Origin of the sequence: Pseudomonas sp. 10C3 (assembly GCF_036346185.1) — a bacterium.
In the GTDB taxonomy this organism is placed as follows: domain Bacteria; phylum Pseudomonadota; class Gammaproteobacteria; order Pseudomonadales; family Pseudomonadaceae; genus Aquipseudomonas.
This window is the reverse complement of record NZ_JASJVE010000001.1, coordinates 112864-167614: the sequence shown is the minus strand read 5'-3', so window position 1 is coordinate 167614 and position 54751 is coordinate 112864. Positions and strand designations below refer to the sequence as shown.

The following is a 54751-nucleotide window of genomic DNA, read 5'->3' as shown; positions in this document are numbered from 1 at the left end:
ACTAAAATCGTCTCTGTTTTCGGGGGGCCGCAAGATCCTAATGTCTATCCGAATCAGGGGGAAGTTGATGATACAGATCAGCGGTATATAGATTACTTCCACCCTCCCGTGGATATTGTTGCAGTTAACACTGCTGCTCAAGCGGTGCTATCCACCGCTGCATCAGTGGCAATGGTGCCGTACTTCTTGGCACAAAACCTTGGAAACGCCACGGACGACGACACCATTAAAGGTAAGGCCTGGCAGCAATACTACCGCGACCTGAAGTTGGTCGACCTAACTGTCGCCGATCCAACCTGGCCGACTATGCCCGAGTAACCAAATAGTCAAATCAGCCGCCTTCGGGCGGTTTTTTTGTAGCTGGAGAAAGCCAATGCTCGACATCTGCAGAGCTGTTATCCAGTGGGTATTCCTACTGGCCTGCAACATCGTCACGGATTTGCTCGGCCTGCTTGTCGTGGCTATTGCGATTCCGTTTCGCGTAGACGACATCAGCAAGAGCGATGGTCGCCCAATCGTCAACCTTCCGTGATGGGCTTGGCTGTTTGGTAACGATTACGACGGGCTGCTTGGCGACAAGCATGGCACATGGTCTGCCGCGACTCCGTTCGGACTGCCAGTTACATCATTCATTGCAATGTACACATGGGCCGCACTTCGAAACCCCGTCAACAACATGCGGCTCGTCTCGCTATGGTCGTGCCCGCTATCCAAGTGCGTGGCGACATTCAGCGGGCAAGGCTTTGTGCGCGACGACCCGAACTTCACTGGCTGGCAATTCGTGACCACGAAGCTCGTCGTGGGCGGATGGCGCCGCTGGTACTCGTTCTATTGGGTGCGTGCATGGAGCCCGACACACGCACTGGTTGTTCGGTTCGGATTTAAGGTCAATCCGCTGGATAACTTCGCGACCGAAGACGATGCCGGCATGACGACGAAAATCAACCTTTATAAGGCAGTGTGAAATGCCAATCACCCAGCAGCAGTTGCTGCAAATTCTCCCTAACGCCAGCCAAGTCGCTGGTGTTTTTGTGTCTGCACTGAATACGGCCATGGGCAAGTACCAAATCATCACGCCTCTGCGCATGGCGGCGTTCTTGGCTCAGGTCGGGCATGAGTCTGCGCAACTGACGCAACTGGTCGAGAACCTGAATTATGGCGCGCCGGGCTTGGTGGCTACGTGGCCAAGTCGATTTACTCCAGCACTGGCCGCTCAAGTGGCCCGCCAGCCCGAGCAGATCGCGAATATCGTCTACGCCTCGCGCATGGGCAATGGCCCTGCCGTAACCGGTGACGGTTGGAAGTACCGAGGACGCGGCTTGATCCAGGTAACAGGCTGGACGAACTATCAGGCTTGCGGCGCTGCACTAGCGCAAGACCTGTTGACGGCGCCCGAACTGTTAGAGCAGCCGATCTACGCCGCGCTGTCTGCCGCCTGGTACTGGGCAAGCAATGGCCTGAATACTTTGGCCGATGCCGGGAATCTCGAAGCGATCACTAAAAAGATAAATGGCGGCCTAAATGGTCAGCCTGACCGGCTCGCCCTCTATAACACTGCGCTCAAGGTGCTGGCATGACATCACTCTACACAAAGGCCGGAGCCTTCCTGCTGGCCATACTTTTGGTGTTCGGTGCGCTGTATGGCGCCTATCACCACGGCGAAACCCTAGCAAACGCTGGGTGGCAGGCTAAATGGGATGCAGAAGTAGCCAAACAGGCGCTGGCCAAGGCCAAGGCTGAAGAAGATGCGCGCGCGGTCGAACTCAGCAGGATCAACAATAACCAACAGGTGCAAGCCCATGCGATTCAATCGAACGTATCTGAAAAGTTTGATCATGCTACCACTGTTAGCATTATTGGCAGCGTGCAGCTCGCAACCGCAAAGCTGGCAGCCGATCCAAGTAGCTGCACCGGCCATTCCACCACTGCCACTGGAAGCCCGCCAACCAACCGTGCCGCAATGGTGCTATCCGACCTGCTCACGCGCGCTAACCAGCGAGCAGCAGACCTGGCTTCCCTTGCTGACCGTTCCCGAATAGCCGGACTAGCATGCGAACAGGCTTACGATGGGATCGGACAATAGATAGCGGTAGAGGCGGCGTTAAATTATTGTCGGCGCTATGGCCTGCTTGTTATCTCTACGGCGTTTCCGGTCGCGAAATACCAATACCGTAGCTCCGAGCAATATAAAAGATACTGGCCATGCCATAAGCACCACCAGTACGCCAGCCCAGACCGTCAGGCTATCTTCGTCTTCAATTTTAAACAGCCTCAGCAGGGACCTAAATGCAAAGCTCCGCTGAATCGGCTGAGGATTATCGTTTAGCCAGTTAGACATTTTCTGCGTGCACAGGCTTAAAAGTTCAATTGTGATCCAAATTAGCGAGAGAGCTACTGACGTTATGATTGCTGGATGAATTATGTCCATGACCAACTCCGTTTGATGGTGGGTCAGTATATTCGCGGATGAACAAATTCGTGTGAAATAGTTCAATTTTGTATAGGCGCGATTTCGGCAGTCCGTGATCCTGTCGCTGGCTTATCGGGACGAGCTATAGAGGATGTGTTCGGTCGGCAGGACGTCGGGGGAGGTCTGGGCCAATTCTTGGGCCAATCTTTGCGGATTGCTCAGGCGAGGGCAGGGAATTCAGCGCAAATACAAGGGGTCGATAGACTGCTAAAATGGCCCAATCCCCTGTATTTCCCGCACATTCCGTTATAAGCAAATGTCGCGTATTGCCAATAGCGCGCTGACTTCTGGAAAGACTGAAGCATTTGTACACTGGGGTCCAAGACCTTGGCAATTAATGTCGATCACGTAACAGTTCCATAACATTACTGTCTGCCCCGGCCTTGAGCAGGCTGGCTGACCATTTCATAAATGTCGAGGCTGAGGTATAAATGGCAATTGCTCATCACAGGAGCTATGAGGAATGGATTCTAAAGAACAGCAGCTTACGGAATTACTCGGACTGACGGCACGTACTTTGACGCACCTCACCGCGTCGATAACGTCCATGTCATTCGAGTTGCTGCGCAGCAATGATGAGATTACCCGGTCGGCGGGGCGGCGCATGATTGATCGCATGGCGACCATCAGCGTCGGCCTTGATGATCATTGGCGCCTGATCGGCGAACTGACCGGCGTTCACGTCGCTCAGGAGCAGATCGAAACCGTCGATGAGTTGCAAATGCAGCACAAGTCAGTCACTCCGATAGCCTGATGCTGCTGATCAACTGACGCGCATCGGCACACCTGCACGGGCCGTATCGGCCCGCTTGATGCCCCCCGATTCACAAGACGAACCCCTCTGGCGTACTCGCCCCTCAACCGCCATAGTTTTGTTTCCGCTGCCGTAAGGTGGCCCAAAACAAAATGAGGCTGGCAATGACCAAGACCCTCCACCACCGTGCCTGCCACCTGTGTGAAGCCATTTGCGGGCTGACCATCGAGACCACGACCCAAGAGGGTGCCGGGGTGCGGATTACGTCGATCAAGGGCGATGCTCTGGACAGCTTCAGTCGGGGGCACATCTGCCCCAAGGCGGTGGCGCTGCAAGATATCCAGAACGATCCTGACCGTCTGCGCCAGCCGATGCTCAGAGTGGGCAGCGAGTGGCAGCCCATCGAATGGCAAGCGGCGTTTGACCTGGTCGCAGACCGTCTGTTCGCCCTGCAACAGCGTCATGGGCAAAATGCGGTGGCGGTCTATCAAGGCAACCCTAGCGTGCACAACTACGGGCTGATGACCCACAGCAACTATTTCCTGGGGTTGCTGAAAACCCGCAATCGATTTTCTGCGACGTCCGTAGATCAGCTGCCTCATCATTTGAGCAGCCATTTGATGTATGGACACGGTTTGTTGCTGCCCATACCCGACATTGATCACACCGACTTCATGCTGATTCTTGGCGGCAACCCGCTGGCGTCGAATGGCAGCATCATGACCGTCCCCGACGTTGAAAAGCGCCTTAAGGCGATTCAGGCACGAGGCGGCAAGGTGGTGGTGGTTGATCCTCGTCGCAGCGAAACGGCAGCGATTGCCGATCAACATATATTCGTGCAGCCCGGTGGGGATGCCGCGCTGTTGTTTGGCATGCTCAACACCCTGTTCGACGAGTGCCTGACGCGCGACAGTCATCTGCCGGTAGATGGGCTGGATGAGGTGCGGCAGGCCATCGACCACCTGAGCGCTGAAGCCATGAGCCCGCGTTGTGGAATACCTGCTGAACAGATTCGCCAGCTGGCGCGTGACTTTTCCCGTGCCGACAAAGCGGTGTGCTATGGGCGGATGGGGATTTCCACGCAGTCCTTTGGCACGCTTTGCCATTGGCTGGTGCAACTGATCAATCTGGTCACCGGCAACCTGGACCGTGTCGGTGGGGCGCTGTGTACGGAGCCCGCAGTGGATCTGGTCAGCTCGACCTCGGGCGGGCATTTCAATCGCTGGCAGAGCCGGGTTTCGGGTCTGCCGGAATACGCGGGCGAGCTACCGGTTTCTGCCTTGGCTGAAGAAATATTGAGCGAAGGGGAAGGGCAGGTCCGTGCGCTGATCACGGTTGCGGGCAATCCGGTGCTCTCGACCCCTAACGGGCGCAAGCTGGAGCAGGCGCTGGATGGTCTGGAGTTCATGCTCAGCATTGACCTGTACATCAACGAAACCACGCGCTATGCCGACCTGATTCTGCCGTCGACTTCTGCGCTGGAAAACGATCATTACGACACCACGTTCAATATGTTTGCGGTGCGCAATGTCACACGATTCAATCGTGCGATTCTCGAAAAGCCGCAAGGCGCGTTGCACGATTGGGAGATTTTCGTCGGCCTGGCCCAGGCATTTTCCGCAAAGGCCGGGCGCGAGCTGAAACCGACAATACCGCCAGCACGCATGATTGACCTGGGTTTGCGCGCCGGCTTGTACGGCGATGCGACTGAACACAAACTCTCGTTGGAGACGTTGCGCGATCATCCGCATGGACTGGATCTGGGGGCACTCAAACCCAACCTTCAGCCGCGTCTGAAAACGGCCAATCAGCGGATTCAGGCGGCACCTGCCGTGATCCTTGCCGATCTGGCGCGGTTCTCTGCAATGCAGGCGCCTCAACAAGCAGGAGCGCTGCTGCTGATTGGCCGTCGTCATGTGCGCAGTAATAACTCATGGATGCATAATTATCACCGGTTGGTGAAAGGCAAGCCGCGTCATCAGTTACTGATGCACCCGGATGATCTGTCCAGCCGCGGGCTGACTGACGGGCAATGGGTTCGGGTCAGTTCGCGGGTCGGGGTGGTCGAGGTGCAAGTCCTGGGCAGCGTCGAGATGATGCCGGGGGTGGTGAGCCTGCCTCATGGGTGGGGCCATGCGCGCCCTGGGGTGCACATGAGCATCGCCAGCAAGCAGCCGGGCGTCAGCGCCAACGACCTGACTGATGAGCACCAACTGGACGCATTGTCAGGTAACGCCGTACTGAACGGGGTGCCGGTGCACGTGGCGGCGGCGTAAGTAACCCGTCGGCGGTTGAGTAGAGCCCGAGCGTAGTGCTCGGGATTCCGTTACAATGCGCCACCGTGCCGACATCTGAGTCGGAAAGTTCAGCCGAGGTGCTCCATGGATATCATCGAAACTATTAAAGAGCAGATTGCCAGCAACACCATTCTGCTTTACATGAAAGGCTCTCCGAATGCTCCGCAGTGCGGTTTTTCGGCGAAAGCTTCCCAGGCATTGATGGCGTGTGGCGAGAAGTTCGCTTACGTCGATATCCTGCAGAACCCGGAAATTCGCGCCAACCTGCCTAAATATGCCAATTGGCCGACGTTCCCACAGCTGTGGGTCGGTGGTGAACTGGTTGGCGGCAGCGATATCATCACCGAGCTGTTTGCCAGTGGTGAGCTGCAAACGCAGGTCAAAGAAGCGACCGCCAAAGCCGCAGCGGATAAAGCCGACGCTTGATGGATGCTGATGTGAGTCTGCCCAGAAGCTATGGGAGCAGGCTTGCCTGCGAATGATTTGACGCGGTGTGCCTGACTCACCGCGTTCAAATACCAGGCATTAAAAAGCCCCGCCCTCGTGATTGAGGTGCGGGGCTTTTTCGTCAGTGAGCGATCAGTCGCCCATCTGCGACTGCAAGTAGTTTTCGATCCCGACTTTATCGATCAAGCCTAACTGGGTTTCAAGCCAGTCGATATGCTCTTCTTCGGATTCGAGAATGTCCTCGAGCAGCTCACGGCTACCGAAGTCGCCAACAACTTCAAAGTGCGCGATGGCCGCTTTGAGGTCAGTCAGCGCTATTTTTTCGATTTTGAGGTCGCACTCAAGCATTTCCTTGGTGTGCTCTCCGATCAGGATCTTGCCCAGATCTTGTACGTTAGGCAGGCCTTCCAGGAACAGAATGCGCTTGATCAGCTTGTCAGCGTGTTTCATCTCGTCGATGGATTCGTGGTACTCGTGCGCGCCGAGTTTTTTCAGGCCCCAATCTTCATACATGCGGGCATGCAGAAAGTATTGATTGATTGCGACCAGCTCGTTTCCGAGGATCTTGTTGAGATGCTGGATGACGGTGATGTCGCCTTTCATGTCGAGGTCCTGTTCTATGGCTTATGTAGATAGGCTCGGAGTCTGAGCCGCACTAATAGGGGCTGTCAAACCTAAGGTATTGAATAATAAGTCGAATTAAATACTAATAAGAGTGTTTGAGTTCCGTATTTATCGGCTAAGCGTTTGAATTAAAGACATAAAAAAACCGGACACAAGGTCCGGTTCTTTGAAAAGGCGCCATTCAGGCAACTGAAAACTCTGCGGGGTAGGCCAGCATTACCTGGCTGCTTTGCAGCTCCGTCAGGGTTTCACGCACCACGGCTTTGGCAACGGTCGCGCATTTGCCACATTGGCTGGCGACGCCTAACGTTTGGCGGACATCACGGTAACTGCAGCAACCCTCAAGGATCGCGTCCCGGATTTGCCCATCAGTAACACCTTGGCAGAGGCAGACATACATAAGTGAGAACCGTCGCTGGTTGATGACTCAGTGCTGGGGATACTAATCGTAATGAGAATGCTTGTCAAAGCCGAGTGTCTGAGCGCCGGAGTAGAGCTGTCGGCTCCTGGCAGGGAATGATGGGGGAGGGGGTAGATAAATTAATCCTATCCCGGAAACGGGTTTAAGCGCGCTCCTTGCGTCCAGAACACTGCGCTGCATCTCCTATAAAACACGTGATGGCGCACATAAAAAACCGGCCACGTGGGCCGGTTTTTGTAGAGCAGGACAGGCTTCAGTCGTTGAAGTCTTCCCAGCCACCCATTTGTTTCCAGCGGTTGACGATGCCGCAGAACAGTTCTGCGGTTTTTTCGGTGTCGTAGCGGGCTGAGTGTGCTTCACGGCCATCAAAGTCGATGTCCGCGGTCTGACAGGCCTTGGCGAGCACGGTTTGACCGTAAGCCAGACCCGCTAGGGTCGCGGTGTCGAAACTGGAGAACGGGTGGAAAGGGTTGCGCTTCATGTCCAGGCGCGCGACTGCAGCATTTACGAAGCCGAGGTCGAAGCTGGCGTTATGCCCCACCAGAATCGCACGTTTGCAGCCATTGGCTTTCAAGGCTTTGCGAACACCACGGAAGATGTCGGTCAGCGCAGTTTCTTCGCTGACAGCCATGCGCAGCGGGTGATCGAGCTTGATCCCGGTGAACTCCAGCGCGGCAGCTTCGATATTGGCGCCTTCGAACGGTTCAACGCGGTAGAAGTAAGTGTGCTCAGGGAACACGAAGCCTTTTTCGTCCATGCCGATCGTGACTGCGGCGATTTCCAGCAGCGCATCGGTCGCCGAGTTGAATCCGCCGGTTTCTACGTCGATAACGACCGGCAGATAGCCGCGGAAACGGGCAGCCATCGGGTGCCGAGAGCCGCCTCCGCCTCCGCCTCCGCCGCCATGACCGTCCTGTTCGTCGTCGAAATGATCTTCGCTCACGCGTGTTCCTCTAGCAGGCGCCAGCGCAGTTTTTCACCGGCGCGCAGCGGAATTACGGACAGCGTGCCAAACGGCAGGCTGGTAGGTGCGGTCCATTCATCACGGACCAGCGTTATGGTGTCGCGGTTGGGTGCCAGGCCATAGAACGCCGGGCCGTGAACGCTGGCAAAACCTTCCAGTTTGTCCAGGGCGTTGCGTTGTTCGAACGCTTCGGCGTACAGCTCGATGGCAGCGTAAGCGGTGTAGCAACCGGCACAGCCGCACGCCGCTTCTTTGGCTTGCTGGGCGTGAGGCGCTGAATCGGTACCGAGGAAGAATTTCGCGCTGCCACTGGTGGCGGCATCGAGCAATGCTTCCTGGTGAGTGTTGCGTTTGAGAATCGGCAGGCAATAGAAGTGCGGGCGAATGCCGCCGACCAACATGTGGTTGCGGTTATAAAGCAGGTGATGGGCGGTGATCGTCGCCCCGACGTTCGCCGAAGCGTCGTTGACGAACTGCACGGCTTCGCGGGTGGTGATGTGTTCGAAAACCACCTTCAGCGTTGGGAAGCGTTCAACCACTCGACGTAAATGCTCATCGATGAAGATTTTTTCACGGTCGAAAACGTCGATTTCGCTACGGGTCACTTCCCCGTGGACCAGAAGCGGCAGGCCGACTTCAGCCATGGTTTCGAGCGCTGGGAAAATTTTGTCGATGCTGGTGACGCCGGAATCGGAGTTGGTGGTTGCCCCGGCCGGGTACAGCTTGGCGGCATGGACAAACCCGCTGGCCTTGGCCGCGCGTATATCCTGCGGCTGGGTCAGGTCGGTCAGGTACAGCACCATCAGCGGTTCGAAGTGGCTGCCTGCCGGGCGCGCAGCAAGAATGCGCTGGCGATAGGCGTCAGCTTCCTGTGCATTACGCACGGGAGGCACCAGGTTCGGCATGATGATTGCGCGTCCAAAAGTACGCGCTACGTCAGCGACGGTGTGAGGCAAAACAGCTCCATCACGGAGGTGAATGTGCCAGTCGTCGGGACGCAGAAGGGTCAGGCGGTCAGACATTGGGGATTCCAGGCGGGTCAAACTCGCTGGGAATGCTACCGGAAAAGACTCTTCCAGGCACTCGCTATCAAGTTTTCCGGGAAGTTACCGATAGCCAGACGTATGCAGTTTTCTAGTGGAGCCTCCCGTGCGCCAGCGTTATCTAGCCTTGCTCAGCGTGTTTGCCAGTCTGCCGGCAGTGGCTATCACCTTCCAGACGCGTCTGGAAAGTATCGAATGGAAAGTCGAAGGTGACAAATTCGAGTGTCGCCTGACCCAACCCATCACCGATTTCGGTGTGGGCGAATTCGTGCGCCGCGCGGGTGAGCAGGCCACGTTTCGTCTCAAGGCTACTGGCAGTATGCTCGGCTCGGGTTCTGCGACCCTGTTGGCGGCGGCAGCGCCCTGGCAGCCGGGGCGCGGTGATATCAATCTGGGCTCGGTCAAAGTAAGCAATGGCGGCATTCCATTCAATAGCTCCCAGGGCCAGGCCGGGCGCCTGATGGCAGGCTTGCTTGAAGGTCGCAGTCCGGTTATTCGTCATTACTCTCAAGAGGGTAATAGTGCTGTGGAAGTGCGGCTGTTACCGGTCAGGTTCAACAAGGCGTTCAGCGATTACCAAGCCTGTACCACCAAGTTGCTACCGATGAATTTCGAACAGGTCAAGCAGGCGCAGATAGGCTTCCCAGGCAACGGCGTCGATCTTGATGCGCCAGCGCGGGCAAAGCTGCAGGTCATCGCTGAGTTCCTAAAAGCCGATCCCACCGTTAACCACATTGAACTCGATGGCCATTCGGATAACAGCGGTAACCGCCTGACCAATCGTGATATGTCGCGGCGCAGGGCGTTGGCGGTGATGGACTTCTTCAAGACTCAAGGTGTGCAGGAAAAGCAGATAACCCTGCGCTTTCATGGCGAGCGGTATCCGCTGGTGCCCAACACCAATGCCGCCAACCGTGCACGCAACCGTCGGGTCAACATCCAGCTGGAACGTGTCGCGCCTGATGAGCCCACACCTGTTGCGGCTGCGAGCAATGCCGCTGCCACGTCCTGAGCGGCATGAATCGGTCGTACTCTCGACACTAACTGTCGCTTCGTCGTCACAAGCTGTCGCGCCTCTGTAAATTGACAGGTTTGAGCGGTAGAATCACCGGTTTTCCGTACAACCCGGTGGAGTGATGGCATGGCGGACGTAAACAAGGTGGTTCTCGCGTATTCCGGTGGCCTGGATACTTCGGTAATCCTCAAGTGGCTGCAGGACACGTACAACTGCGAAGTAGTGACTTTCACTGCTGACTTGGGCCAAGGCGAAGAAGTCGAGCCCGCCCGCGCCAAGGCAAAAGCCATGGGCGTGAAAGAAATCTACATTGACGATCTTCGCGAAGAGTTCGTGCGCGATTTCGTATTCCCGATGTTCCGCGCCAATACCGTCTACGAGGGCGAGTACCTGCTGGGTACCTCCATCGCACGTCCGCTGATCGCCAAACGTCTGATCGAAATCGCCAACGAAACCGGCGCTGATGCCATTTCCCATGGCGCCACCGGCAAAGGTAACGATCAGGTTCGTTTCGAGCTGGGCGCCTATGCCCTCAAGCCAGGCGTCAAGGTGATTGCTCCATGGCGTGAATGGGACCTGCTGTCGCGCGAAAAACTGATGGATTACGCTGAAAAGCACTCCATCCCGATCGAGCGTCACGGCAAGAAGAAGTCGCCGTACTCCATGGATGCCAACCTGCTGCACATCTCCTATGAAGGCGGCGTGCTGGAAGACACCTGGACTGAGCACGAAGAAGACATGTGGCGCTGGACCAAGTCCCCAGAGGACGCGCCGAACGTTGCAACGTATCTTGAGCTGACCTATCGCAATGGCGATATCGTGGCGCTGGACGGCGTAGATATGACGCCTGCGACAGTATTGGCCACCCTGAACCGCATCGGCGGCGAAAACGGTATCGGACGTCTGGATATCGTCGAGAACCGTTATGTGGGCATGAAGTCTCGTGGCTGCTATGAGACACCGGGTGGCACCATCATGCTGCGCGCTCACCGCGCCATTGAGTCAATCACCCTGGACCGTGAAGTCGCTCACCTCAAAGACGAGTTGATGCCTAAGTACGCCAGCATGATTTACACCGGCTACTGGTGGAGCCCTGAGCGTCTGATGTTGCAACAGATGATCGACGCGTCTCAGGCCCACGTGAACGGCGTTGTGCGTCTGAAGCTGTATAAAGGCAATGTCATCGTGACAGGTCGTAAATCCGACGAGTCGTTGTTCGATGCAAATATTGCGACGTTTGAAGAGGACGGCGGCGCTTACAATCAGGCGGACGCAGCCGGCTTTATCAAATTGAATGCTCTGCGCATGCGCATTGCTGCAAACAAAGGCCGTAAGTTGTTCTGATGGCCGGTGCCGGGGGCCATTGAATAAACCAAGGTTTGTTTGAGGTATTCGTGCACGGAAGCGATATAGCCCTTGACCCATTTTTCCAATGGAAGCGGGTCAAGGGCCAGCGTTGAATTTGAGTCTGGCAACGCTTTTCAGCGCTGCCAGGTCATCGCATAGGGACTGCCAAGTCGTCCTGTGATTCAACTCTGCAGTCTCGGGTGCACCCGTGAAATGGATCACTGAGGCTTTGATTCTGGTGTCTTCTTTAGTCTCTTGGCCCCCGTTGCGTACGTGACAGGACGTTCGTGAACAGTCGTGTTAGTGAGCGGTGCTGTGGTGTCGAAAAGTGTAATCAAGTCTTTCGGCGTTTTACGGTAGCGCGTCATCAGCGCTTTGATTTTTTTCTCGAACTCAAGCTCCTTTATTAAGGATGAATTTTTTTTGAGTGACGCCAGCAACGACAGTTGTTGCTCAAGCGCTTTTTGGGTGTCGTGATAATCTTTTAATAGCGTCATTGTATGCTCTGCTCAATTGGATGAGGGACCTTGACGGTGCGCGGTGTTTTTACGTTAGCGTTGGCTCGTCAGTTTTTAAGGCTGAGGGCATTCGCAGGCGGCTTCTCATTACACTAGTCGCTTTTTAGATACGAGGCGTCGCGTCACTCATTCAAAGGAATAGTTTGGGTTTTGATTTCTCAGGGCTCGCGTCTTAAGAGGCTTAAGGTCTTCATCGTCGGTCGGACGGCGTTGGAAGATAATTCGGTGGGTGTTCACGGTAAACGCCTACGCAATTAAGTAAATGAAGTGTTGTTAATTCTAGAGTTGTCCATGGCGCCTGTCGTATTGTTCCTACGGCGGGCAACGAACAGTTGAACAGCGCTCTCGTGTATTCGGGTGTTTTCATAGATAAATAACACGGTCTGATTCAATTACCCATACGGCGGAAATGTCGGAGTGTGGTGTGCTTTTTGCCCAGCGGTTAATTAACTCAATGAGTTCATCATGCGGCATCGGTTCGTCCCAGTCTTTAATCACTAAAATCCACCGGGCAGAGGGGGGGTTGTTACTGTGAGAGGTGCTGTTCTGGACAGTGAGCAGGGATAGGGTATTCTTTAAGTCGCGCTGACAGGAGATGGGCCCTCCATAAAAAGCATCCTGTCTATTGGCAGGGTGGAGCAAGAGTTTCGAAAATGATTTCTTCTTATTCCCGTTTGTAGGCGCTTTGAGTGGGGGTTGCTGCGGCGTGTCTTTAGAATAAAGATCGGTTTTTTTTGAGACCTTTAGAAAGTTTTTTTCATTGGAGAAGTCAGAGGGCGCATAGAGGGCTTTATAGTTGAAGTTTAATGTCAAAAAAAACATAAGCGTCAGGGTGCAAGGGAAGACAATGAGGAACCAAACATAAAGGGTCTGGTTGTCCTCGTGTAGAAAGGGCAGCGCCGTGGCGGCGGAGGCTTCGGAGAGCGCTGCGAACAAGGCAATTATACGCACTGGGTTCATGCCGGTGATGGAGTCTTTATTCATGTTAGTTCCTGAGGGTAGTGTCAGTGGATGTGAGGTGAACAGTGAGTAATATTGTTTAAGCGGATTGTGCGATCTTTTGCAATAGGCAAACCCACGCGGGTATGTTTAACGGTGGCGGCGGGGGCGGATTTAATTGCGATAGATAACTAAGTTCTTTAGTTATTAGAGAGGGACAGTGTGGGGCTTTTCGATGCCGTCGGCTAACAACTGGCTTAAGGCTGCCTGGCACGGGCAGGCAGGGGTTGAAAAGACCAAAGCCGGTCGTTGCGAGGCATGAAGACTGACGGTGATGCGGTCATCACGCTTACACCTGTTTTGTTAGGCTGCGTTACCCACAAGCACAGGCTCGGATGACGGTCGGGGTGCTTAATGTGTTACGCCTCAGGCAAGTCGCTTGAGTCGGTTCTGTCGCGGGCTTGTCTGAATTCAAATCGATAGTCCTGCCCGATTTTCCATACCTGGCGCACGCTCAAGTTCAATTTCTGAGCGATCTCCCATGCCGTATACCCCAAGTTGGAATAATGCATGGCGTGGCCTGCAATGTCGTCATCAACGGTAGCAGGCTCTGCCTTTTTTTCATTCTGGATACCGCGAATAGGTCGGCTATAGGATATCTTCAGGCCGTGTTCCCCGGCCATCCGTCTCACATCTTTCTTGTTCATCCTCAGGGAGTATTGGAGAGCGTTGACGCCAGCACCCTTGGCCACCAAACTTTTCAATAGTTCCAGTTTTTTATGGGTGTCTTCCTCCAGATCTATATCAAGGCGCGGGGGGATTTCTGACGCCAGGATAGTGTCTGCAGTCTCTCCGGTCGGGATAACATTGATAACGCCTCCTCGCTGAATGAACTGGTCCACGGCAGTCGCCAAATCCAGCAGAGGCGCATGTTTAGAGCGGGAATGGGGGGCTTTATTGTTCATGGTAATAGGCCTGTGTTTGTATGCTGTTGGGGAAGTGAGCACATCATTGGGTGTGAGTCGCTTCGATCCGGTTATGCGGGAAAAATAAGGGCTCTTGAAAAGTGGCGGATTTTAAGTTGTCGAGTTTAGTGGCGCCGCCCAATAATCAATGAAATCACCGAGTCACGGGCAGTACAGTGAGCAGGCTCGATGAGTAACTTTATCCCGTGATTCGATTAAATAGGGTGGGCAAGCGTTCTAATAGAGTCGCTGCTAATAAAAAGTAACGACTGGTAATAGAATTTGCAAGTGAAAAAAAGCGCTTTATATGAATTACCTGGCGAGTTGTGCGAGGTTATTACATTGGAGGGGTCGGCATTCTTAATGTGATGTAGTACGTTTCCTCTTCGTGTCGCCAGGTATGGCCAGTGTTCAACGAATAGCATTAACTCTAGGTCGGATGAGCTCTTTGTATAGGGCGGCAGGCGTTTTGTTGTAAGGTCGATGACTTTCTTCAGGTCTGCACTCCGTAACCGTGCCGTGTTTGTTATATAAACTTTTAAGGTGGCAACGCAAATGGTCTGCATCGGTGATGCGGGCTATCTATTCAGTTCGGTTGGATTAAGTATTTCTGTTGGTGTCAGGTTGAATGAGGGCGTGAGCTTTAGGACTTTTCTGAGTGTCGTGTAGCTTTTTTCCTAAAGTGGATGAGAATAATAAAAAAGCTGTGCAAATACGTGGATTTTAAATTCAACATTTGTAAATTTTGCTGAGACATCCGCAATATAATAGGTAATAATTTATGACGGGTGTTCTGTATTGTGTCTGACAATCCGACACATCTCTGAATAGACAGAGGGTCGACACGTGCGTTCATCAGTGCGTTCATGGTTCACTGACACTCTGTAAAAAACCAGTTTCAGGCACCGCGGAGTAAGGGTTGAAAACGTTGGTAAATGTGGCTTATGGCTATATTTGTGCTTCGCAGGATCCCGAGTGAGCACTGAAAATGCCAAATCTCGATTGACTAGTTATCGAGGTGTCGGATCTGTGCTTGACCAAACGTTGATAACTCTATTACGTGAACCACGATGCTGGAGATCAGCAAACAAAACTGAAACCAGTTCATCCGCCGCCGAGGGTTGCCGATTGTCAAAAGGATCAAAAAGTACATCACGCATGGCGTCTTTTGTAGGGCGTATCTGTCGTATATGTAGGAATGGTCTCTGGCTGTTGGTCCTCGGGGGGGGGCGCTATGCAAAGCACTAAACGACTAGGCTATTGTGCTGACTCTAAAAAATCGAACAGCGAAAATTGGACTTACCCATGAATAAAGTGCTGATCGTGGATGATCACCCCGTCATTCGCCTTGCTGTACGCATGCTAATGGAGCGCCATGGCTATGAGGTCATCGCGGAAACGGATAATGGCGTGGACGCCTTGCAGCTGGCTCGAGAGCATTTGCCCGACATCGTTATTCTTGACATAGGTATCCCGAAGCTGGACGGGCTGGAGGTAATCGCCCGTCTGACAGCGATGACGTTGCCTTTCAAGGTGCTGATTCTGACCTCTCAAGCTCCGGGGCATTTTTCCATGCGCTGCATGCAAGCCGGTGCTGCCGGCTATGTCTGTAAACAACAAGATCTCACTGAGTTGCTAAGCGCGATTAAGGCGGTGTTGTCGGGCTACAGTTATTTCCCCAACCAGGCACTTCATTCCGTGCGCTCAAGCCTGGGTAATGCCAGTGAGGCAGATATGGTCGATCAGCTGTCTGGCCGAGAGATGATGGTGTTGCAGCAGCTGGCTCGCGGTAAAACCAACAAAGAAATTGCTGACGGGATGTTTTTGAGCAATAAAACTGTCAGTACTTACAAGACGCGCCTGTTACTCAAGCTTAACGCCCGTTCTTTGGTTGATTTGATTGAACTCGCTCAGCGCAATGGGCTGGTCTGAGACATCGTTTCGCCGTGCTCGGGGATAGCAGGAATACGGGAAAGAGAGAGCAGGCTTTGCCGTGGTCGTATATTGATAACCGATCATCGCTAAAGCCTCTCGCGAGTGAGAGGCTTTATACGGGAAAACCCTTTACAATCAAAGACCGCCAGGCATTGAGGTCGGGTAGGTTCGATGCTTTAAAGGTCGAAGTCGTACTCAGCCAGTTGCTTCTGCAAGCGCCGCTCTTCCAGAAGGTTGTCGATGGTTCGGCGTTTGCTCAAATTGGTCTTTGCCTGTTCCACAGGCGCCTGCTCGTCCTCATCCGCTTCGACCGTAGCGAAGTCGTCTTCTGTGTCCAATTGCTCTTTGCCAGTGCTCATAAAGTGACTCCAGGCTTAGGCTGTCATTGGCGCACCTTATAGCGACAATTCATGACCGGGTAAAAAAGATTTTTTCAATCGATTGCCCCCTGGAACCTCTATCGCTCAATCGTCAGACGTCTTGTCCTTGTATTCACAGAGGTCTTCGATCCTGCAGCTGCCACAACGGGGCTTTCGGGCCTGGCAAACATAACGGCCATGCAGGATGAGCCAGTGATGAGCATCGAGCAGGTAATCCTTCGGAATAAACTTCATCAGTTGCTTTTCCACCTCGACCACATTCTTGCCGGGGGCGATGCCTGTGCGATTGCTCACGCGGAAAATATGGGTGTCGACCGCCATGGTCAGTTGGCGAAAGGCCGTGTTGAGAACAACGTTGGCGGTTTTGCGTCCGACGCCCGGCAAGGCCTCTAGCGCTTCGCGGGTCTGCGGTACCTGGCCACCGTGCAGTTCGATCAGCATCCTGCAGGTCTCGATGACGTTTTTTGCTTTGCTGTTGTAGAGACCAATGGTTTTTATGTACTCGGACAACCCTGTCACGCCCAGGTCGTAAATCGCTTGCGGGGTATTGGCCACCGGATACAGGCGTGCGGTTGCTTTGTTCACTCCGACGTCTGTCGCTTGAGCCGAAAGAATCACCGAGATCAGCAGTTCGAACGGTGAGCTGTAGGCCAATTCGGTTTTAGGTTCCGGATTGTCTTCGCGCAGGCGACGGAAAATTTCCAGGCGTTTTGCGGCATTCATGGCTGAAGCGTTTCCTTGGAGGCGGAGAGTCGGTCGATGTTCTTGGCATCAGGCGTTCGAATTGGGCTTGAGCGGCTTGCCCAGACGTTTCTCGCAGCCAGGAGCAGTCCTAGCAAGATAAACCCTCCAGGCGTCAGGAGGGCAAGGTGCAGCCCCCCTGAAAATATACTCACTTCCCAGTATGCCGCGCTTGCGCCGAACAGCCACTGGGCATGGCTGAGTAGGGTGCCGTTGCCTAGTAACTCGCGCAGCAGCCCGAGACTCAGCATCAATACGCTGAACAGAACGATCGGCTTGGGATAATTCCGAGGCCGGTCGTCAGTCGCTTCGCCGGTGTATTCGCTCAGCACGCAATGAGTGCCGATTAATGCCAGGTAGATCCCCAGCCCCTGATAGAGCGCCAGCGCTTGAGCCTGCAACACCAGTTCAGCGCAACTGACCAGTGCGGCGGCCACCAGTGTGCTGGCGAGCAGGTGCGAGCCGGGGTTTAACAGCGGGCGCATCCACCGGACCAACACATTGTGCAGGCCGCCGACGATCCATAGGACCAACAAGAGTCCCATGGCCCGTACGAGTGAATCAGTGATCCCCAGGAGTGGTGTCAGGCTCAGTGGGCCAAGAAGGGGGCTGAAATCATTGTTATGTTGCGCTCGCTCGCTCATGGCGGGTTACCTGTGGATGGCGACAGGAGTTGCGCTCGATAGGCATCGAAGAATTGCAGTGTTTCGTGGATCGCACTGACAGTCGCTCGAGAGGTAATCGTCGCCCCCGCGATGTGATCAAACTGTCCGTTGTCTTTTTTCAGCGCCCAGCCTGACTCTGCTGGCTCACTCATTGATTTGCCGATAAAACTTGCCAGCCAGCCCGGTTCAGTAGCGATACGGGCACCGAGACCGGGTGTTTCGTTTTGCTTGAGAGCTTTTACCCCAATCAATTTGCCTGTGGTCGAAACACCAATCAGCAGCTCGATGGTCCCGGAGTAGCCCTGCGTCCGGCTGTGGAAAAGGATCGCGCTAGGTTGATCGGCGAGCGTTGCAAGATATGCGGCGATGACTGTCTGGGTTGCAGGCGTTTGCTCAGGCAAGGTCAAAGGATGCTGCAAGGGGTGATTGTCGAAACTGTCTGGTGGCAGAATCGATAGAAACGCTTGTGCCTGAGCCGCTTCGCGCGCAGCGATGATTCGCGCGCTTGTGCCGTGTTGCAGAGTGATCGTCAGGCCCGCGCCGACACAGGCGATGAGGGTAATGATCAGCACGCTGAGTGCTCTGGAGGGTTTATTCATGACGCGGTTCCGGGTTTTCTTCGGAAGGCCGCATTCGCTCCAGCGCAGGCACGGTAAGGTTCATCAGCAGCACCGCGAAAGCGACCCCGTCAGGGTAGGCGCCCCAGGTGCGAATAAGGTAGGTGATCACCCCCACTCCAGCCCCAAACAATAGGCGTGCGCGTGGGCTTTTGGGGCCGGACACCGGTTCTGTCGCGATAAAAAACGCGCCTAGCATGCTTGCACCGGTCAACAAGTGGAACAGCGGCGAGCCGTGGGAATCCGACCCGGAACCGTTCCAGCAGAGCAGGCTGATGATAAACAGGCTACCAAGCATTCCCACTGGCGCATGCCAGCTGATTACCCGCTGTTTGAGCAGGAATGCACCGCCCGCCAGGAATGCCAGGTTCAGCCACTCGGCACCTCTGCCTCCGAACCGGCCGAACGACGGGTTGCCTGCGAACAGCTCGTCGACGGTCAGACTTTTATTGATCCGCAAGGCGTCCAGCGCAGTGGCTTGAGCCCAGGCATCGGGTGGCGTCGTCGAGCCGAGGTTGAAACCGAAAATCTGTTGCAGACCGCCCATCAGGTTCAGGCTGTGAGGCGCCGGCCAGTGGTTCATCTGTTGCGGAAACGACACCAGCACCAAGGCATACCCAAGCATGGCCGGGTTGAACGGGTTTTTTCCTACTCCGCCGAACAGGTGCTTGCCACACAGCAGTGCAAAGCCGCTGGCCAGCAGTGTCAGCCACCACGGTGAATACGGCGGCAAGGCGAATGCCAGCAACGTTGCACTGACCAGTGCGCTACCGTCGCTCAGCGAGGGCCTGAGCGGCTGTTGACGCAGCGTGAGCACCAAGGCCTCGGCTGCCAGAGCCATGCTGGCCGCCAGTAGCCAATTGATCAAAACGCCCCATCCATAAAACCACAAAAGCACCAGAGCGCCGGGCACCGTGGCCAGTAACACCAGGCTCATGGTCTTTTGCAGGCGCTCGCTGACCTGTTCGGTCGGGCTGGCGGCTGCTTCAGGCGGTGGCATGAGTGTCGACCTTGGGTTGCGTCTGAGCGTTTGCTTCGAGCGTGATCAAGGTGTGTTCGGCGGCTTCGAATTCGCGCTGTAGCACGACCAGTTGCGCTTGCTGTTCGGCGGTGGGCGGATGGCCAAAAGCCTTGAGCGACTTGTTCAACTGCGCCCGGCTCATAGCCAAGGCTATTTTGGCTTTTTTCAGGGCCTGGTCATCGGCCGCAGCTTTTTGCGCACGGATGCGCTCGATGGCGGCCTGTACGGGGTTGAGTGCAGGCGTTGCTGTGGTTACGGGTGTTTGAACGGGGCGTTGGGAGCGGGCCAGCCGTTCGGCCTGCTTATGCTCTTCTTCACGACGCAGCCGGTCGTTGCGCAGCTCGAAGCGTCGGCGCGCATGGTTGCGCTTGCTGGCGCGGGCTTGTTGCAGTTCGCTGCTAAACGCCATACCGCCAACGACCGGGATCACGCTGAGTGGCAACGGGTGCATTTCGATGCAATCCACTGGGCAAGGTGCCACGCACAGGTCGCAACCCGTGCACTCGTCGATGATGACGGTGTGCATCAGCTTTGCTGCGCCAACGATGGCGTCCACCGGGCAGGCCTGAATGCATTTTGTGCAGCCAATGCACTCGGCTTCACGGATGAACGCGATCTGCGCTGGCGCGGGGCCGCGATCGAGGTCCAACTGTACGACAGGGACTTCCAGTAGCCGGGCGAGTGCTGCGATGGTTTCGTCGCCGCCGGGCGGGCACTTATTGATCGCTTCGCCGCTGGCGATTCCTTCGGCGTAGGGCTTGCAGCCGGGATGCCCACATTTGCCACACTGTGTCTGCGGCAGCAGCGCATCGATACGTTGGATCAGGTTCATGGTTTGACCAGCCCACTGAAGCCGAGAAAGGCCAGTCCCATCAAACCGGCACTGATCAGTTCGATCGGCATGCCGCGAAAAGGCAGTGGAACATCCTGGATGTGAATGCGTTGACGAAGATCATGAAACAAACTCAGTACCCACCAGAAGCCCAGTCCGGCCCCAAGGCTCAATGCCAGCGTGAGGAAAATCCCCTTGTCGGCCTGTGTGCTCAGCATCGCCAACCCGAGAATCCCGGCGTTACCCAGCAGTAGTGGCCACAGCCCGTCGAAGGACAATCGCGGCAAGAACCGAGACAACATGGATATGCAGGGCGTGATTAACAGTACGCTTACCGGCAGGAATATAAACAAACGCAGGTACGTCAGCTCCAGCGGCAGCAGCAAATAGCGGTACAGCAGGTAGCTGATGAGTGTGCTTGAAAACATTATCCACGTAGTTGCGATGCCCAATGCATGTACTTGCGAGCGGGTGAAGTCAGATGGGCGCGAGGCCTTGAGTAGCGGGTCGACACCCAGCGGCAACTGCAATACGAGATTGTTGATCAATGCGGCGCTGATGAGGGTGAGGATGAAGTCGGTCATGGTCGTGCCGGGAGTGAGCGATCAGGCGAGGGAGCCTTTAAGAAAGATAGTACCCGGCAAGGACGCAGGCCGTACTTCTTCCATAAAAAAGCCCACGAACAGCACTGTTCGCGGGCTTTTTGCCGGGCTTACTTGATGCGTTGACCAGGCTTGGCGCCGCTGTCGGGGCTGAGCAGGTAGATTTCTTCGCCACCAGGGCCCGCAGCCATCACCATGCCTTCGGAGATGCCAAAGCGCATTTTGCGCGGTTTGAGGTTGGCAATCATCATGGTCAGGCGACCTTCCAGCTCGGCTGGATTCGGATAGGCGCTTTTGATTCCGGAAAAGACATTACGCTGTTCGTCGCCAATGTCCAAGGTCAGGCGCAGGAGCTTATCGGCGCCTTCAACGTGTTCGGCCTTGAGGATCAGGGCCACGCGAAGGTCCACTGCTTCGAATGCACCGAAGTCGATTTCGGCGGCCAAGGGTTCTTTGACCAGTTCGCCATTACCTTGCGGGGCAACAGAAGTTTGGCTGGCGGTCAGGTCTTCTTTCGAGGCGTCGGTCATGGCTTGCACTTTTACGGGGTCGATTCGGGTCATCAGCGCCTGGAACGGATTGAGCTGATGATTGCTCAGGAGCGTCTGGTGGTCGTTCCAGGTCAGCGGCGCGACGTTCAGGAAGGCCTCTGCGTCGGCTGCCAGCAGCGGCAAGACGGGCTTGAGGAAAATCACTAGTTGGCGGAACAGGTTGATGCCCAGCGCGCAAACGGCCTGGACTTCGTCTTGCTTGCCTTCCTGCTTGGCCAGAGACCAGGGTGCTTTTTCTGCGATGTACGCGTTGGCGCGGTCGGCCAGGCCCATGATTTCGCGCATGGCGCGAGCAAAGTCACGCGTTTCGTACGCGTCGGCAATGCTGGGTGCGGCGGCAAGGAAAGCGTCGGTCAATTCTGACGCGGCATTGCCTGCGACCAGTACGCCGGCATTGCCTTTATGGATGAAGCCGGCGCAACGACTGGCAATGTTGACCACTTTGCCGATCAGGTCGGAATTGACCTTTTGCACGAAGTCTTCCAGGTTCAGGTCCAGGTCGTCGACGCCCCGGCCGAGCTTGGCCGCATAGTAATAACGCAGGTATTCCGGTGACAGATTGTCCAGGTACGTGCGGGCCTTTATAAAGGTGCCGCGCGATTTCGACATTTTCTGGCCGTTGACGGTCAGGTAACCGTGGACGTTGATTGCGTTTGGCTTACGGAAACCTGCACCTTCGAGCATGGCTGGCCAGAACAAGGCGTGGAAGTTGATGATGTCCTTGCCAATGAAGTGGTACAGCTCGGTGCTGGCATCTTTGGCCCAGTAAGCATCGAAGTCCAGATCGGGGCGACGGGCGCACAGGTTCTTGAAACTGGCCATATAACCAATTGGCGCATCCAGCCAGACGTAGAAATACTTGCCCGGCTCGCCTGGAATTTCGAAACCGAAATACGGTGCATCGCGTGAAATGTCCCACTGTTGCAGGCCTGCATCCAGCCATTCGGCGATTTTGTTCGCCACGGCGTCCTGCAATGTGCCGCTGCGGGTCCAGCTTTTGAGCATGGCATCGAAGTCTGGCAGCTTGAAGAAGAAGTGCTGGGACTCTTTCAGTACTGGCGTCGCCCCGGAAATCGCCGATTTAGGGTCTTTCAGGTCGGTCGGGGCGTAGGTCGCGCCGCATTTTTCGCAGTTATCGCCGTACTGATCTTCGGTGCCGCATTTGGGGCAGGTGCCCTTGATGAACCGGTCGGCCAGGAACATCTGCTTTTCCGGGTCGAAATACTGGGTAATCGAACGGGTAGCGATATGGCCGGCGTCGCGCAGGCGTGTATAGATCAGGCTCGACAGCTCACGGTTTTCTTCGGAGTGGGTCGAGTGGAAATTATCGAAATCCACCAGGAAGTCGGCAAAGTCGGCGCTGTGTTCAGCCTTGACGTTGTCGATCAACTGTTCCGGGGTAATCCCTTCTTTTTCAGCGCGCAGCATGATTGCCGAGCCATGAGCGTCGTCCGCGCAGACATAGATGCACTGATTGCCGCGATGCTTTTGGAAACGCACCCACATATCGGTCTGGATGTACTCAAGCATATGGCCAAGGTGGATCGATCCATTGGCATAGGGCAGGGCGCTGGTGACGAGAATCTTGCGTGGCTCGGACATGGGGCTCGGCTATTTGAAGTGAAACGGAGGTCGGTCACTATAAAGGTCTGGACGATATATTTCACCCCGTTGGCGAGCATTGCCCGTGATCAGCCAACATATCGGCATGCTGTGAAAGCATGCCGGCACCTTTCAGAAGGGGTAGGATAGCCGTCTGTTTTACTCAGTCTTTTTACCGGGAGTAGCCATGAGCGCCGTCAATCGCGCAGCGGTGGAAGCCGTGCTTCGCCAATATACCGACCCTTATTTGAACCAGGACCCTGTCAGCGCGGGCTGTGTGCGTACCATTGATATTCAGGGTGATCGCATCAGCGTTCAACTTGAGTTGGGTTATGCCGCCGCCCTGTTCAAGAATGGCTGGGCGCAAATGCTGCAAATGGCTATAGAGGGGATGGAGGGTGTGTCCTCGGCCAAGGTCGAGGTGCGCAGTGTGATCACCGCGCACAAGGCTCAAGGGCAAATCCCGGGCCTGGCCAATGTGAAGAACATCGTCGCAGTTGCTTCCGGCAAGGGCGGCGTGGGCAAATCCACTACCGCCGCAAACCTGGCGCTGGCGTTGTCTCGCGAAGGTGCACGGGTCGGTATTCTCGATGCGGATATCTATGGCCCGAGCCAGGGTGTGATGTTCGGCATCCCCGAAGGCACGCGGCCGAAGATCAAGGATCAGAAGTGGTTCGTGCCCATCGAATCGCACGGTATTGAAGTCATGTCCATGGCGTTCCTGACCGATGACAACACGCCGATGGTCTGGCGCGGGCCGATGGTTTCCGGTGCGCTGCTGCAACTGATTACGCAAACGGCGTGGAATGATCTGGATTATCTGGTCATCGATATGCCGCCCGGCACGGGCGATATCCAGCTTACGCTGGCGCAGAAAGTCCCTGTGGCCGGAGCGGTGATTGTCACCACTCCACAGGATCTGGCATTGCTGGATGCCAAGAAAGGCGTCGAAATGTTCCGCAAGGTCAACATTCCGGTGTTGGGTGTTGTGGAAAACATGGCCGTGCACATCTGCTCCAATTGCGGTCACGCGGAGCATTTGTTCGGTGAGGGTGGTGGCGAGAAGCTCGCGGCGCAATACGATGTCGAGCTGCTGGCGTCATTGCCGCTGTCGATTGTGATTCGCGAGCAGGCCGATGGTGGTAAACCGACGGTAATCGCTGATCCAGAAAGCCCGATTGCCATGGTCTATCAGGAACTGGCCCGTCACGTGGGCGCGAGAATCGTCTTGCAGGAAGCTCAGGCGCAGGCGATGCCGAACATCACCATTAGCGACGACTGATTGTGTATTGCCGTGGGCATCCGCTGGGTGCTCACGCTGTCGCCGTAAAGCATTTACATTTTCTACGGGCGTAAAAAAGCCCCGCTTTTGAGGGCGAGGCTTTTTTTAAGCGATTCAGTACAAGTTAGATAACTTGAACTTCTTCAGCTTGCATACCTTTCTGGCCGCGGGTAGCGACGAAAGAAACCTGTTGGCCTTCTTTCAGGCTTTTGAAGCCGTCAGATTGGATAGCTTTGAAGTGAACGAACAAGTCGTCACCGGATTGTGGAGTGATGAAGCCGAAGCCTTTTTCATCGTTGAACCACTTAACGGTACCAGTTTGGCGATTAGACATGGTGTATCTCCTTGGACAAAGTTAACTGCGACACAGGAAGAACCCTGGCCGAGACTGAGTGCAAAGAGCAGGAAAAATTCTTGGAGATGGTTGGATCGAAATTCAACATCGTGTAGAGATTCTCAGTGACACAAGCAACACAGTGACGTCACCTTAACTGGTTTTTCGAGAAGTGCCAATGCCTTGTTCAGGATTATTTTCATTCATGCTTAAACACGGGTTTGGATCGATGGCCGTGACCTCTAGAGTCTTTGAACCCGAAGGCCCGGCCCGGTAAGATGCCAGACATCTTTTTCCACCTCGCTATTCAGGACACCGCCATGAGCATCAAATCGGACAAGTGGATTCGCCGCATGGCGCTAGAGCACGGGATGATCGAGCCCTTTGTAGAGCGCCAGGTTCGCGGTGAAGGCGCTAACCGGCTGATCTCCTACGGTGTGTCGAGCTACGGTTACGATGTGCGGTGTGCCGCTGAATTCAAGGTATTTACCAACATCAACTCGGCGACGGTGGACCCGAAAAATTTCGATGAAAAGAGCTTCGTCGACGTGACAAGTGATGTCTGCATCATTCCGCCAAACTCGTTTGCCTTGGCACGCACGGTCGAATATTTCCGCATTCCGCGTAATGTGCTGACCATCTGTCTGGGCAAAAGTACTTATGCACGTTGCGGAATTATCGTTAACGTGACGCCACTCGAGCCCGAGTGGGAAGGCCATGTGACGCTGGAGTTCTCCAACACCACCACCTTGCCGGCGAAAATCTACGCTAATGAAGGCGTGGCCCAGATGCTGTTTCTGGAATCCGACGAAGAGTGTGAAATTTCTTATAAAGACCGTGGCGGCAAGTATCAGGGTCAACGCGGCGTGACATTGCCGCGCACTTGATTTGCCGTTGATCGGGCGCCCAGGGAATTAGTGCCCATTCAGGCACTCTATTGTCAGGACTGTTCCCTCTCGCGCCGAGCGAGGGGAGTCAACACTCAGGAGTGCCCTATGACGTCAAGTTCGAAACGCATCGCCCCCGCAAGAGTCAGCGACCACAATCATGTGGGCCTTCTGGCGTGGTCGTTGCTCGCTTATCCCCAGATCAACATCAACAGGGTCGGCGGCATTCCGGGGCAGCCCGACCCCGATTCCCCGAACGAACAGCCCGACGAACCCACAGATCCCACTGAGCCAGGCGTGCCAACCCTTCCTGATGAGGCGCCACCCAAGCCCGTCGTTTGAATGCACCAAGGCTGGAGCGTGATGAGTGGCGTGTGTCTTCGGTTCGCGTTGCTGCGTGAAAAGCCTTTCCCGCTATTTCAAATTCCCGCTCAAAAACTGCCGCAGCCGATCGCTTTGCGGGTTGCCCAGTACGTCGTCAGGATGCCCTTGCTCTTCGACCAGGCCCTGGTGCAGGAACATCACCTGATTCGAGACTTTGCGGGCAAAACTCATTTCGTGGGTAACCATGATCATGGTACGGCCTTCTTCAGCCAGGCCTTGAATCACTTTAAGTACTTCGCCGACCAGCTCCGGGTCCAGTGCCGAGGTGGGTTCGTCGAACAGCATCACTTCCGGCTCCATCGCCAGCGCACGGGCAATCGCCACGCGTTGTTGTTGGCCGCCGGAGAGGAACGCCGGGTATTGCTCGGCAACGCGTGTCGGCAGGCCGACTTTGTCCAGATACTTGCGCGCCCGGTCTTCGGCTTCGCGTTTGGAAACACCCAGCACACGGCGCGGGGCCATGCTGACGTTTTCCAGCACGGTCATGTGGCTCCATAGATTGAAATGCTGGAACACCATTGCCAGGCGAGTACGGATGCGCTGCAGTTCGGCGGGGTCTGCGACGTGCATACCATGCTTGTCGCTGACCATGCGCACGGGCTGGCCGTCCAGGGTCATGGTGCCGCTATTGGGTGTTTCCAGAAAGTTGATGCAGCGCAAAAAGGTACTTTTACCCGAGCCGCTGGCACCGATCAGGCTGATCACGTCGCCCGTGCTTGCTTTGAGCGATACGCCTTTTAGCACTTCGTTGTCGCCATAGCACTTGTGCAGGCCATCGATCGTCAGTTTGTACATGCCGTGCAGTCCTTAAGGAGAAAGCAGGTAACCGCTACGGTAGGCTTCGGTGCCTGCGACGTGAGCGATGACCATGCCAGCGGTCGCCATGCGCCGCAAGGAGCGGGCATACAACAAGCCGGAATTGAGAGTGTGGATTGGCGTTATCCGATCACTGATCGGATCGATGATTTCAGCGATTTTTTGCCCGGCTTCCAGAAACTCACCGGGTTGGGCGCAGAACACCAGTAGGCCGCCGACCGGCGTTGCGACCGGCTCGACACCGGCCAGCGGTGTTGCCGGGTACAACAGCTCTGGCTGGGGCGCCGGATCTCCGGCGATCACGCCATACAGCGTCAAGTAGTTGATCAGTGCCTGACAGTCGCGACTGGCCAAGGCGTGATTAACGTCGCCTTGGCCGCGTAATTCCAGGGTCACCGAAATGCTGCCCATGGGAACTGCAAAGCGTGCGCCGAAGCGCTGTTGCAACTGCCACCAAAGCAGGGTGAAGCATTCATCGAACGATTGCCCGCCGGAGTCGGTGGCCAACAGGCTAGCCTGAGCGCCCAGGTAGCGTGACAGTGCCTCGACTCGAGGCCAGGCCTCGGGAGTGGTGTAAAGGTGCTCCACCGCTTCGAAATCACAATGCAGGTCCAGCACCATGTCGGCATCGCAAGCCAGGCGTTGCAGGGTCAGCCGTTGCGATTGCAACTGCGTATCGACGATCTGAGCAGACAGCGCCGCGCGCAGGCTGCTGCGGATCAGTTCACGGTTGTGCTGCGGGTCATCGTTGAGCCGCGCTTCGACATCGTCACCTACCTGCAGACTCAAATCGACAAACAGGCGATTGAAGTTCTGCCCACTCTCCAGTTCGTAGCGACCCAGCGGGATATCCATCAGCACTTGTTCCAGGCCGATGGGGTTGGCGACCGGGACGACAACAATTTCGCCCAACAGCAGGTCGGCGCTTTCCAGCTCGGCCAGGCGCTGCTTCAGGTACCAGGCCACCAGCATGCCGGGCAATTCGTCCGCATGCAGGGACGCCTGGATATAAACCTTGCGGCCAGTGTTTTCCGGGCCGTAATGAAAACTGTGGATCTGCCGCGCGGTCCCTGGTAGCGGGGCGAGCAGATTGTGCGTGTGATGGCGCATGTAAAAAGTCCTAGTGAGCCGGGCCCAGAAAGGCTAGCCAACGGCGCTCGGCCAATCGGAACAGGCCGACCAGGGCAAAGGTGATCGTCAAATAAATCAGGGCGGCGATACCAAAGGACTGGAAGGTCATGAACGTCGCCGAGTTGGCGTCCCTCGCTACTTTGAGAATGTCCGGCACGGTCGCGGTGAAGGCCACGGTGGTCGAGTGCAGCATCAGAATGACTTCGTTGCTGTAGAACGGCAGCGAACGCCGTAGCGCTGACGGCATGATCACGTAGGCATAGAGTTTCCAGCCGCTGAGTCCGTAGGCTTTGGCTGCTTCGACTTCACCATGATGCATGCTGCGAATCGCCCCGGCAAAAATCTCCGTGGTGTAAGCGCAGGTGTTCAGGGCGAATGCCAGAATCGTGCAGTTCATCGCGTCGCGAAAAAACGCATCCAGCAATGGTTGGGCACGCACGGCTGCGATGCTGTAGATACCGGTGTAGCAAATCAGCAACTGGATATACAGCGGTGTCCCCCGAAACAGATAGGTGTAGAACTGTACCGGCAAGCGCACCCAGAACTTGCGTGACACTCGGGCGATAGACAGCGGGATCGATACCACAAAGCCGATAGCGATCGAAGCGCTGAGCAGCCACATGGTCATGGCCAGACCGGTGATGTGGTAGCCGTCGCTATAAAGGAAGGGCCGCCAGTAATCCTGGAGAAGTTCGATCATCGTTGTGCCTCCCGGCTACCTGCGGCATAGCGTCGTTCGGCCCAGCGCAGAGCAACGTTGGAAATACTGGTGATCAGAAGGTAAATCAGTGCGGCCACGACCAGAAAGAAAAACAGTTGATACGTGCTTTTGCCTGCATCCTGAGCGGCTTTGACCAGATCGGCGAGGCCGATGATCGACACCAGGGCGGTGGCCTTGAGCATCACCATCCAGTTGTTGCCAATGCCCGGCAGGGCGAAACGCATCATTTGCGGGAACACCACAAAACGGAAACGTTGGCTGCGCTTCAATCCATACGCGGTGGCGGCTTCGACCTGTCCGCGTGGGACGGAGAGAATCGCGCCACGGAACGTTTCTGTGAAGTAGGCGCCATAGATAAACCCGAGGGTGATGACCCCGGCCGCGAACGGGTCGATTTCGATGTAGTCCCAGTCCATTGCTTCTGTGAGACCGGTCAGCCAGGTTTGCAGGCTATAGAAAATCAGCAGCATCAACACCAGATCGGGCACGCCGCGGATCAAGGTGGTGTAGAGCTGCGCCGGTATGCGCAATATGCGCAGACTCGAAAGTTTGCAGCTGGCGCCAATCAGGCCGAGCACGATGCTCACCAGCAGCGACAGTAACGATAATTTGATGGTCATCCAGGTGCCTTGAAGCAGCAGCGGGCCGAAGCCTTTCAAGCTGAAGGCGGACAATCCAAGGGTTTGCAGCATTTCGTCAAACATGGATCAAGCCTTTTGCGGTCAAAAAAACGCCCATCGAATCGGGTGGTAGATTTTCACCTGAAATCGACGGGCGTTGGGATGTTATTTACCGCTGTACAGGTTCAGATCGCCAAAGTGTTTTTTCTGGATTTCTGCATATTTACCATCGTCGTGTAACGCTTTGATACCTTTATCCAACAACGCCTTGAGCTCTTTGTTACCTTTCGAGATACCGACTGCGGTTTTAGCCGGCAGCAGTGGATCTGTGATTGGCTTGCTGACTTCGAAGCCAGCACCTGCTGGTGACTTCAAAAAGCCCAGTTCGGCTTGCAGCATGTCTTGTACGGAAGCATCGAGACGGCCGGAAGTCAGGTCAGCATAGACCTGGTCCTGGTTCGCATAGGCCTGGGTTGTTACACCCGCCTTGTCCAATACGGCCTTGGCGTAGGCTTCCTGAATGGTGCCTTGCTCATAGCCAACTTTCTTGCCTTTGAGGGTTGCAGGGTCGGCCGTTACGCCCGCGCCTTTCTTGAACACCAGTGCAGTTGGGCCAGAGAACAGTTCCTCGGAGAAGTCGATAACCTTCATCCGCGCATCTGTTACGGTCATCGACGAGATAACGCCGTCGAATTTGTTGGCTTTCAGACCGGGAATCATACCGTCGAAATCGCTCTCGACCCATTTGCATTTAACTTTCAGCTCGGCGCAAATCGCATTGCCCAGATCGATATCGAAGCCTACCAGGCTGCCATCGGCGGCTTTTGATTCGAAAGGCGCATAAGAAGGATCGACGCCGAAACGCAGTTCCTTGTATTCCTTGGCCATTGCACTACCAGCGGCGAGACAAATAGCCAGTGCGGAAAGGGTCAGCCATGCTTTTTTCATTGATCAGTCCTTAAAACCAAAATGAGCGTTGGGAACACGCGAGGCTTGCTACCGGCGAGCGCCAGACCCGAAGAAGATAGCAATTTTTGAACCAAAGAGACGAACGTGCGTTTTAAATGTACGGAGTTGTCGCAATGATGACTTTGATGGAGAAGTGCTCATTGCCAGCTCAGAACGAGCTACAGGATAGACGAGTTTCTTCGCAGGCCAATATGCCACTAAAACGAGCACGCTGGAGTCGTCCTCCGGGAACAGGCACGGACGTTGCTCCATCGTGGGGCGATGCGGCGTGCCTGGCACGCCGCATCCCATTATTTACCAGGTATCAGCGTCAGTCTCTGCTTGCCATAGGTCTTGTCGAAGTTCTGCGGCTGCATCGGGATGCTCATGTATTGGCCTTTGAGCCAAGGGTCGATGCCATCGGCGTAATGCGGGCTGGCCGGGTTGCCGGACTGGCCAGTGCTCTGTCCTATCATCGGTTCCTGTTGACCAAAGTCGACGATAAATCGCATGGCCGGGATCAGTCGGGTGTCGAAATCCTGCCCCCAGTTATAGGCCGACTCGTTGAGGGTGCTGTGATCGCCGCCTGCGGGAATCGGGCTGCGTCGGCTACCTTCCGAGGTCCAGGCGTAATGGTGCAATTTGCCCCATTGCCAAGCCTTGTGATCATTGCCTAGTTGGCTTTCGCCGGCAGTGATGGCCGCTGCCAGGCTGCGGGCAAGGATGGTCGGTTTGTCTTCTTTTTGCGGCGTTCGGGTGTCATCCCAATACGGGCTGTCCTCACGTCCCAGCAGGTGGTCGGCCTGGGTGGAGTAGGAGAGGTTGGCGCTTTCGACCAGGGCTTTCCAGGCCGGACTGGTTTCAGGGCCCAGCTCGTCGAGGAATATCTGCTTGGCACTTTCCTGGAGGAACAGCTCATACAGCGCCGCATCGGCCGAGTTGGCGGAGAGCTTGCCATCGAATGCCAGCAGGCGCGTGAGCGCTTCGTGTGCCTTGGCGCGATCAGTTGCAGGGAGGGCTTCGATTGCCTGTTTCAGCGATTGAGCCATGCCCGACGTTTCGAACATTTTTTTCAGTTTGGCAGCGAAGGTCGTGGTCTGGTCGTATTGCATGGCGATCATGCTGCGGGTGTCCTGCTTACCGCTGCCTGCCATTTCGGCGATGCGTTCGGCCCGCTCCGGGTAGTTCCAGGAGTTCGACAGTTGCATGCCATAACCTTTAGGCACGGTGCGCTGATTGGCGGTGCCTATCCACCCCTGCACCGGGTCTTGATCGTAGGGGTGGAGCATCGGGTCGGCGAAACCGTCCCAATCAAAACGACTGTCCCAGCCTGGCGATGGCAGCAAGCCAAGCCCTTCACGGCGATTCGGGAAGCGCCCGGTGACTTGCCAGCCGATATTCTGTGCATCGGCAAATACCATGTTCAGGGCTATCGCGCGAATTTCGCGGCTGGCATCGGAAGCCTTTTCGACGTTCTGCGCGCGGGACAGGTTGAAGAGTGCGTCCATGCTTTTGTCGTCTTTGAAGTCTGGCGTTTGCAGGGCCAAACCAAAACCGCTGTTCAGTTGCACTGGTTGTTGTGGGCTTGTTCGTTCGCCCAGCGCGCTGTTGAGCAGCGGTCCGTGGCGAGTTTCGTAGATGGTTTCGCGAACGGGGCGCTCACCTTTAACGAAGAAGGTTTCATTGCGAACAGTGGCGGGCTGCCATTTGCCATCGGCCATATAGAACAGTTTGTTGTTTTCGCGCTTGAGCTTCTCGAGGAACAGGTCCTGATTGTCACCCATGACCCCGGTCATGCTCCAGGCCAGCTTGCCGTTGAAGCCCGCCATCACCAAGGGCAGGCCTGCAATGGAGACGCCGGCAGCCTGATATTTCGGGGCGCGGATCTGCACGAAGTTCCATGCCGAAGGCAGTTTTGCGCTCTGGTGTATGTCGTTGGCCATCAGGCTTTTGCCGCTTCTGCTGCGCCGTGGCGAAATCGCCCAGTTGTTGGCAGCCGCCACACCGAGCATGTTCAGGTCTGACAGTTGGCTGGCGACTCGATTCAGATCGCTAAGCCCGGACACCTGGCCAAGGTTCAAGCCCTTGAGCTTCTCGGCTTCAGCGAACGGTAATTCTTCATCGGGGTAGGTCGGGATCAGCCAGGCGAGTTTGTCCGCGCCGACTTTTTGCGCCAATACCAGGGATGACAGTTCTTCCTGCAGGTTTTTTGACACGCCGAAGTTCAGCAGGCTGAAGATCAGCGCAGAGTCTTCCGGCTTCCAGTATTCAGGGTGATAACCAGACGCAGCCAAATCCGCCGGCAGTCTGTCGCGGTAGCGGAACAGGTAGGCGTTAACGCCGCGCGCATAGACTTCAAAGAAACGTTTCAGGCGCGGCGAAGAGCCGTTGTACAGCTCGCTGGCGCTTTTCTTCAGGTTGATCGAGCGCATCAGGCGGTCGATTTCCAGTGCGCTGGGGCCGTCCATTTCGGACAGGCGACCTTGGGCCAGCAAACGCATGCCGACCATCTGACTGATGCGGTCACTGGCGTGAACATAACCCAGGGTAAAGAGCGCGTCGTGAAAGGTGCTGCTTTCGATCAGCGGCATGCCAAGGTTGTTGCGGCGCACCGAAACATTTTGCGCCAACCCTTTGAGCGGGTACACCCCAGAGGTCGGTGGCAGCGTGTCGCTGCCGCCGCCGTTGAGCTGACAACCGGCCAGGCTCAGGGCTCCAGCGACTGCTGCGGCAACGCCGAACCGGGGTAGAAAATATGAGAGGGCTGGCGAGGCCATGGCAAAGCTCCTGCGGGGGTGGCGTGGAAAGGCGCTACGTTAGTGAGCCGGCACGCGCCACGCAAGCAGCCATCGCGGCTAATGTGCGGATTTATCCAGGGATGTGGACTACGTTGCCTGCGAAGGCGCCCTTTCAGGCGCCGGGCATTCAAGGCTTCGGCGGATTGACCTTATCGACCAACGCATGCACGCGTTGGCTCGCAGCGCGGTTGGCGATGCGGCGGTTACATTAAGCGCCGTGGCATTTCTTGAATTTTTTCTCGCTGCCGCAAGGGCATGGGTCGTTGCGGCCAACATCCTTCAAGGTATTGCGCACTGGTTCCTGGGGCGCGTGGCCGCAGTCTGGACCATGGACGTGTGCGTGCTGGTGGTCGTGGTGGTGATCATGGTCGTGGTTGCAGTCGGGGCCATGAACGTGGGTTTCTTGGTTCATCGAGGTCACTCCAGAATAAATTCGGCAGGAATTATCGCCCAATTTCCACGTAGCGTCATATTTTCCCGGAGGGCGGCCATCCTTGTCGGGTCAGGCGGTCGTTAAAGAGACTCAGCCGCTGAAGTAAAAAGAGCCGCCTGCTGGAGCGGACACTTAATAAACAGCACCTGTATTACAGGTCCCCTTATGAATATAAAATTAACGTATGTTCAGGAAACCTTAAGCTTTGTATGAAGTAATGCGCTTGTCTCAATAGAAACCCGTCATCTAAAATAGCGGCCTGCTAAATAAGAATGTTTGCATACTTTGAATCGTTCGCATGTACGCCCTGTTAAACGCCTATTTAATGGTCTGCCCGGGTGTTGAATGCTGTGTTCATTTAGGTTGCCGTTCAGTGCGTGTTATATCCGCATGGGATGCTCCTGAATTCACACTGAACTCACTATGGGCAGCACACCTTCCTCTACAGACACAGGAGAAGCTATACATGAGTCATCCAGAGTTCGCTGACGATCCAGAGGACGAGCTTCATAGCCCTGCTGAGCGGGCAGCGGCTGCCTCTCGCTGCACATGGGTAAGTGTTGGCGTAAACCTCGTTCTGACGTTCACTCAGATTGCGGTGGGAATACTGTCAAAGTCTCAAGGCCTGGTCGCCGATGGTATTCACTCACTGTCGGATCTGGTGGCAGACTTCGTTGTGCTGTTCGCCAGCCACAACAGTAAGAAGGACGCGGATGAAGACCATCCTTATGGGCATTTGCGTTTTGAAACCGCTGCATCAATGGTGCTGGGTTTACTGTTGCTGGCCGTCGGTGTTGGCATGATTTGGTCGGCCGTCGGCAAGCTCGAAGCACCCGAGACCGTGCAGACCGTGCATGTCATTGCTTTATGGGTCGCTGGCGGAGCGCTTGTCGCTAAAGAGTTGCTGTTTCGTTTCATGCTGGCTGTTGCCAAGAAGGTCAAGTCAAGCATGTTGGTTGCGAATGCCTGGCACGCACGTTCAGACGCCGCCTCATCGCTGGTAGTGGGGATCGGCATTGTCGGTAACCTTGCGGGTTATCCGATCCTTGATCCAATCGCTGCGCTGATTGTCGGGTGCATGGTTTCCAAGATGGGGTGGTCGTTTAGTTGGGATGCCTTGCATGACCTGATGGACCGTGCCGCGGACGAGAAAGAAGTCGCCATGATTCGCAATACGCTTATTGAAACGCCCGGTATCAAGGGTGTTCACGATATCCGCACGCGTAAAATGGGCGACATGATTATTGTTGACGCGCATATAGAAGTGGACGCTTCGATTACCGTTGAAGAGGGGCATGAGATTGCAGTTGAGGCGCGTCAGAATGTGATGCAGCGTCATCGAGTATTAAACCTGATGACGCATGTCGATCCCTGGAGCAAGCCAGACCTCGACCATATGGATCTCCCCAAGCCAGCAGGGCTCTGAGCACTTCCTCTTGACCTGTTAGCGTGGGCTTGCGCCATACTCGGGGCATGTGCAGTAGGAGTATGGCCAATGAACCTTTACGAAATTGTCTTTACGGGCCAATTGGTCCCCGGCGCCCAGCGCGAGCGGGTCGAGGCGAATCTGGCGAAGTTGTTTCAGGCGGATGCCCAGCGCATCGAGCTGCTGTTTTCCGGACGGCGTCTGGTACTCAAGAACAATCTCGATGAGGCTGCGGCAGAGAAATATCGTTCGATCCTTGAACGCGCCGGGGCACTGGCCGAAAAGGTGGACATGCAGGTCGATATGGAGGAAGTGGAGCTGGCGCCGCCGCCCGATGCGCCTGGCTTTAACCGCGCAGTTCAACCCGGTCGTCGATCACAAGTGGCCCCAAGAGACGCCTACATGGCGGCTTTTTCGGCGGTAGATGCCCCTGATTTCTCGATTGCCGAGGTGGGTAGCGATATGCAAGACCCGAAAGTCGAGGCGCCAGTGCCGCGTCTGGATTTATCACAAATCAGCCTGGCGCCGGTGGGCAGTGACATGGGCCAGCTTGAGAGGCCCAAGCCAGGGCCTGCGCCAGACACATCGCACCTTAAGTTGAGCTGAACCTGATTCAGCCCAGATAACCGGCGCAACACTTCTTGAATTTTTGCCCGCTGCCACAGGGGCAAGCATCGTTGCGTCCCGCCTTGAGCTGCACAGTGGGATCGATGAAATACCAGCGACCCTCATTCTGCACGAACGCCGAGCGCTCACGATGGCTGTGTTCGCCACTGCCGTCATGCCAGCGAGCAACAAAGGTTACAAGCGCATGCTCGGGTTTACCGCCGAACACTTCCACGTGCTCGACGTTCAGGCCCAGCCAGGTGCTTTGTGCGCTCCAGTCACTGATCGATTGACGATCCAGACCTGCCTTCTGCGCAGGCAATGTGGTGTCCAGCAGATAGTCGATCAAGCCCAGTACATAGGCGCTGTAGCGCGAGCGCATCAGGGCTTCCGCGCTCGGGGCCGGGAGGCCCGCGTGATAATGCCCGCAGCAGGCGTCCAGTAAATTGCCGCTGCCACACGGGCAGATCGAGCTACTCATGATTTACCACCAGTATTTGCCGAAGTTCTCTGGGTTGGCCCAGAACTTAGCATTCAGCCAGTCGGGGACTTGTTTGTATTCACGCAGGTCGTAAGTGAACAAGGTCAGGATCTGCTCGTCACGGGCAAAGCGTTCACTGGCTTGCAGTGCCAGTGAATAAAAGTCGGTGTCCTGCCAGCCGCACGCGGGCAGATCTGCCAGCACGGCAATACGGCTGGCGTTAAGGTTGCGGATCCCGCCCAGTAGTTCCAGGCCGATGCGTTTAGGCAAATGCTCCAGGCAATCGACCACCAGTGCCAGATCGAAACGTTGCGCCGCCAGCTCGGCTGGCAAGGCGCCGGGGGCGGCATGGGCCAGTTCGGTTTCCGGGTGAGCAGCCTGAAATGCCTCAAGTGCGGGAAAACTTCCAGCACCGATCAACAACAAACGCTTGGGGGCGTAACGATCAAGTAATGCGGCCAGCGCCTGTTGGGGCGTGCGTATAGAAAAGCCTTCAGTCATCGAAAATCCTCAATTGAGTTGCAAGACTAGCCTGCTGTAGCGAGATGGCCTAGTCCTATGCGTAGCACGTCTGCAGGACGTGCAGGTTTGCAAAAAAAACCGACTGGTCTGTGTCTGCTGCAGTTGGTGGCGTAACTGGTGTGTGATCAGGGGCGACTCAAAACGCCACTTTCACGGGCTATGGTGTGTTGATCGGCGGCGATGATAATGTCCCGGACGGTTGCGACAAGTGCCTAGGCACGGCTAAGAGACGTGCGGGTCGATGCGTGTGTGTCGCCCGGCATTTTCGCGGTGCAGACAGCACCTCTAATCGGGGCGCTCGAACATTTTTAAATGCACGCTGGCAAATCTCGCGCAGAAGCCGTTACTGTGCGCGAAAGAATAACTGCCAGGGGCATGTATGAAGTTGTTTTGGGGGTTGGGGAAGGCGATGACACTGGGATTCTGGCTGATGGTGCTGGTCAATATGGCCACTGCGCTGCCAAGTCCTTTCGATGTGTTGCTCCGTCTGGCTGGCAGCCTGGCATTGTTGACCCACCTGCTTGAACTGATGCTATTCAATAGCAACCTGCGCCGGCGCGTCCATCCATGGCGTGATCGCCTGCTGGTTCTTATGTTCGGTATCTTTCACATCCAATCCATTTCCCGCCCATCGGCGGAGGTTGCTCATGCGTAATCTTTGCCTGTTGGCCTTATTGTGCAGCCCAATGGCTATCGCCCAAGTGGTGACGGTCGAGTCGCATTCGCTGATGCGTCTGCCCGGTAAAACCAGTGTCTTGCAACTGGAACGTCTGGAAGTCGCCGATTACGGCACCTTGCTGATTCCCTCCAGCCTGGCTGAAGTAAAGGTCGGTGAATTGATACTGGGCCACGAGGCGCGGATTGCGATTGTGCCCAGCGAGCAGAGCTTCAATCTGGTGGTAGGCCGTGGTCAGTTGGCGTCAGGTAGCGAGATCACTGCCCGTGGCGCTCCCGGCACGTTTCTCAAACCCGCATTGCCGGGCCGTAACCTGACCTTGCGTCTGGAAAATCTGACGGCAGAAGCGTTATCGGTCGATGCCCGTGGTGGTTCGGGCGCGCCTGGTTTTGTCGGCCTCGACGGCGCGAATGGTCAGGCTCCGGGTTGCACCTGGGGCCAGGCGGGTCGCGGGTACGATGGCGACAACGGTGGCAACGGTCATGATGGTGCTGCGGGTGCGCAAGTCCGTGTCGAGCTGCCGCAAAGCTTTCCGGCAGAGCGTGTGAAAGTACAGGTCAACGGCGGTGCGGGTGGTCTGGCGGGTGAGGGGGGGCGTGCTGGCAAGGGCGGAGCCTCCAAGGGCTGCGTGGTCTACCGTGCTGACGGCGGCAAATCCGGTAAGCCAGGTCAACCGGGCCAGCCTGGTGCGGCAGGCCCTAATGGTGCGATGACCTTGCAGCGGTTGTAAGCGAATACACGCCTTAATGGGCTTGCGAGTGGGTTGAATCGGTGTGCCTGACACACCGCTTCAACCATTAAAACCCAAATCGAGTCGCGGCCACGGCCACCAGCACCAGCCCCACAATCAGATTGATCCCAACCAAGCGGCGAATACGGGCCAATACAGCAGCGCCCTCAGGCCATTGTTCGGCAACCACCGCACGGCGCAGTTCAGGCAATTGCAGTGCCTGGATGCGAATAAACAGCGCTACCATCACCACGTACAAGCCCATCATCACCTGCACGTAACGCGGCGCCAGTTCAAAACCGGCGAACTGCAGATGGATCATGCCTACGCCTGTGATGGGTAATACCAGCACCGCCACCCAGACCCAAAGAAAGAACCGCGGAAACACCTGGACCCACAATTTCAGGCGCGCAGGACCTTCCAGGGCGACACCGGCTGCCGGGCGCAAGACCATCCAGGCGAAGAACATGCCGCCGACCCAGATCAGGGCGGCCAGCACGTGCAACGTGTAGACAAGGGCGAAAGCGGTCATTCGGGTACTCCATTCTGCGCGAGAGGAATTAGCACGGTATGATAGCGGCCTCTCAGAAACACTGAAAATTTATCCAGCACCTTCATTCAGCATTCGTAGCGCCCTAAGCCAATGATCAGTAACGAACTCAAATCCCAGATCCAGGGCGCCTATTCGCGTTTCCTCGAAGCCAAGAGCCTCAAGCCGCGCTATGGCCAGCGTTTGATGATCGCCGAGATCGCCAAAGTGCTGGGCGACATCGACACTGACGAAGAAGGCCGGCGTTCGGGCGACCCGGCAGTGGTCGCCGTCGAGGCGGGCACCGGCACCGGCAAGACTGTGGCGTATGCCATTGCGGCCATTCCGACTGCCAAGGCGGCGGGCAAGCGCCTGGTGATCGCCACGGCGACCGTCGCTCTGCAGGAACAGATCGTCTACAAAGACTTGCCTGACCTGATGCGCAACAGTGGATTGAACTTCAGCTTTGCCCTGGCCAAGGGGCGCGGCCGCTATATGTGTCTGTCCAAGCTCGACATGCTGTTGCAGGAAGGTGATGCAACCAACGCCACTGCTCAGCTTTTCGAAGAAGAAGGCTTCAAGATCGAAGTCGATGAGGCCAGCCAGAAGCTGTTTACCAGCATGATCGAAAAGCTCGCCGGCAATAAATGGGACGGCGACCGTGACAGCTGGCCGCAAGCACTGGAAGACCAGGACTGGGCGCGCCTGACCACCGACCACAGCCAGTGCACCAATCGCCATTGCCCGAACTTCGGCCAATGTGCTTTTTATAAGGCGCGCGAGGGCATGAGTAAAGTCGACGTCATTGTCACCAACCACGACATGGTGCTGGCAGACCTGGCGTTGGGCGGGGGCGCGGTGTTGCCCGACCCGCGTGAGACCTTGTATGTGTTCGACGAAGGCCATCACCTGCCGGATAAAGCCATCGGCCACTTTGCCCACTACACGCGCCTGCGCTCGACGTCGGACTGGCTGGAGCAGACCGCCAAGAACCTCGCTAAATTGCTGGCCCAGCACCCTTTACCGGGCGACCTAGGTAAGTTTATCGAGCAGGTGCCGGAACTGGCCCGTGAGATCAAGACCCAGCAACAGTTCATGTTCGCGGCCTGTGAGCAGTTGGCCGATTTCAAGGCCGGTGAAGACATGGAAGGCCGCGAGCGCCCACGTCACCGCTTCATCGGTGGCGTGGTGCCCGAGCACATGCGCGACATGGGCATCGAGTTGAAGAAGGGTTTTTCCCGCCTGGATGACCTGTTTACGCGCCTGACCGAGCTGCTCAAGGAAGGCATGGATGGCGAGGTCAACATCGGCATTGCCAGCCATCAGGCTGAAGAGTGGTACCCGCTGTTCGGCAGCTTGCTGGCCCGCGCCCATGGCAACTGGGAGTTGTGGACGGCCTTTACGGCTGAAGATCCAGAAGACAGCCCGCCCATGGCGCGCTGGTTGACCCTGGCCGACAGCGGCTCGTTGTTCGATATCGAAGTCAACGCCAGCCCGATTCTGGCGGCGGAAATGCTCCGGCGTAACCTGTGGAACGTTGCCTATGGTGCACTGGTGACCTCGGCGACTTTGACCGCACTGGGTAAGTTCGATCGTTTTCGCATGCGTGCAGGTCTGCCCAAAGGCGCGGTGACCGCCGTGGTGCCAAGCCCGTTCCATCACGCCGATGCGGGTGTGTTGCGCGTGCCGGACCTCAAGGCAGACCCTCGTGATGCCGTGGCGCACACCGCTGCTATCATCCGCGAACTGCCGAAACTGGTAGAAGGCTCCCGTGGCACGCTGGTGCTGTTCTCCTCGCGCAAACAGATGCAGGAAGTCTTCGACGGCCTTGAGCGCGACTGGCGTAAGCAGGTTTTCATTCAGGGCAATCTGTCCAAGCAGGAAACCCTGAACAAGCACAAAGCACGGGTCGACAGTGGCGAGTCTAGCGTGCTGTTTGGCCTGGCCAGTTTTGCCGAAGGGGTGGATTTGCCCGGTGCCTACTGCGAACACGTGGTCATCGCCAAAATCCCGTTCGCGGTCCCCGATGATCCGGTGGAAGCGGCGTTGGCGGAGTGGATCGAAGCCCGTGGCGGCAATCCGTTCATGGAAATCGCCGTGCCTGACGCGTCGTTGCGTCTGGTCCAGGCCTGTGGACGTTTGCTGCGGACTGAAGAAGACCGCGGCACCATCACGTTGCTTGATCGACGCGTCGTCACCCAGCGTTACGGCAAAGCGATCCTCAACGCGCTGCCGCCGTTCCGCCGCGAAATTTCCTGACAGCTGTTGGGCATCATTTGCACCGGATCGGGTCTTATCCCGGTCCGGTCCATGTTTGCCACGTTGTTTGTCACTCTGAAGTCTGGCCATCAACGGGTCGTTTAGGAGCACTTAATCAAATGATTCGCCGTTCGCTGTCCACGGTTTTTGCGCTGTTGTGTTCCGGTCCGCTGTTGGCGGCTACGGATGGACAACAGACGTTGTTCAACTTCGTTCGTCCCGCCGATGTGGTTCAGGTTGCGACGCAGGATGCCAGCCTGCCGCAATCCAACGCCGAGCAGACGGCCGAAGGCGAAGTATTGCGCCGGGTTACCTTCAATCCAGTGGCTCGTCCCAGCCTGAGTCTGACACCACAGACCGGCGTGTGGGATTGGTCCGGCGACAGCGCCATGACGCTGCGTATCCAGAACGCCATGGATTGGGCGCTGACCCTTGATGTGCGGATTCAAAGCGCTGATGGCAAAGTGATCACCAGTCGTGTCGATTTGCCCGCAGGACCTGCTCAGACCTTGTTCATCCCCCTGCAAACCAGCTCGCCCCTGAGTCAGGGCATGCGTGCCGGACCACCGATGCCGTGGACTTACGAAGGGCAGCGCGTGCTCTTGGCCAGCGCCACGGGTGAGTTGGATCGCAGCAAAGTGGTCTCGGTCACCGTAGCAATGAGCCAGCCCAATGTTGCACAAAGCATCCTGCTCGAGCGTTTCGGTGTGCAGGAAGGTAATGCGGTTCAGAAAGCGGCCTACGACAATATCGTCGATGCCTATGGTCAGTTCACCCGGGCCAAATGGCCGGAAAAAATTGTCAGCGATGAGCAACTGAAAGCCTCATCGGTCAAGGAACAGCAGCAGCTCAAGACCTGGCTGGCCGATCGGCCCAAGCAGGACCCGTTTGGCGGTTGGCTCGGTGGTCCGGTCTTTGAGGCCAAGGGCTTCTTCCGCACCGAGAAACTCGACGGGCGCTGGTACCTGGTCACCCCTGAAGGTCATCCGTTCTACTCCCTGGGTGTGAACGCCGTGACGGCGGAAGACAGCCGGACCTATGTTGAAGGTCGGGAGCGGATGTTCTCGAGCTTGCCGGCAGATACCGATCCCCTGGCCGTGTTTTATGGCAAGGCCGACAACCGCAAGAACACAGGTGCGAACAAGGACCGCAGTTTCAATCACGGCCGTTGGTTCGATTTCTATGGCGCTAACCTGCACCGCACGTATGGCCAGGAAAAATGCGTCAAGGCCGACGCGATTGCGCCGGATCAGCCGGTGGCCGCAGCGACCCCTGCTGATTGCGCCTCGCCTGCCGTCGACGCCAAACGCTGGACCCACCACACGCTGGATCGTCTGCAAGCCTGGGGCTTTAACACGATTGGCAACTGGAGTGCTCCGGAACTGGGCGTGAATGAACGCGTGCCGTATACCTTGCCGCTGTCCATCGTCGGCGATTACAGCAGCATCAGCACGGGCAAGGACTGGTGGGGTGGCATGCCGGATCCGTTCGATCCACGTTTCGCTATGGCCACCGAGCGTGCCGTGGCCATCGCCGCTCGGGATCATCGCGATGATCCGTGGCTGGTGGGCTATTTTGCCGACAATGAACTGGCCTGGGCGGGCCCCGGCGATGACCCGAAATCGCGCTACGCCTTAGCGTACGGCACCTTGAAAATGACCACCGATGCTCCGGCCAAACGGGCATTTCTCAAGCAGTTGCGCGACAAGTACCGCAATCAGCAGGGCCTGTCCAAAGCCTGGGGTGTTGAACTGCCCGCTTGGGAACTGATGGAAGACCCAGGGTTCGAGCCACCGCTGCCGAGCGCGGAACACCCCGAGATAGAAGCTGACTTCAAATACTTCCAGCGCGTATTCGCCGACACGTACTTCAAGACCATTTCCGATGCGTTGAAATGGCACGCGCCCAATCACCTGTTATTGGGCGGGCGTTTTGGCGTCAGCACTCCAGAAGCTGTGGCGTCTTGCGCCGAGTATTGCGACGTGCTGAGCTTCAACTTCTACACGCCAAAACCTCAAGACGGTTATGACTTCGCCCAGTTGCGCGAACTGGGCAAGCCTGTGCTGGTTGGCGAATTCCATTTTGGCTCGCGTGATCGCGGTCCGTTCTGGGGCGGCATGATGGAAGTTGCCAAAGAAGAAGATCGCGGTCCGGCTTACGCCAACTTCCTCAAGCAAGCGTTGGCAGAGCCTTCAATCGTCGGCGTGCACTGGTTCCAGTACCTTGATCAGCCCGTCACGGGTCGTTTGCTCGATGGTGAGAATGGTCATGTGGGCTTGGTCGGCATCACCGATGTGCCGTTTCAGGGCTTTGTCGAGGCCGTGCGCAAAAGCAATGGGCAGGTGGCCGACGTCCTTAAGAAAGAGGTTCGGGCCAGCGCTGCGGCAAAAGCCAAAACACACTCGGCTCCGGCAGCGTCCGATAAAGGCGATGGCGGCAAGCAATAGTGATCAATGAGGAGGGCGTTGCTTGCGAGCGGCTAATCGCCATCCTCTTGCCTGAGTCTGTTCCCAAAGCGTTCAATCGCTGGAACAATACACGCCACTTTGTAGATTAGTTGTCTGGGAGCGAGCGGGTGCAGATTCAGGGTCATTTCGAGCTTAAATTCGAAGCAGTGCGTGAAGCCTTCGCTGCGCTCTTCGATGATCCCCAGGAGCGCGGGGGTGCATTGTGCATCCAGATCGGCGGGGAAACCGTGCTCGACCTCTGGACTGGCACGGCCGACAGGGATGGCGCTGAGGCGTGGCACAGCGACACCATCGCCAATCTGTTTTCGTGCACCAAGACATTCACTGCGGTCACCGCTTTGCAACTGGTGGGCGAAGGCAAGCTGAGTCTGGACGAACCTGTGGCCAAGCTCTGGCCCGAGTTTGCTGCCGCTGGCAAAGAGAAAATCACGTTGCGCCAGTTCCTCTGCCATCAGGCGGGTTTGCCAGCGCTGCGCTACATCATGCCGGCCGAAGCGCTGTACGACTGGCAAGCCATGACGGATGCGCTCGCGGCGGAAGAGCCCTGGTGGGCACCCGGTCATGGTCATGGCTATGCCGCCATCACCTATGGTTGGTTGGTGGGTGAGTTGCTGCGCCGTGCGGATGGGCGTGGTCCGGGAGAGTCCATCGTGGCCCGTATTGCACGTCCCCTGGGGCTGGATTTTCATGTCGGGCTGGCGGATGAAGAGTTTCACCGTGTCGCCTATATTGCTCGTGGCAAGGGCAGCGTAGGTGATGAAGCTGCGCAGCGCCTGCTGCACGCAGTCATGCGCGAACCGACGTCCATGACCGCACGGGCCTTCACCAATCCTCCGTCGATCATGACCAGCACCAATAAACCTGAATGGCGGCGCATGCAGCAACCTGCCGCCAATGGTCATGGCAATGCCCGCAGTCTGGCGGGTTTCTACAGCGGCCTGCTTGATGGTCGTTTGCTGGAAGCCGAACTGCTGGGTGAGTTGACGCGTGAACACAGCGTCGGGCATGACAAAACCTTACTGACCCAGACCCGTTTCGGCCTGGGATGCATGCTTGATCAACCGCACGTGCCGAATGCCACGTTTGGCCTGGGCCCTAAAGCCTTCGGCCATCCCGGCGCAGGCGGTTCCGTAGGTTTTGCCGACCCTGAGCGCGAGGTCGCCTTCGGTTTCGTGACCAATACGCTCGGCCCTTATGTCTTGATGGACCCACGCGCACAGAAGCTGGCGCGCGTGTTGGGCGAGTGTGTATAGTCCGGCCGGCTGTCTGTTAAGGCCGCGTTCAGGGAACTTGAGTGCCGGATTGCTTTCAGAGCATTGTTTCAATGAGCTTCTTTCAAGCCCGATTACTGCTTAATTATTTTTGTGGGTCAACAATGTCATCTAACAAAAGTGTCGCCTTTGCTTTGTGCCTGGCTATTACCGGCTGCGCTCAAACTCCCCAGAATGATTCCGCAGAGGGCGGCCATTGGTGGTCCTTTGGGGCCGACAAGGTTGCCCAGTCTGGCCCTGATAAAACTGCCGCACCCAAAGCGGCCGTACCCATAGCGCCAAAACCCGAAGTTGCGGTAGTTAAACCTGATGCCAAGCCCGCGCCGGTTGTCGCCAGGGCCGATTCCGATAGCCATTGGTGGTGGCCGTTCGGGGCTAAAAAGGACGAGGTGAAGGCCTCCCCGGCCGTGGCTGCAATCCCGATGCCTGACCCGAAAATTACCCAGGCCTGGCTTGATGATTATGAGCCGCGCTTGCGTCTGGCCATCAAAGATAGCCCCTTCGAACTTGAACGCCATGAGAACGTGCTGGTGATTACCGCTCCGGCGGACAGTTCGTTCAACCCAAAACGCCCGATCATGTTGCTGCCGGTGAGCTTGGGCCCTATTACTCGCCTGGCCAAAATAGTTGAAAGCGACCCGAAAACTGCAGTGCTCGTACTGGGCCATTCAGACAGCATCGGCGCCGACCCTGATAATCAGAAGTTGACCCAGGACCGTGCCCAGTCAGTGGCAGCGATTTTCCGTCTCAGTGGTCTGGAACGTGATCGTTTGAACCTGCGTGGTATGGGGGCGTTAATGCCGCGAGCGGCTAACGACAGTAACGAAGGCCGTTCGTTGAACCGTCGGGTCGAGATCGTCATGACGCCACGGGTCACCATGCTGGCCTTGCTCAGCAAATATAATATGCCGGCGCCTGCTCCAATTCTGGTCGCGGCTAAACCTGTGATGCCTGTGGCACCTGACGTCAAAGCGGCTACGCCCGCCAAGAAGGCCGTGCTGGCGAAGAAAGGTACTAAGAAAGCATCGACCACGAAAAAAGCCGCACCCGCTAAAAAGGCTGCCCCGACCAAGGTCGCTCCGACCAAGGCTGCAGCACCGGCGAAGAAAGTTGAGCCAGTCCCTGACCAAGCCAAGTCCAATTAAGGTAAGCCCCGAGTCCCGGGGTTTTCAGCGAGGATGCACGTCATGACCCGAGCGTTGGCCGATATGCGCCGTGAGTATGTCCGTGATGGTTTGACCGAGGCCCTGGCGCCGGACGAACCCTTTACCTTGTTCCGCCAATGGTTCGACGAGGCGGTGAAAACCGAGCAGGCGCCGGTAGAAGCCAACGCCATGACCGTGGCCACTGTCGATGAAGACGGGCGACCGCATTGCCGGATTCTGTTGCTCAAGGGGCTGGATGAGCTGGGCTTTACCTTCTTCACTAATTACGACAGTGATAAAGGCCAGCAATTGGCAGCGCGTCCTTTTGGCGCGATGACGTTTTTCTGGCCGACTCTGGAGCGACAGGTCCGGATCGAGGGACGAGTGGTCAAGGTCAGCCCTGAAGACTCGGACGCTTACTTTCAGGTCCGCCCGCTGGGCAGTCGTCTGGGCGCCTGGGCATCCCCGCAAAGCCGGGTCATTGCTGACCGCGCCGAGCTTGAAGCGTTGCTCAAAATCACCGAACAACGCTTCAGCGACAGTCAGCCGCATTGCCCCGAACATTGGGGTGGCTATCGCTTGTTACCCGAACGAATCGAGTTCTGGCAAGGTCGTTCAAACCGTCTGCATGACCGCCTGAATTATCGTCTGGATAACCAGCAGTGGATTCGCGAGCGGCTGGCCCCTTAATCGCCTTGCGGCGTTTTCTGCGCTGCCTGGACCTCTGGAGCCTGCCCGGCAGCCGCTTGCAGCCAAGCGGCTAAATCGCGGCGTTTGATTTTCTGCTGCTGCGCCTGTTCCAGGCGCTGCAGCATGAACGTCCTCTTTTCGGGATCACTGCCCGCCAGTGATAACGCCAGGTCGCGATCCATCCAGCGCTTGATCCGTCTGTGCAGCCACCAATGGAAGTACAGGGCGGACACGGTGGCGACTGCAATGATGAAATAGTCCATAACATCCTTTCTCGCGGTAGTACGTTGAATTAAATGTCAGCACAGCCGTCTATCAATCAGGAACAACGCGTTACTGTATTTCCGCTGAATGAAAGTAAATTTCTCTCTGCGGGGTCGTGACAGCGTTCTTGTCGCGGAGTCTAATGGCTATCTGTCCTTTTGGAGATGATCTTATGCGTAAGTCTGTTCTGCTGGTTGCTTCGGTCTCTGCCTTGGCATTGACACTGGGCGGCTGTTCCTCAAGTCTGACCGGGGATTCCTACTCTCGCGATGAGGCCCGAACAGTACAGACCGTACGTATGGGCACCATCGAATCGTTGCGTCCGGTGAAAATTGAAGGCACCAAAACCCCAATCGGCGCAGGTGCTGGCGCAGTCGTCGGCGGTGTGGCGGGTAGCGCGGTCGGTGGTGGTCGCGGCAGTATTATCACGGCAGTCATTGGCGCGGTAGCCGGTGGTATGTTGGGTGCTGCCTCGGAAGAGGGGCTGACTCGTACGCAAGGTGTGGAAATTACCGTACGCGAAGATGACGGCACCATGCGCGCCTATGTGCAGGCAGTTGCTGAAAACGAAATTTTCCGGGTCGGCGAGCGCGTACGCATCATGAGCGTGAATGGCACGAGCCGTGTTTCTCACTAAGCGTTAAAGCGTTTACGTTACCCATAAAAAAGACCCCGGCTATTGGCCGGGGTCTTTTTTTGAGCGGGTGTACGCCAGGTATCAGGCCTTATGGTTTTTACCACTGGCCATGGCGGTTATCGCGTAACCGATCAACGCGGCGAGAATCGAGCCGGTGAGGATGCCCATGCGGTCCATGCCGGCGTATTCGCTGGCGCCGGGTACGAACGCCAGGGAGCCTACAAACAGACTCATGGTGAAGCCTATCCCGCACAGAATCGACACGCCGAACACTTGCCCCCAGTTCGCCCCGGTCGGCAGCGTGGCCATGCTGGTTTTCACCGCCAGCCAGGTCAGGCCGAACACGCCCAGCGTCTTGCCCAGCAACAGGCCCGCAGCGATGCCCATTGGCACGTGATGAGTGAAACTCTCGAGTGTCACGCCGCTGAGCGGTAAGCCCGCATTGGCGAACGCGAAGAGCGGGAGGATGCCAAAGGCGACCCACGGGTGCAGCGCATGCTCCAGGGTCAGCAGCGGCGAGGACTCTGCATTTTTGGTTCGCAACGGGATGCAGAAAGCCAGCACCACACCGGCCAATGTCGCGTGCACGCCGCTTTTGAGTACGCAGACCCAGAGCAGCAATCCGATAATCAGATACGGTCCGAGCTTGATCACCCCCAATCTGTTCATCGCAATCAAGGCGACGATGGACAGCGCTGCCAACATCAGCGACAAACTCGACATTTCGCCGGAGTAAAACAGCGCGATCACGATGATCGCCCCCAGGTCGTCGATGATCGCCAGGGTCATCAGGAACAGCTTGAGCGATACCGGCACCCGTTTGCCGAGTAACGCCAGCACGCCCAGGGCGAAAGCGATGTCGGTGGCCATCGGGATTGCCCACCCGCTGAGCGCTGAGGGATCGTCCTTGTTCAGGGCCCAGAAAATCAGGGCGGGGACGACCATGCCGCCGATTGCTGCTGCACCCGGCAGGACAATTTGCGATGCTTTGGACAGATGGCCTTCCAGTACCTCGCGTTTGACCTCAAGCCCGATCAGCAGGAAGAATAGGGCCATCAGCCCGTCGTTGATCCACAGCAGCAGAGGCTTGGCGATTTTCAGTGCGCCGACCTGTGCAACCACGGGTACGTCTAGCAGGCCGTTGTACAACCAGGCCAAGGGTGAATTGTTGATGATCAGGGCCAGCGCTGCCGCAGCGATCAGTAACAGGCCGCTGGCCGCTTCCATCTGAAAGAAACGCGTGAATGTGCTACGCAGAGGCAAGGTCACTCTCCATGATGGTTCAAAAGGACTGACACCCTAACCCTTACCGTTAGTTGTTAAAACAAAAGTTATATTCTTTTTTGTTATATATGTGTGCGTGCGAGTAGAAGTCAAAAAAAGCCTAGCAGTTATGTAACTAATTGCGTCGCGACTGTACCTGTTGCACTTGTGGGAACTTTCTTAGAATTGGTGTCCGGATTCTGGTTGTGAGTCAGCCTGCAGCCACTTCTTTTACTCTGCGGCTCAGGGTGTAACGTGTTGTTGTGCCCTTGAACATGTTTGACTCAAAGAGAACCTGATAATGAGCGATAACCGTCACTGGGCCCGTGAAGCGATCCGCATTATCGAAGCGGATTTTCAGCGCAGCGCCGACACCCATTTGATCCCTGTGGAATTGCCCGGCTTGCCCGGCATCGAACTGTACTTCAAGGACGAGTCCAGTCACCCGACCGGCAGCCTCAAGCATCGCTTGGCGCGTTCGCTGTTCCTGTATGCGTTGTGCAATGGCTGGCTTAAAGCCGGGGCCCCGGTGATCGAAGCGTCCAGCGGTTCCACGGCGATTTCCGAGGCCTACTTTGCGCGCTTGCTGGGTTTGCCGTTCATTGCGGTCATGCCCGCTAGCACGTCTCAGGAAAAGATCGCGCAAATTGCCTTTTATGGGGGCAAAAGCCACTTGGTGCAGGACCCGACGCAGATCTATGCCGAGTCCGAGCGTCTGGCCCATGAAAGCGGCGGGCACTTCATGGATCAGTTCACCTATGCTGAACGAGCCACCGACTGGCGGGCGAATAACAACATCGCCGAGTCGATCTTCCAGCAGCTGCGCTTCGAGCGTTACCCCGAACCCAGCTGGTTGATATCAAGTCCTGGCACAGGGGGCACCACCGCGACGCTGGGGCGCTACGTGCGCTATCGCCAGCACTGCACGCGGGTGTTGTGCGCTGATGCCGAGCGGTCAGTGTTCTTTGACTATTACCGGAGCGGTGACGCGAGCTTGCGCCTGGACTGCGGCTCGCGGATCGAAGGCATTGGCCGGCCCAGGGTGGAAGCCTCGTTCCTGCCCAAGGTGATCGACGCGATGGTCAAGGTGCCTGATGCCTTGTCGCTGGCGGCCATGCACTACCTCGCGCTGCGTTTAGGCCGACGGGTAGGCGGTTCGAGTGGGACCAACCTGATCGGTGCACTGCTGGCGGCCCGGGAAATGGTCAACGCCGGAGAGTCCGGGTCTATCGTGGCCATTTTGTGTGATGGAGGAGAGCGCTACGCGACGACCTATTACGATCAGGACTGGTTGCGGGCCCAAGGCTATGATTTGGCTGGATTGATCGACAGCGTGACGGCCTGCGCCGAACGGGGCGAGGCCTTGCCGGAAGGGGTGTTGCGGGCGGGGATTTGAATCCAGGCCCGCTCCCGTATGGGTGTTTACTCCACGATTCCCAACATATCCCGCGCCAGCGCTTCGGCAACGCGAATACCGTCGACCCCGGCAGACAGAATGCCACCGGCATACCCGGCGCCTTCACCGGCCGGGAACAGACCTTTGACGTTCAGACTCTGCAGGGTGGCGTCACGGGTAATGCGCAGCGGCGACGAGGTGCGGGTCTCGATCCCGGTCAGCACCGCATCGTGCAGTGAGAAACCTTTGATCTGCTTGTCGAACGCCGGCAACGCTTCACGAATCGCTTCGATGGCGTAAGCGGGCAGGGCGTCGGCCAGGTCCACCAGTTTTACGCCGGGTTTGTAGGACGGTTCGACACTGCCCAGCGCGGTGGAGGCCTTGCCGGCAATGAAGTCGCCCACTAGCTGCGCGGGCGCCTCATAGGTGCTGCCGCCCAGAATGTACGCGTGGGACTCCAGTCGCTCCTGCAACTCGATCCCTGCCAGCGGGCCGCCTGGATAGTCTTCCGGCGTGATGCCGACCACAATCCCGGAGTTGGCGTTGCGCTCGTTGCGTGAGTATTGGCTCATGCCGTTGGTGACCACTCGGTGGGGCTCGGAAGTCGCGGCCACCACGGTGCCGCCAGGGCACATGCAAAAGCTGTACACCGACCGACCGTTCTTGGCGTGGTGCACCAGTTTGTAGTCGGCCGCCCCCAGTTTTGGGTGGCCGGCGTATTTGCCCAGGCGTGCGCGGTCGATGAGCGATTGTGGGTGTTCGATACGGAACCCGACCGAAAACGGTTTGGCTTCCATGTAAACGCCACGGCTGTGGAGCATCCGGAAGGTGTCACGCGCACTGTGTCCCAGCGCCAGAATCACATGCTTCGAGTTGATTTGCTCGCCACTGCCGAGCACCACGCCTTGCAACTGTCCATTATCGATCAGGACGTCTGTGACTCGCTGCTGGAAGCGCACTTCGCCGCCGAGTGCTTCAATCTGATGGCGCATGTGTTCGACCACGCCGGTCAGGCGGAAGGTGCCGATGTGCGGTTTGCTGACGTAGAGGATTTCCTCGGGGGCACCGGCTTTGACGAACTCGTGCAGCACCTTGCGTCCGTGAAATTTCGGGTCCTTGATCTGGCTGTAAAGCTTGCCGTCGGAGAAGGTTCCGGCGCCACCTTCACCGAATTGCACGTTGGATTCAGGGTTGAGCACATTCTTGCGCCACAGGCCCCACGTGTCCTTGGTGCGCTGGCGGACTTCAGTGCCGCGCTCCAGAATGATCGGTTTGAAGCCCATCTGCGCCAGCAGCAATCCGGCGAAAATCCCGCAGGGGCCAAAGCCGACCACGATCGGCCGTTCGCTCAAGCCTTCTGGTGCGTGTCCTACGACCTTGTAGCTGACATCCGGCGCCGGACCGATGTGACGATCATCGGCGAACGTATGCAGCAGAGCGGCTTCATCACGCACGGTGAAATCGATGGTGTAGATGAAGCACAGCTCAGAGGATTTTTTCCGCGCGTCGTAGCTGCGCTTGAACAGAGTGAAGTCGAGCAGTTCATCGCTGTCGATGCCCAGGCGCTGCAAGAGTGCAGGTCGCAGGTCTTCTTCCGGGTGATCGATTGGCAGCTTGAATTCGGTGATTCGTAACATGACAGGGTCCAGTATCCGGGCCAGCTTTACGCGAACCGGCAATTATAAGCCGGTTCGCGGGGTTTCCGTCAGGCAAAAAGCGGCCAACCGGCGGAATCAGTCGTTGCGTAAGCCACCGTAATAGGCGCAACCACGCTGGATCTGCCCATTGATGCGCAATTCGGCGGTTAAATGCTGCACAGAACCGTCGACAGGATCGACACAACGCTGGGGCGCAACCCACAGCTCTATGTGCTGATCATTGGCTTCGCTGCTCAGGTTGAAACGGCCATCCGGCAATTGCTCTTCAAGGAAGGGCAGGGCCAACGGCTCTTTGCCTTCGCGCTCAAGGACCATGCCCTTGCCGCTGACGTTGATGTTCCACGCCGGGCCATTGCCATTGGCGTGCAGGGTCAGGCGTTTGAAGTTGGCGTCGTCACAGGACGCCCCCGAACGTTCGACACGATAGAGTTGTTGCAGATTAAGTTGCCCATCGGTGCCGGGCGTTGTGCCCGCAGCGAAACTGCCGCGCAGGTCAGCGAACAGCTTGCCTTTGCGAGCCGCCAGACCTGCGGCTTCCTGGAGAACGCCAGTATTGCCACCGTCCTTGACCACAAACCGGCGCTGTTCATTGCACGGCTGGAACAGCAACTGACCGCCTTCGCCGATCAGGTCGCCTTGCATACGAGGCAGGCCGGCATTGGGGGTCTCGGGCTTTGCGTTGAACATCTGACACCCGGCAAAGACTGGCAGCAGGGCAAACATCAAAACGGAACGGGCGGCGAACATGGTCGGTCTCCAAACAAGTTGCGCCACGGTACTGACCCTGCTGCCTGATCACAAGGGCTTCAGCCGACGTGATAGGTCTGCCCCGTCTGCAATCCTTCGACACTTTTCGCGTAAGCCAGCGCCACATCCGCTACCGGAACCGGCTTGAAGCCGCGGAAGTAGGGCGCATAACCCGCCATCGACTCCAGCACCACGTTCGGGCTGACTGAATTTACCCGTAAGCCGCGAGGCAGTTCGATGGCCGCTGCACAAACAAAACCATCGATTGCAGCATTCACCAGGCTGGCCGACGCGCCAGTACGGATCGGGTCGTGGCTGGTAATGCCAGTGGTGAAGGTGAACGAGGCACCGTCGTTGGCAAAGTCGCGGCCGATTAACAGCAGATTGACCTGGCCCATCAATTTGTCCTGAAGACCCAATGCAAAGTCTTTTTCAGTCATTTTTGCCAAGGGCACGAAGTTTACATTCCCGGCCGCGCACACCAGTGCATCGAATGAACCTGTCCGTTCGAATAGTTTTCTGATTGAGGCGCTGTCACTAATATCCACCTGGAAATCGCCGCTGGTACGGCCGATTTTTACGACCTCGTGACGCGAGGCCAGTTCCTGGTAGATCGCTGAGCCAATGGTTCCGTTGGCGCCAATCAAGAGAATTTTCATCGTGCAGTCCTTTAAGAGAGTGGATGAAGCTGCAGTGTAAGGTGGCTTTTTCCCGTCGATAAGCGTGCTAATGGGCAACCTTTGGTTTTCAAAAGGAAACAATTGAATGAGTGAAATGGATGATCTGGCGGCGTTTGCCGTCTTGATCGAAGCGGGCAGTTTTACCTTGGCCGCGCAACGGCTTGGGTGCAGTAAAGGCCAGTTGTCCAAGCGCATCAAGTTTCTGGAAACCAGTTACTCAGTGGTGTTGCTGCATCGCACCACGCGTCGTTTGAGCCTGACCGCAGCGGGTGCTGCCCTGTTGCCCCAAGCCAGGGCGCTGATCACACAGGTCGAGCGAGCCCGGCAAGCACTGGCCCGATTGCAGGATGAAGTGTCCGGTGCGGTGCGGATTACGGTGCCAGTGTCGTTGGGCGAAACGTTTTTCGAAGGTTTGCTGATGGAGTTTTCCCAAGAGTACCCACTGGTGCAGGTCGAACTGGAGCTGAACAACGGTTTTCGCGACCTGCACCGGGATGGATTCGACCTGGCCATTCGCTCCAGCGTAGGCAGCGATGAGCGCCTGGTCGCCAAACCGCTGCTGGCCATGCAGGAATTGACCTGTGCCAGCCCGGCCTATCTTGAGCGTTGCGGGGAGCCGACTCATCCCATGGCGTTGAGTGAGCACCGTTGCCTGCTAAACAGCCACTACAAGGGGCGCGAGGAGTGGCTCTACCATCAAGAGCACCAATTGATGCGCGTGCACGTGGCCGGTCCTTTTACCAGTAACCACTATAGCCTGTTGAAGAAGGGCGCACTGGTGGGTGCAGGAATAGCGCGACTGCCTTCCTACATGGTGCATGCCGAGATCAATGACGGTCGCCTGCGCTGGCTGCTGCGCGATTATCAGACACGCAGTTCACCGTTGTATCTGGTGCATCCCTATGAAGGCGGCTTGCCCCGACGCACGAAAGTACTGGCGGATTACCTCTTGGGCTGGTTCGAGCGCAGCAGCACCGCATTGGAACGGCTCTGAAGCAGCCGTCCCGAGTGGCGCGTTGCGCATAAAAAAACGGCCCGCAGGCCGTTTTTTTTTTGAAGCGCAGGCTTAGCCGCCCAGATAGGCATCCCGCACTTTCGGATCGACCAGCAGTTCTTCACCGGTGCCTTGCATGACCACACGGCCGTTCTCCAGCACGTAGGCACGGTCGGCGATCTTCAAGGCCTGGTTGGCGTTCTGTTCCACCAAGAACACCGTTACACCATCACGGCGCAGTTGTTCGACGATCTCGAAAATCTGCTGAATGATGATCGGCGCCAAGCCCAAGGACGGTTCGTCGAGCAACAGCAGCTTGGGTTTGCTCATCAGCGCACGGCCGATGGCAAGCATCTGCTGCTCACCGCCGGACATGGTACCGCCGCGTTGATTGAAGCGTTCTTTCAGGCGCGGGAACAGGTGCAAGACTTTATCCATCTGCTCCTGATAGTCGCCTTTTGCGGTGAAGAACCCGCCCATGGCCAGGTTCTCTTCCACGGTCAGCCGTGCGAATACACGGCGGCCTTCTGGCACCACCGCGATGCTTTTACGCATGATCTGCGACGAGTCCAGGCCGACCAGTTCTTCGCCCATGTAGCGAATGCTGCCGCTGTGAGCGCGCGGCGAACCGCACAACGTCATCAACAAGGTGGATTTGCCGGCACCGTTGGCACCGATCAGGGTGACAATCTCGCCCTGACGAATCTCGACGTTGACCGAGTGCAGGGCCTGGATCTTGCCGTAGAAGGTGGAAACGTTTTCGAATTGCAGCATTTACGCTTCCCCCAGGTAGGCTTTGATTACTTCAGGATTATCACGGATCTGTGCAGGCGTGCCGTCTGCCAGGGGACAGCCCTGATTGATCACAACAATATGGTCGGAGATGCTCATGACCAGCTTCATGTCGTGTTCGATCAGCAACACCGTGGCGTTGTGCTCATTGCGCAACACGCCGATCAGCGCTTTCAAGTCTTCGGTTTCGCGCGGGTTCAGACCGGCTGCCGGCTCGTCGAGCATCAGGATGCGCGGGCGGGTCATCATGCAGCGGGCGATTTCCAGACGGCGTTGCTGACCGTAGGCCAGGGTGCCGGCAGGGCGGTTGGCGAACTCCTTGAGGTTGACCTGCTCCAGCCAGTGCCCCGCGTATTCCATCGCCTCACGCTCGCTCTTGCGGAACGCCGGGGTTTTGAACAGGCCTGCCAGGA

60 protein-coding genes (2 of these 60 running past the window's edge) are annotated in these 54751 nt (G+C 56.8%); 26 read left to right on the top strand and 34 right to left on the bottom strand.

The genetic code is table 11. From position 1 onward, the window contains the following. The 5 genes from QN399_RS00840 to QN399_RS00820 form a co-directional block, all read left to right on the top strand. Window positions 1–318 carry the 3' portion of a tail fiber assembly protein gene (locus tag QN399_RS00840; protein ID WP_330200394.1) on the top strand. Its footprint begins 39 nt before the window's first position, so 318 of the gene's 357 nt are visible here — the last part of the coding sequence; the start codon falls outside the window, past its left edge; it ends in the stop codon at window positions 316–318. A 55-nt stretch (window positions 319–373) separates the two neighbouring features. Beyond that, window positions 374–532: a hypothetical protein gene (locus QN399_RS00835; RefSeq protein WP_330200393.1), complete on the top strand. Its 159-nt coding sequence runs from the start codon at window positions 374–376 to the stop codon at window positions 530–532. Between the two features lie 213 nt (window positions 533–745). After that, on the top strand, window positions 746–964 hold the full coding sequence (locus QN399_RS00830) for a hypothetical protein (protein ID WP_330200392.1): 219 nt from the start codon (window positions 746–748) through the stop codon (window positions 962–964). A 1-nt stretch (window position 965) separates the two neighbouring features. Then, on the top strand, window positions 966–1577 hold the full coding sequence (locus QN399_RS00825) for a glycoside hydrolase family 19 protein (RefSeq protein ID WP_330200391.1): 612 nt from the start codon (window positions 966–968) through the stop codon (window positions 1575–1577). Beyond that, window positions 1574–2083 (top strand): DUF2514 family protein, encoded by a 510-nt coding sequence (locus QN399_RS00820; RefSeq protein WP_330200390.1) that lies wholly within the window; start codon window positions 1574–1576, stop codon window positions 2081–2083. Before QN399_RS00825 ends, QN399_RS00820 begins: the two co-directional genes overlap by 4 nt. 18 nt (window positions 2084–2101) lie before the next feature. Here the strand turns inward: QN399_RS00820 and QN399_RS00815 are convergent, their stop codons facing one another. Continuing rightward, window positions 2102–2428, bottom strand: coding sequence for a hypothetical protein (locus QN399_RS00815; RefSeq protein WP_330200389.1), 327 nt, complete (start codon window positions 2426–2428; stop codon window positions 2102–2104). A 505-nt stretch (window positions 2429–2933) separates the two neighbouring features. Here QN399_RS00815 and QN399_RS00810 point away from each other — a divergent pair. The 3 genes from QN399_RS00810 (at window position 2934) to grxD (ending at window position 5947) form a co-directional block, all read left to right on the top strand. After that, entirely contained in the window at window positions 2934–3224 is a 291-nt protein-coding gene (locus QN399_RS00810) for a hypothetical protein (protein ID WP_322181436.1), read from the top strand. Between the two features lie 164 nt (window positions 3225–3388). After that, on the top strand, window positions 3389–5500 hold the full coding sequence (locus QN399_RS00805) for a molybdopterin oxidoreductase family protein (RefSeq protein ID WP_322181434.1): 2112 nt from the start codon (window positions 3389–3391) through the stop codon (window positions 5498–5500). A 105-nt stretch (window positions 5501–5605) separates the two neighbouring features. Beyond that, window positions 5606–5947 carry a Grx4 family monothiol glutaredoxin gene (grxD, locus tag QN399_RS00800; RefSeq protein WP_219064183.1) on the top strand — a complete coding sequence of 114 codons (342 nt, stop codon included), beginning with the start codon at window positions 5606–5608 and terminating at the stop codon, window positions 5945–5947. A gap of 153 nt (window positions 5948–6100) precedes the next feature. Here the strand turns inward: grxD and bfr are convergent, their stop codons facing one another. From bfr to pyrC, 4 genes are all read right to left on the bottom strand, one after another. Next, a complete protein-coding gene (gene bfr / locus QN399_RS00795; RefSeq protein WP_322181431.1) occupies window positions 6101–6571 on the bottom strand; it encodes a bacterioferritin in 471 nt (156 codons plus the stop codon). Window positions 6572–6773: 202 nt separating this feature from the next. Continuing rightward, window positions 6774–6992 (bottom strand): bacterioferritin-associated ferredoxin, encoded by a 219-nt coding sequence (locus QN399_RS00790; protein WP_322181429.1) that lies wholly within the window; start codon window positions 6990–6992, stop codon window positions 6774–6776. A gap of 274 nt (window positions 6993–7266) precedes the next feature. Then, window positions 7267–7956: a ribonuclease T gene (gene rnt, locus QN399_RS00785; protein WP_322217601.1), complete on the bottom strand. Its 690-nt coding sequence runs from the start codon at window positions 7954–7956 to the stop codon at window positions 7267–7269. Continuing rightward, entirely contained in the window at window positions 7953–8999 is a 1047-nt protein-coding gene (pyrC, locus tag QN399_RS00780) for a dihydroorotase (RefSeq protein WP_322181425.1), read from the bottom strand. Before pyrC ends, rnt begins: the two co-directional genes overlap by 4 nt. Window positions 9000–9126: 127 nt before the next feature. On the opposite strand from pyrC, the gene QN399_RS00775 reads away from it, so the two are divergent. Both QN399_RS00775 and QN399_RS00770 read left to right on the top strand, forming a co-directional pair. Continuing rightward, window positions 9127–10032, top strand: coding sequence for an OmpA family protein (locus QN399_RS00775; protein ID WP_322181423.1), 906 nt, complete (start codon window positions 9127–9129; stop codon window positions 10030–10032). A 129-nt stretch (window positions 10033–10161) separates the two neighbouring features. After that, window positions 10162–11379, top strand: coding sequence for an argininosuccinate synthase (locus tag QN399_RS00770; RefSeq protein ID WP_219064177.1), 1218 nt, complete (start codon window positions 10162–10164; stop codon window positions 11377–11379). 221 nt (window positions 11380–11600) lie between these two features. On the opposite strand, the gene QN399_RS00765 is transcribed toward QN399_RS00770, so the two are convergent. The 3 genes from QN399_RS00765 to QN399_RS00755 form a co-directional block, all read right to left on the bottom strand. Beyond that, window positions 11601–11879, bottom strand: coding sequence for a hypothetical protein (locus QN399_RS00765; RefSeq protein WP_322181421.1), 279 nt, complete (start codon window positions 11877–11879; stop codon window positions 11601–11603). Window positions 11880–12263: 384 nt separating this feature from the next. Then, window positions 12264–12884: a hypothetical protein gene (locus QN399_RS00760; protein ID WP_330200388.1), complete on the bottom strand. Its 621-nt coding sequence runs from the start codon at window positions 12882–12884 to the stop codon at window positions 12264–12266. Between the two features lie 374 nt (window positions 12885–13258). Continuing rightward, the gene (locus tag QN399_RS00755) at window positions 13259–13804 is read right to left on the bottom strand and encodes a hypothetical protein (RefSeq protein WP_322181417.1); all 546 of its coding nucleotides are present in this window, start codon (window positions 13802–13804) and stop codon (window positions 13259–13261) included. A 1305-nt stretch (window positions 13805–15109) separates the two neighbouring features. On the opposite strand from QN399_RS00755, the gene QN399_RS00750 reads away from it, so the two are divergent. Next, on the top strand, window positions 15110–15736 hold the full coding sequence (locus QN399_RS00750; RefSeq protein ID WP_330200387.1) for a response regulator transcription factor: 627 nt from the start codon (window positions 15110–15112) through the stop codon (window positions 15734–15736). 179 nt (window positions 15737–15915) lie between these two features. Here the strand turns inward: QN399_RS00750 and QN399_RS00745 are convergent, their stop codons facing one another. The 8 genes from QN399_RS00745 to metG form a co-directional block, all read right to left on the bottom strand. Beyond that, window positions 15916–16098, bottom strand: coding sequence for a PA3496 family putative envelope integrity protein (locus QN399_RS00745; RefSeq protein WP_322181413.1), 183 nt, complete (start codon window positions 16096–16098; stop codon window positions 15916–15918). A 105-nt stretch (window positions 16099–16203) separates the two neighbouring features. Further along, window positions 16204–16842: an endonuclease III gene (nth, locus tag QN399_RS00740; protein WP_322181411.1), complete on the bottom strand. Its 639-nt coding sequence runs from the start codon at window positions 16840–16842 to the stop codon at window positions 16204–16206. Further along, complete coding sequence (locus QN399_RS00735; protein ID WP_322181409.1) at window positions 16839–17504, bottom strand: Rnf-Nqr domain containing protein; 666 nt, start codon at window positions 17502–17504, stop codon at window positions 16839–16841. The genes nth and QN399_RS00735 overlap by 4 nt, the downstream gene beginning before the upstream one ends. Continuing rightward, a complete protein-coding gene (locus tag QN399_RS00730) occupies window positions 17501–18124 on the bottom strand; it encodes an RnfABCDGE type electron transport complex subunit G (RefSeq protein ID WP_330200386.1) in 624 nt (207 codons plus the stop codon). Before QN399_RS00730 ends, QN399_RS00735 begins: the two co-directional genes overlap by 4 nt. After that, window positions 18117–19142 carry an RnfABCDGE type electron transport complex subunit D gene (locus tag QN399_RS00725; RefSeq protein WP_322181405.1) on the bottom strand — a complete coding sequence of 342 codons (1026 nt, stop codon included), beginning with the start codon at window positions 19140–19142 and terminating at the stop codon, window positions 18117–18119. Before QN399_RS00725 ends, QN399_RS00730 begins: the two co-directional genes overlap by 8 nt. Beyond that, on the bottom strand, window positions 19129–19995 hold the full coding sequence (gene rsxB / locus QN399_RS00720; protein WP_322181403.1) for an electron transport complex subunit RsxB: 867 nt from the start codon (window positions 19993–19995) through the stop codon (window positions 19129–19131). Before rsxB ends, QN399_RS00725 begins: the two co-directional genes overlap by 14 nt. Further along, a complete protein-coding gene (locus QN399_RS00715; protein ID WP_322181400.1) occupies window positions 19992–20579 on the bottom strand; it encodes an Rnf-Nqr domain containing protein in 588 nt (195 codons plus the stop codon). The genes rsxB and QN399_RS00715 overlap by 4 nt, the downstream gene beginning before the upstream one ends. Before the next feature lie 128 nt (window positions 20580–20707). After that, window positions 20708–22750, bottom strand: a complete 2043-nt coding sequence (gene metG, locus QN399_RS00710; protein ID WP_322181398.1) for a methionine--tRNA ligase — start codon at window positions 22748–22750, stop codon at window positions 20708–20710. Between the two features lie 187 nt (window positions 22751–22937). On the opposite strand from metG, the gene apbC reads away from it, so the two are divergent. After that, window positions 22938–24032: an iron-sulfur cluster carrier protein ApbC gene (gene apbC / locus QN399_RS00705; protein ID WP_330200385.1), complete on the top strand. Its 1095-nt coding sequence runs from the start codon at window positions 22938–22940 to the stop codon at window positions 24030–24032. 124 nt (window positions 24033–24156) lie between these two features. On the opposite strand, the gene QN399_RS00700 is transcribed toward apbC, so the two are convergent. After that, entirely contained in the window at window positions 24157–24366 is a 210-nt protein-coding gene (locus QN399_RS00700) for a cold-shock protein (protein WP_014336857.1), read from the bottom strand. Window positions 24367–24686: 320 nt separating this feature from the next. Here QN399_RS00700 and dcd point away from each other — a divergent pair, with 320 nt between their 5' ends. After that, entirely contained in the window at window positions 24687–25253 is a 567-nt protein-coding gene (gene dcd, locus QN399_RS00695; protein WP_219064163.1) for a dCTP deaminase, read from the top strand. A 108-nt stretch (window positions 25254–25361) separates the two neighbouring features. Further along, on the top strand, window positions 25362–25595 hold the full coding sequence (locus QN399_RS00690; RefSeq protein ID WP_322181395.1) for a hypothetical protein: 234 nt from the start codon (window positions 25362–25364) through the stop codon (window positions 25593–25595). Window positions 25596–25667: 72 nt separating this feature from the next. Here QN399_RS00690 and QN399_RS00685 read toward each other — a convergent pair whose 3' ends face one another. From QN399_RS00685 to QN399_RS00655, 7 genes are all read right to left on the bottom strand, one after another. Then, complete coding sequence (locus QN399_RS00685) at window positions 25668–26432, bottom strand: ATP-binding cassette domain-containing protein (protein ID WP_322181393.1); 765 nt, start codon at window positions 26430–26432, stop codon at window positions 25668–25670. Between the two features lie 12 nt (window positions 26433–26444). After that, the gene (locus QN399_RS00680) at window positions 26445–27563 is read right to left on the bottom strand and encodes a succinylglutamate desuccinylase/aspartoacylase family protein (RefSeq protein ID WP_322181391.1); all 1119 of its coding nucleotides are present in this window, start codon (window positions 27561–27563) and stop codon (window positions 26445–26447) included. Between the two features lie 10 nt (window positions 27564–27573). After that, window positions 27574–28284 carry an ABC transporter permease gene (locus tag QN399_RS00675; RefSeq protein WP_219064159.1) on the bottom strand — a complete coding sequence of 237 codons (711 nt, stop codon included), beginning with the start codon at window positions 28282–28284 and terminating at the stop codon, window positions 27574–27576. After that, complete coding sequence (locus QN399_RS00670; RefSeq protein ID WP_322181388.1) at window positions 28281–29009, bottom strand: ABC transporter permease; 729 nt, start codon at window positions 29007–29009, stop codon at window positions 28281–28283. Before QN399_RS00670 ends, QN399_RS00675 begins: the two co-directional genes overlap by 4 nt. 81 nt (window positions 29010–29090) lie before the next feature. After that, window positions 29091–29873 carry a transporter substrate-binding domain-containing protein gene (locus QN399_RS00665; RefSeq protein ID WP_322181386.1) on the bottom strand — a complete coding sequence of 261 codons (783 nt, stop codon included), beginning with the start codon at window positions 29871–29873 and terminating at the stop codon, window positions 29091–29093. Window positions 29874–30184: 311 nt separating this feature from the next. Then, window positions 30185–32650: a penicillin acylase family protein gene (locus QN399_RS00660; protein WP_330200384.1), complete on the bottom strand. Its 2466-nt coding sequence runs from the start codon at window positions 32648–32650 to the stop codon at window positions 30185–30187. A gap of 229 nt (window positions 32651–32879) precedes the next feature. After that, on the bottom strand, window positions 32880–33083 hold the full coding sequence (locus QN399_RS00655) for an SEC-C metal-binding domain-containing protein (protein ID WP_330200383.1): 204 nt from the start codon (window positions 33081–33083) through the stop codon (window positions 32880–32882). A gap of 319 nt (window positions 33084–33402) precedes the next feature. Here QN399_RS00655 and QN399_RS00650 point away from each other — a divergent pair, with 319 nt between their 5' ends. Together QN399_RS00650 and QN399_RS00645 are read left to right on the top strand one after the other, a co-directional pair. Further along, window positions 33403–34530, top strand: a complete 1128-nt coding sequence (locus QN399_RS00650; RefSeq protein WP_369124883.1) for a cation diffusion facilitator family transporter — start codon at window positions 33403–33405, stop codon at window positions 34528–34530. 69 nt (window positions 34531–34599) lie between these two features. After that, on the top strand, window positions 34600–35136 hold the full coding sequence (locus QN399_RS00645; RefSeq protein WP_330200382.1) for a hypothetical protein: 537 nt from the start codon (window positions 34600–34602) through the stop codon (window positions 35134–35136). Window positions 35137–35143: 7 nt separating this feature from the next. Here the strand turns inward: QN399_RS00645 and QN399_RS00640 are convergent, their stop codons facing one another. Both QN399_RS00640 and QN399_RS00635 read right to left on the bottom strand, forming a co-directional pair. Then, window positions 35144–35617 (bottom strand): YchJ family protein, encoded by a 474-nt coding sequence (locus QN399_RS00640; RefSeq protein WP_322181378.1) that lies wholly within the window; start codon window positions 35615–35617, stop codon window positions 35144–35146. Between the two features lie 3 nt (window positions 35618–35620). Beyond that, on the bottom strand, window positions 35621–36118 hold the full coding sequence (locus QN399_RS00635) for a DUF6231 family protein (RefSeq protein WP_322181376.1): 498 nt from the start codon (window positions 36116–36118) through the stop codon (window positions 35621–35623). Window positions 36119–36518: 400 nt separating this feature from the next. Here QN399_RS00635 and QN399_RS00630 point away from each other — a divergent pair, with 400 nt between their 5' ends. Both QN399_RS00630 and QN399_RS00625 read left to right on the top strand, forming a co-directional pair. Continuing rightward, window positions 36519–36794 (top strand): DUF1145 domain-containing protein, encoded by a 276-nt coding sequence (locus QN399_RS00630; protein ID WP_322181373.1) that lies wholly within the window; start codon window positions 36519–36521, stop codon window positions 36792–36794. Next, complete coding sequence (locus QN399_RS00625; protein WP_330200381.1) at window positions 36787–37545, top strand: collagen-like protein; 759 nt, start codon at window positions 36787–36789, stop codon at window positions 37543–37545. Before QN399_RS00630 ends, QN399_RS00625 begins: the two co-directional genes overlap by 8 nt. A gap of 67 nt (window positions 37546–37612) precedes the next feature. Here QN399_RS00625 and QN399_RS00620 read toward each other — a convergent pair whose 3' ends face one another. Then, complete coding sequence (locus tag QN399_RS00620) at window positions 37613–38077, bottom strand: DUF2269 family protein (protein WP_322181369.1); 465 nt, start codon at window positions 38075–38077, stop codon at window positions 37613–37615. A gap of 111 nt (window positions 38078–38188) precedes the next feature. Here QN399_RS00620 and dinG point away from each other — a divergent pair, with 111 nt between their 5' ends. The 5 genes from dinG to pdxH all read left to right on the top strand — a co-directional run bounded on the left by dinG (window position 38189) and on the right by pdxH (window position 45907). Next, window positions 38189–40333: an ATP-dependent DNA helicase DinG gene (gene dinG / locus QN399_RS00615; protein ID WP_322217585.1), complete on the top strand. Its 2145-nt coding sequence runs from the start codon at window positions 38189–38191 to the stop codon at window positions 40331–40333. Between the two features lie 119 nt (window positions 40334–40452). Continuing rightward, a complete protein-coding gene (locus QN399_RS00610; RefSeq protein ID WP_322181365.1) occupies window positions 40453–42780 on the top strand; it encodes a beta-agarase in 2328 nt (775 codons plus the stop codon). A gap of 128 nt (window positions 42781–42908) precedes the next feature. Continuing rightward, a complete protein-coding gene (locus QN399_RS00605) occupies window positions 42909–44054 on the top strand; it encodes a serine hydrolase domain-containing protein (RefSeq protein WP_322217583.1) in 1146 nt (381 codons plus the stop codon). A gap of 122 nt (window positions 44055–44176) precedes the next feature. After that, complete coding sequence (locus QN399_RS00600) at window positions 44177–45217, top strand: OmpA family protein (RefSeq protein WP_322181361.1); 1041 nt, start codon at window positions 44177–44179, stop codon at window positions 45215–45217. Between the two features lie 42 nt (window positions 45218–45259). Beyond that, window positions 45260–45907, top strand: coding sequence for a pyridoxamine 5'-phosphate oxidase (pdxH, locus tag QN399_RS00595; RefSeq protein WP_322181359.1), 648 nt, complete (start codon window positions 45260–45262; stop codon window positions 45905–45907). Here the strand turns inward: pdxH and QN399_RS00590 are convergent. Continuing rightward, window positions 45904–46170 carry a hypothetical protein gene (locus tag QN399_RS00590; protein ID WP_322181357.1) on the bottom strand — a complete coding sequence of 89 codons (267 nt, stop codon included), beginning with the start codon at window positions 46168–46170 and terminating at the stop codon, window positions 45904–45906. The genes pdxH and QN399_RS00590 overlap by 4 nt on opposite strands. A gap of 173 nt (window positions 46171–46343) precedes the next feature. On the opposite strand from QN399_RS00590, the gene QN399_RS00585 reads away from it, so the two are divergent. After that, window positions 46344–46808 (top strand): glycine zipper 2TM domain-containing protein, encoded by a 465-nt coding sequence (locus tag QN399_RS00585; protein ID WP_322181355.1) that lies wholly within the window; start codon window positions 46344–46346, stop codon window positions 46806–46808. A gap of 81 nt (window positions 46809–46889) precedes the next feature. Here the strand turns inward: QN399_RS00585 and nhaA are convergent, their stop codons facing one another. Next, entirely contained in the window at window positions 46890–48071 is a 1182-nt protein-coding gene (nhaA, locus tag QN399_RS00580) for a Na+/H+ antiporter NhaA (protein ID WP_322181353.1), read from the bottom strand. Between the two features lie 298 nt (window positions 48072–48369). Here nhaA and QN399_RS00575 point away from each other — a divergent pair, with 298 nt between their 5' ends. Further along, entirely contained in the window at window positions 48370–49467 is a 1098-nt protein-coding gene (locus QN399_RS00575; protein ID WP_322182823.1) for a PLP-dependent cysteine synthase family protein, read from the top strand. A 26-nt stretch (window positions 49468–49493) separates the two neighbouring features. Here the strand turns inward: QN399_RS00575 and QN399_RS00570 are convergent, their stop codons facing one another. The 3 genes from QN399_RS00570 to QN399_RS00560 form a co-directional block, all read right to left on the bottom strand. Continuing rightward, window positions 49494–51104, bottom strand: a complete 1611-nt coding sequence (locus tag QN399_RS00570; protein WP_322181351.1) for an NAD(P)/FAD-dependent oxidoreductase — start codon at window positions 51102–51104, stop codon at window positions 49494–49496. Between the two features lie 96 nt (window positions 51105–51200). Continuing rightward, complete coding sequence (locus QN399_RS00565) at window positions 51201–51872, bottom strand: hypothetical protein (protein ID WP_330200380.1); 672 nt, start codon at window positions 51870–51872, stop codon at window positions 51201–51203. Window positions 51873–51931: 59 nt separating this feature from the next. After that, window positions 51932–52531, bottom strand: coding sequence for a short chain dehydrogenase (locus QN399_RS00560; protein WP_322181347.1), 600 nt, complete (start codon window positions 52529–52531; stop codon window positions 51932–51934). A 106-nt stretch (window positions 52532–52637) separates the two neighbouring features. Here QN399_RS00560 and QN399_RS00555 point away from each other — a divergent pair, with 106 nt between their 5' ends. Next, window positions 52638–53546 carry a LysR family transcriptional regulator gene (locus QN399_RS00555; RefSeq protein ID WP_330200379.1) on the top strand — a complete coding sequence of 303 codons (909 nt, stop codon included), beginning with the start codon at window positions 52638–52640 and terminating at the stop codon, window positions 53544–53546. Between the two features lie 72 nt (window positions 53547–53618). Here QN399_RS00555 and QN399_RS00550 read toward each other — a convergent pair whose 3' ends face one another. Continuing rightward, on the bottom strand, window positions 53619–54320 hold the full coding sequence (locus tag QN399_RS00550; protein WP_322181343.1) for an ABC transporter ATP-binding protein: 702 nt from the start codon (window positions 54318–54320) through the stop codon (window positions 53619–53621). Next, on the bottom strand, window positions 54321–54751 hold the 3' portion of the coding sequence (gene livG, locus QN399_RS00545; protein ID WP_219064133.1) for a high-affinity branched-chain amino acid ABC transporter ATP-binding protein LivG. It continues 337 nt past the right edge of the window; only the last 431 of its 768 coding nucleotides appear in the window; its start codon lies beyond the right edge, outside the window — the gene reads right to left on this strand; its stop codon occupies window positions 54321–54323.

Bases quoted from the DNA above. Each gene is read 5' to 3' on its own strand.
- QN399_RS00835 (WP_330200393.1), top strand. From the start codon at position 374: ATGCTCGACATCTGCAGAGCTGTTATCCAGTGGGTATTCCTACTGGCC.
- QN399_RS00825 (WP_330200391.1), top strand. From the start codon at position 966: ATGCCAATCACCCAGCAGCAGTTGCTGCAAATTCTCCCTAACGCCAGC.
- QN399_RS00820 (WP_330200390.1), top strand. From the start codon at position 1,574: ATGACATCACTCTACACAAAGGCCGGAGCCTTCCTGCTGGCCATACTT.
- QN399_RS00815 (WP_330200389.1), bottom strand. From the start codon at position 2,428: ATGGACATAATTCATCCAGCAATCATAACGTCAGTAGCTCTCTCGCTA.
- QN399_RS00810 (WP_322181436.1), top strand. From the start codon at position 2,934: ATGGATTCTAAAGAACAGCAGCTTACGGAATTACTCGGACTGACGGCA.
- QN399_RS00805 (WP_322181434.1), top strand. From the start codon at position 3,389: ATGACCAAGACCCTCCACCACCGTGCCTGCCACCTGTGTGAAGCCATT.
- grxD (WP_219064183.1), top strand. From the start codon at position 5,606: ATGGATATCATCGAAACTATTAAAGAGCAGATTGCCAGCAACACCATT.
- bfr (WP_322181431.1), bottom strand. From the start codon at position 6,571: ATGAAAGGCGACATCACCGTCATCCAGCATCTCAACAAGATCCTCGGA.
- QN399_RS00790 (WP_322181429.1), bottom strand. From the start codon at position 6,992: ATGTATGTCTGCCTCTGCCAAGGTGTTACTGATGGGCAAATCCGGGAC.
- pyrC (WP_322181425.1), bottom strand. From the start codon at position 8,999: ATGTCTGACCGCCTGACCCTTCTGCGTCCCGACGACTGGCACATTCAC.
- QN399_RS00770 (WP_219064177.1), top strand. From the start codon at position 10,162: ATGGCGGACGTAAACAAGGTGGTTCTCGCGTATTCCGGTGGCCTGGAT.
- QN399_RS00765 (WP_322181421.1), bottom strand. From the start codon at position 11,879: ATGACGCTATTAAAAGATTATCACGACACCCAAAAAGCGCTTGAGCAA.
- QN399_RS00760 (WP_330200388.1), bottom strand. From the start codon at position 12,884: ATGAATAAAGACTCCATCACCGGCATGAACCCAGTGCGTATAATTGCC.
- QN399_RS00755 (WP_322181417.1), bottom strand. From the start codon at position 13,804: ATGAACAATAAAGCCCCCCATTCCCGCTCTAAACATGCGCCTCTGCTG.
- QN399_RS00750 (WP_330200387.1), top strand. From the start codon at position 15,110: ATGAATAAAGTGCTGATCGTGGATGATCACCCCGTCATTCGCCTTGCT.
- QN399_RS00745 (WP_322181413.1), bottom strand. From the start codon at position 16,098: ATGAGCACTGGCAAAGAGCAATTGGACACAGAAGACGACTTCGCTACG.
- nth (WP_322181411.1), bottom strand. From the start codon at position 16,842: ATGAATGCCGCAAAACGCCTGGAAATTTTCCGTCGCCTGCGCGAAGAC.
- QN399_RS00735 (WP_322181409.1), bottom strand. From the start codon at position 17,504: ATGAGCGAGCGAGCGCAACATAACAATGATTTCAGCCCCCTTCTTGGC.
- QN399_RS00730 (WP_330200386.1), bottom strand. From the start codon at position 18,124: ATGAATAAACCCTCCAGAGCACTCAGCGTGCTGATCATTACCCTCATC.
- QN399_RS00725 (WP_322181405.1), bottom strand. From the start codon at position 19,142: ATGCCACCGCCTGAAGCAGCCGCCAGCCCGACCGAACAGGTCAGCGAG.
- rsxB (WP_322181403.1), bottom strand. From the start codon at position 19,995: ATGAACCTGATCCAACGTATCGATGCGCTGCTGCCGCAGACACAGTGT.
- QN399_RS00715 (WP_322181400.1), bottom strand. From the start codon at position 20,579: ATGACCGACTTCATCCTCACCCTCATCAGCGCCGCATTGATCAACAAT.
- metG (WP_322181398.1), bottom strand. From the start codon at position 22,750: ATGTCCGAGCCACGCAAGATTCTCGTCACCAGCGCCCTGCCCTATGCC.
- apbC (WP_330200385.1), top strand. From the start codon at position 22,938: ATGAGCGCCGTCAATCGCGCAGCGGTGGAAGCCGTGCTTCGCCAATAT.
- QN399_RS00700 (WP_014336857.1), bottom strand. From the start codon at position 24,366: ATGTCTAATCGCCAAACTGGTACCGTTAAGTGGTTCAACGATGAAAAA.
- dcd (WP_219064163.1), top strand. From the start codon at position 24,687: ATGAGCATCAAATCGGACAAGTGGATTCGCCGCATGGCGCTAGAGCAC.
- QN399_RS00690 (WP_322181395.1), top strand. From the start codon at position 25,362: ATGACGTCAAGTTCGAAACGCATCGCCCCCGCAAGAGTCAGCGACCAC.
- QN399_RS00685 (WP_322181393.1), bottom strand. From the start codon at position 26,432: ATGTACAAACTGACGATCGATGGCCTGCACAAGTGCTATGGCGACAAC.
- QN399_RS00680 (WP_322181391.1), bottom strand. From the start codon at position 27,563: ATGCGCCATCACACGCACAATCTGCTCGCCCCGCTACCAGGGACCGCG.
- QN399_RS00675 (WP_219064159.1), bottom strand. From the start codon at position 28,284: ATGATCGAACTTCTCCAGGATTACTGGCGGCCCTTCCTTTATAGCGAC.
- QN399_RS00670 (WP_322181388.1), bottom strand. From the start codon at position 29,009: ATGTTTGACGAAATGCTGCAAACCCTTGGATTGTCCGCCTTCAGCTTG.
- QN399_RS00665 (WP_322181386.1), bottom strand. From the start codon at position 29,873: ATGAAAAAAGCATGGCTGACCCTTTCCGCACTGGCTATTTGTCTCGCC.
- QN399_RS00660 (WP_330200384.1), bottom strand. From the start codon at position 32,650: ATGGCCTCGCCAGCCCTCTCATATTTTCTACCCCGGTTCGGCGTTGCC.
- QN399_RS00655 (WP_330200383.1), bottom strand. From the start codon at position 33,083: ATGAACCAAGAAACCCACGTTCATGGCCCCGACTGCAACCACGACCAT.
- QN399_RS00650 (WP_369124883.1), top strand. From the start codon at position 33,403: ATGTACGCCCTGTTAAACGCCTATTTAATGGTCTGCCCGGGTGTTGAA.
- QN399_RS00645 (WP_330200382.1), top strand. From the start codon at position 34,600: ATGAACCTTTACGAAATTGTCTTTACGGGCCAATTGGTCCCCGGCGCC.
- QN399_RS00640 (WP_322181378.1), bottom strand. From the start codon at position 35,617: ATGAGTAGCTCGATCTGCCCGTGTGGCAGCGGCAATTTACTGGACGCC.
- QN399_RS00635 (WP_322181376.1), bottom strand. From the start codon at position 36,118: ATGACTGAAGGCTTTTCTATACGCACGCCCCAACAGGCGCTGGCCGCA.
- QN399_RS00630 (WP_322181373.1), top strand. From the start codon at position 36,519: ATGAAGTTGTTTTGGGGGTTGGGGAAGGCGATGACACTGGGATTCTGG.
- QN399_RS00625 (WP_330200381.1), top strand. From the start codon at position 36,787: ATGCGTAATCTTTGCCTGTTGGCCTTATTGTGCAGCCCAATGGCTATC.
- QN399_RS00620 (WP_322181369.1), bottom strand. From the start codon at position 38,077: ATGACCGCTTTCGCCCTTGTCTACACGTTGCACGTGCTGGCCGCCCTG.
- dinG (WP_322217585.1), top strand. From the start codon at position 38,189: ATGATCAGTAACGAACTCAAATCCCAGATCCAGGGCGCCTATTCGCGT.
- QN399_RS00610 (WP_322181365.1), top strand. From the start codon at position 40,453: ATGATTCGCCGTTCGCTGTCCACGGTTTTTGCGCTGTTGTGTTCCGGT.
- QN399_RS00600 (WP_322181361.1), top strand. From the start codon at position 44,177: ATGTCATCTAACAAAAGTGTCGCCTTTGCTTTGTGCCTGGCTATTACC.
- pdxH (WP_322181359.1), top strand. From the start codon at position 45,260: ATGACCCGAGCGTTGGCCGATATGCGCCGTGAGTATGTCCGTGATGGT.
- QN399_RS00590 (WP_322181357.1), bottom strand. From the start codon at position 46,170: ATGGACTATTTCATCATTGCAGTCGCCACCGTGTCCGCCCTGTACTTC.
- QN399_RS00585 (WP_322181355.1), top strand. From the start codon at position 46,344: ATGCGTAAGTCTGTTCTGCTGGTTGCTTCGGTCTCTGCCTTGGCATTG.
- QN399_RS00570 (WP_322181351.1), bottom strand. From the start codon at position 51,104: ATGTTACGAATCACCGAATTCAAGCTGCCAATCGATCACCCGGAAGAA.
- QN399_RS00565 (WP_330200380.1), bottom strand. From the start codon at position 51,872: ATGTTCGCCGCCCGTTCCGTTTTGATGTTTGCCCTGCTGCCAGTCTTT.
- QN399_RS00560 (WP_322181347.1), bottom strand. From the start codon at position 52,531: ATGAAAATTCTCTTGATTGGCGCCAACGGAACCATTGGCTCAGCGATC.
- QN399_RS00555 (WP_330200379.1), top strand. From the start codon at position 52,638: ATGAGTGAAATGGATGATCTGGCGGCGTTTGCCGTCTTGATCGAAGCG.
- QN399_RS00550 (WP_322181343.1), bottom strand. From the start codon at position 54,320: ATGCTGCAATTCGAAAACGTTTCCACCTTCTACGGCAAGATCCAGGCC.